This is a genomic window from Streptomyces bungoensis, assembly GCF_001514215.1.
Lineage (GTDB): Bacteria > Actinomycetota > Actinomycetes > Streptomycetales > Streptomycetaceae > Streptomyces > Streptomyces bungoensis.
Genome location: NZ_KQ948854.1, coordinates 104,444 through 160,787, shown reverse-complemented (window position 1 = coordinate 160,787; position 56,344 = coordinate 104,444). Strand labels below are relative to the sequence as shown.

The window sequence follows — 56,344 nt, the reverse complement described above, 5'->3', positions numbered from 1 at the left end:
ATGGTCTTCGTGACGGCCGGTGAAGGCGGCGGCACCGGCACCGGCGGGGCACCCGTCGTGGCCAACATCGCGCGCTCGCTGGGCGCGCTGACCATCGGCGTGGTCACCCGTCCCTTCACCTTCGAGGGGCGGCGCCGCGCCAACCAGGCCGAGGACGGCATCGCCGAACTCCGCGAAGAGGTCGACACCCTCATCGTCATCCCCAACGACCGGCTGCTGTCCATCTCGGACCGCCAGGTCTCGGTCCTGGACGCGTTCAAGTCCGCCGACCAGGTCCTGCTCTCGGGTGTGCAGGGCATCACCGACCTCATCACCACCCCCGGCCTGATCAACCTCGACTTCGCCGACGTCAAGTCGGTCATGTCCGAGGCCGGTTCGGCCCTCATGGGCATCGGCTCGGCCCGCGGCGACGACCGCGCGGTGGCCGCCGCCGAGATGGCGATCTCCTCGCCGCTGCTGGAGGCGTCCATCGACGGCGCCCGGGGTGTGCTGCTGTCCATCTCCGGCGGCTCCGACCTCGGCCTGTTCGAGATCAACGAGGCCGCCCAGCTCGTCAGCGAGGCCGCCCACCCCGAGGCCAACATCATCTTCGGCGCGGTCATCGACGACGCCCTCGGCGACGAGGTCCGGGTCACCGTGATCGCGGCCGGCTTCGACGGCGGTCAGCCGCCGGCCCGCCGGGACAACGTCCTCGGCTCGGCCTCCTCCTCGGCCCCGGCCCGCCGCGAGGAGCCCGCTCCGGTACGGCAGCCGGAGAGCCGCCCGTCCTTCGGCTCGCTCGGCAGCGTGACCCCGAAGGAGGAGCCGGAGCCGGCCCCGGTCGAGCCGGTGGCCGACCTTCCCGTCACCCCGCCGGTCACGCCGGCGCCGCGCACCTCCTTCTCGGACAGCGCGGCCGAGGAACTGGACGTACCGGACTTCCTGAAGTGATAGGACAGCGCGAGAGCGTGAGCGGCGCGCACTTCGCCTTCACCGACCGGTGGGGCGGGGTGAGCGCCGCTCCGTATGAGGAGCTCAACCTCGGCGGAGCGGTCGGCGACGACCCGGAGGCCGTACGCGCCAACCGCGGTCTCGCGGCCGGGTCGCTCGGCCTCGAACCCGCCCGGGTCGTGTGGATGAACCAGGTGCACGGGAACGACGTGGCCGTGGTCGACGGACCCTGGGGCGACCGGCAGCCGCCGCAGGTGGACGCCGTCGTGACCGGCGTGCGGGGCCTGGCCCTCGCCGTCCTCACCGCCGACTGCGTGCCGGTGCTGCTGGCGGACCCGGTCGCCTCGGTGGCCGGCGCGGTGCACGCCGGGCGGCCCGGACTGGTCAAGGGCGTCGTCCCCGCCGCCGTACGGGCCATGACCGAACTCGGCGCCGAGCCGGCCCGGATCGTCGCCCGCACCGGGCCGGCGGTGTGCGGCCGGTGCTACGAGGTGCCTCAGGAGATGCGCGCCGAGGTGGCCGCCGTCGAGCCGGCGGCGCACGCCGAGACGAGCTGGGGTACGCCGGCCGTCGACGTGAGCGCCGGGGTGCACGCGCAGCTCGAACGGCTCGGGGTGCGCGACCGGGCGCACTCGCCGGTGTGCACGCGCGAGTCGGGCGACCACTTCTCGTACCGCCGCGACCGCACCACCGGGCGGCTCGCGAGCTACGTCTGGCTGGACTGATGGAGCATGACGGACCGTAAGACCGAACTCGCCGCGAACCTGGCGAAAGTGGAGGAACGCATCGCCGCCGCGTGTGAGGCGGCGGGGCGCGGGCGGGGGGAGGTGACCCTGATCGTGGTCACCAAGACCTACCCGGCGAGCGATGTGCGCATCCTGGCGGAACTCGGCGTGCGTCATGTCGCCGAGAACCGTGACCAGGACGCCGCCCCGAAGGCGGCCGCTTGCGCGGATTTGCCCTTGAAATGGCACTTTGTTGGTCAGTTGCAGACCAACAAAGTACGTTCCGTGGTCGGTTACGCGGATGTCGTGCAGTCCGTGGACCGGGCGCGGCTCGTCACGGCGCTGTCGAAGGAGGCCGTGCGGGCCGGACGCGAGGTGGGGTGCCTGCTCCAGGTCGCGCTCGACGCCGGCGAGAGCGCGCGCGGTGAGCGCGGAGGCGTCGCGCCGGGCGGGATCGAGGAGTTGGCCGGCCTCGTCGCCGAATCGCCGGGGCTGCGGCTCGACGGTCTGATGACCGTGGCCCCGCTGACCGGTGAGTACGCGGGACGCGAACGAGCCGCGTTCGAACGGCTCATGGATTTGTCGACTGACCTGCGCCGAGCCCATCCTGCTGCAACCATGGTGTCCGCAGGGATGAGTGCGGACCTCGAGAAGGCCGTGGCGGCCGGAGCGACACATGTGCGCGTCGGCACCGCGGTACTCGGAGTCCGCCCCAGGCTCGGGTAACGTCGCCAGGAAGTCGGACCACAGCAGAAAATATGGTCAGTGCCGCGAAGGCGGGCACAACGACCACGTGGATCGCGGGCACTTGGCGGTCGTCAGCGGATCCACCACAGAGCGGAGGACTCAGAGCATGGCCGGCGCGATGCGCAAGATGGCGGTCTACCTCGGCCTCGTGGAGGACGATGGGTACGACGGCCGTGGATTCGACCCCGACGACGACTTCGAGCCCGAACTGGACCCGGAGCCCGAGCGGGATCACCGACGGCACGAGCCGTCACACCAGTCGCACGGCGCACTTCAGTCCCAAAGGGACGAAGAGGTGCGAATCGTGCAACCTCCCGCGCCGCGCGAGCCGGTGGCGCGATCGACTTCGCTCGCCGCGGAATCCGGACGCCCGGCGCGCATCGCGCCCGTGGCATCCATCACACAAGAACGCCAGTCCCTGGAGAAGAACGCACCGGTGATCATGCCCAAGGTCGTGTCCGAACGAGAGCCGTACCGGATCACCACGCTGCACCCCCGGACCTACAACGAGGCCCGTACCATCGGGGAACACTTCCGTGAGGGCACCCCGGTGATCATGAATCTGACTGAGATGGATGACACAGACGCGAAGCGACTTGTCGACTTTGCGGCCGGTTTGGTGTTTGGTCTTCACGGCAGCATCGAGCGGGTGACGCAGAAGGTGTTCCTGTTGTCGCCTGCTAACGTCGATGTCACGGCGGAGGACAAGGCCCGCATCGCAGAGGGCGGGTTCTTCAACCAGAGCTGAGAAGCACCACCGGAAAACAGCACGGGACAGGGGAGAGGGAAAGCCAGGCCATGAGCGTGTTCGCGCAGGTGATCTACATCGCGCTGATGGTGTTCCTCGTTGTGCTGATTTTCCGGCTGGTCATGGACTACGTCTTCCAGTTCGCCCGCTCGTGGCAACCCGGCAAGGCGATGGTGGTCGTCCTGGAGGCCACCTACACTGTCACCGATCCACCGCTGAAGCTTCTGCGGCGGTTCATCCCGCCGCTGCGTCTCGGGGGCGTGGCGCTCGACCTGTCCTTCTTCGTGCTGATGATCATCGTCTGGATCCTCATCTCCGTTACGCAGAGCTTCCTGCGATGAGGATGGACGATACGGTCTTGCCGACTGCCGATGACTACGTTGAGGTGAAGAGATGCCGTTGACCCCCGAGGACGTGCGGAACAAGCAGTTCACGACCGTCCGCCTCCGAGAAGGCTATGACGAGGACGAGGTCGATGCCTTCCTCGACGAGGTCGAAGCCGAACTGACCCGTCTGCTCCGCGAGAACGAGGACCTGCGCGCCAAGCTGGCCGCGGCCACGCGCGCTGCTGCCCAGAACCAGCAGAACATGCGCAAGCCTCCGGAGCAGGACCAGCCGCAGCATCCTCAGCAGCAGGGCATGCGAGGACCCGGCGCGCCGGTGCCCGCCGGGATATCGGGCCCGCCGCAGCAGCAGATGGGCGGCCCCATGGGTGGTCCGCCCCAGCTGCCGAGCGGTGCTCCTCAGCTGCCCGCCGGCCCCGGCGGTCAGGGTGGCCCGCAGGGCCAGGGTCCGATGGGCCAGGGTCAGATGGGCCAGGGTCCGATGGGCCAGGGTCAGATGGGCCAGGGCCCGATGGGCCAGGGCCCGATGGGCCAGGGTCCGATGGGCGGCCCCATGGGTGGCCAGCCGCCCATGCAGCAGCAGATGGGTGGCCCGATGGGCGGCCCCATGGGTGGTCCGATGGGCGGCCCCGGTCAGGGTCCCGGTGGCGACAGCGCCGCGCGTGTCCTCTCGCTGGCCCAGCAGACCGCCGACCAGGCGATCGCCGAGGCCCGCTCCGAGGCCAACAAGATCGTCGGCGAGGCCCGCAGCCGCGCCGAGGGTCTCGAGCGTGACGCCCGTGCCAAGGCCGACGCGCTCGAGCGGGACGCGCAGGAGAAGCACCGCGTGGCCATGGGCTCCCTGGAGTCCGCGCGCGCCACGCTGGAGCGCAAGGTCGAGGACCTGCGCGGCTTCGAGCGCGAGTACCGCACGCGCCTGAAGTCGTACCTCGAGTCCCAGCTGCGTCAGCTGGAGACCCAGGCCGACGACTCCCTGGCTCCGCCGCGCTCCCCGGCCGCCCCGTCCCTCCCGCCGTCCCCGGCGCCCTCGATGGCCCCGGCCGGCGCGAGCGCCCCGTCCTACGGTGGCAACCAGTCCATGGGCGGTGCGCCGAGCCCCGCTGCCCCGTCCTACGGCGGCCAGCAGCAGATGACCCCGGCGATGACCCAGCCCATGGCGCCGGTCCGCCCCCAGGGCCCGTCGCCCATGGGCCAGGCTCCCTCGCCGATGCGCGGGTTCCTGATCGACGAGGACGACAACTGACGGGTCACTGAGAGCAGTACGACAACGGCGTCGGCAGCGTTCACCAGGGCGGGGCCCCGGACTTCGGTCCGGGGCCCCGCCCTTTTTACGCGTGTTGCGTCACCCTTCGCACAGAGGGACGGGACCCGGCGCAAGGGCCCGGTCTCCGTCCGGAGACCGGGCCCTGTCGAAAGCGCGGAGCGCCTGCGCCTTTACGCCTTGCGGAGCCGGAACGTCAGCGACAGTCCCTCGTCGGTGAACGGGTCGCCGTACGTCTCGTCCGCCTCGCCCTGGCCGAAGTCGGTCGCCAGGACCTCCTCGGCGATGAGGGAGGCGTGCTCGGCCAGTGCCGCGATGACGGCCGGGTCAGTCGAGGTCCAGCGCAGGGCGATCCGGTCGGCCACGTCCAGTCCGCTGTTCTTGCGGGCCTCCTGGATCAGGCGGATCGCGTCACGGGCGAGACCCGCCTGGCGCAGCTCCTCGGTGATCTCCAGGTCCAGGGCGACCGTGGCACCGGAGTCGGAGGCCACCGACCAGCCTTCGCGCGGGGTCTCCGTGATGATCACCTCGTCGGGGGCGAGCGCGACGGTCTCCCCGTCGACCTCCACCGAGGCCCTGCCCTCGCGCAGGGCGAGGGACAGCGCGGCCGCGTCCGCACCGGCGACGGCCCTGGCCACGTCCTGCACCCGCTTGCCGAACCGCTTGCCCAGCGCCCGGAAGTTCGCCTTGGCGGTCGTGTCGACCAGCGAGCCGCCGACCTCGGACAGGGACGCCAGCGAGGAGACGTTCAGCTCCTCCGTGATCTGCGTGTGCAGTTCGCGGTCGAGGGACTCGAAGCCGGCCGCCGCGACCAGCGCCCGCGACAGCGGCTGACGGGTCTTGACGCCCGACTCCGCGCGGGTGGCGCGGCCCAGCTCCACCAGCCGCCGGACCAGAACCATCTGCTGCGACAGCTCCGGGTCGATCGCGGACAGGTCCGCCTCCGGCCAGGGGGCGAGGTGGACCGACTCCGGGGCGCCCGGGCTCACCGCGACGACCAGGTCCTGCCACACCCGCTCGGTGATGAACGGCGTGATCGGCGCCATCAGCTTGGTGACCGTCTCCAGCACCTCGTGCAGGGTGCGCAGCGCGGCCTTGTCGCCCTGCCAGAACCGGCGGCGCGAACGGCGGACGTACCAGTTGGACAGGTCGTCGACGAACGCGGACAGCAGCTTGCCGGCGCGCTGGGTGTCGTAGGCCTCCAGGGCCCCGGTCACCTGGTCGGTGAGCGCGTGCAGTTCGGACAGCAGCCAGCGGTCCAGCAGCGGGCGTTCGGCCGGGGCCGGGTCGGCCGCGCTGGGCGCCCACTGTGACGTACGGGCGTACAGCGCCTGGAAGGCGACCGTGTTCCAGTACGTCAGCAGGGTCTTGCGAACGACCTCCTGGATGGTGCCGTGACCGACCCGGCGGGCCGCCCACGGGGAACCGCCCGCCGCCATGAACCAGCGCACCGCGTCCGCGCCGTGCTGGTCCATGAGCGGGATCGGCTGCAGGATGTTGCCCAGGTGCTTGGACATCTTGCGTCCGTCCTCGGCGAGGATGTGGCCGAGGCACACGACGTTCTCGTACGACGACTTGTCGAAGACGAGGGTGCCGATGGCCATCAGCGTGTAGAACCACCCGCGCGTCTGGTCGATCGCCTCGGAGATGAACTGTGCCGGGTACCGGCTCTCGAACAGCTCCTTGTTCTTGTACGGGTAGCCCCACTGCGCGAACGGCATCGAGCCCGAGTCGTACCAGGCGTCGATGACCTCGGGCACGCGCGTGGCCGTCTTTCCGCAGCCCTCGTGCGGGCAGGCGAAGGCGACCTCGTCGATGTACGGGCGGTGCGGGTCCAGGTTCGACTGGTCCGTGCCCGTGAGTCCGGTCAGCTCCGCGCGGGAGCCGACGCAGGTGAGGTGGTCGTCCTCGCAGCGCCAGATCGGCAGCGGGGTGCCCCAGTAGCGGTTGCGGGACAGCGCCCAGTCGATGTTGTTGTTCAGCCAGTCGCCGTACCGGCCGTGCTTGACCGTCTCCGGGAACCAGTTGGTCTTCTCGTTCTCCTGGATCAGCCGGTCCTTGACCGCTGTCGTACGGATGTACCAGGACGGCTGCGCGTAGTAGAGCAGCGCGGTGTGGCAGCGCCAGCAGTGCGGGTAGCTGTGCTCGTACGGCAGGTGCTTGAACAGCAGGCCGCGCTGGTGGAGGTCCTCGGTGAGCTTTTCGTCGGCCTTCTTGAAGAAGACGCCGCCGACGAGCGGGACGTCCTCCTCGAAGGTGCCGTCCGGGCGCACGGGGTTGACCACGGGCAGGCCGTAGGAGCGGCACACCCGCAGGTCGTCCTCGCCGAAGGCGGGGGACTGGTGGACCAGGCCCGTACCGTCCTCGGTCGTGACGTACTCCGCGTTCACCACGTAGTGGGCGGGCTCGGTGAACTCCACCAGCTCGAACGGGCGCCGGTAGGTCCAGCGCTCCATCTCGGCGCCGGTGAAGGTCTCGCCGGTGCTCTCCCAGCCCTCGCCGAGCGCCTTGGCGACGAGCGGCTCGGCGACGACCAGCTTCTCCTCGCCGTTCGTCGCGACGACATAGGTGACCTCGGGGTGGGCGGCGACCGCCGTGTTGGACACCAGGGTCCACGGGGTCGTCGTCCACACCAGCAGCGCGGCCTGGCCCGCCAGCGGGCCGGAGGTGAGCGGGAAGCGGACGTAGACGGACGGGTCGACGACCGTCTCGTAGCCCTGCGCCAGCTCGTGGTCGGACAGGCCGGTGCCGCAGCGCGGGCACCAGGGGGCGACGCGGTGGTCCTGGACCAGCAGGCCCTTGCCGAAGACCTCCTTCAGCGACCACCAGACCGACTCCACGTACTCCGGATCCATGGTCCGGTAGGCGTCGTCCAGGTCGACCCAGTAGCCCATGCGGGTCGTCAGCTCGGCGAAGGCGTCCGTGTGCCGGGTCACCGACTCGCGGCACTTGGCGTTGAACTCGGCGATGCCGTACGCCTCGATGTCCTGCTTGCCGGAGAAGCCCAGCTCCTTCTCGACCGCCAGCTCCACGGGCAGGCCGTGGCAGTCCCAGCCGGCCTTGCGGGCCACGTGGTAGCCGCGCATGGTGCGGAAGCGGGGGAAGACGTCCTTGAAGACGCGCGCCTCGATGTGGTGGGCGCCGGGCATGCCGTTCGCGGTGGGCGGGCCCTCGTAGAACACCCACTCCGGGCGTCCCTCGGACTGCTCCAGGCTCTTGGCGAAGATCTTCTGTTCGCGCCAGAAGTCGAGCACGGCGTGCTCAAGCGCGGGCAGGTCGACCTGGGCGGGCACCTGGCGGTACGTCGGCGCTGTCATCTGCGAGCATCCTCCAACGGACTTGCTGCCTTCCGTCGGAGGGACGAGAGCCTGCTGTTTCGCCTACGCCGTGTGCGGCGCGCTCCCGCGGTACCACCCTCCTTGGCCCTCCGCCGCGCCGTACGCGACGGTGAGCCCCCTCATTGGGGTCGCGAAGCCGGTTCTACTCGCCGTGATGGCCTCTGGCCTGCGGCTTTCCTCCGGCGGCTCCGGGGTGATCTTCACGTCGCGCTCGTCCCCGGGCTCACACCGTCCCCGGGTCGCTCTGGGCTGCGTACGCCGCTACTCGTCCCCATCCACGCTTTTCGCTCCGCCCAGTGTACGGCGCCTCGCGGACAGCGGCCGACCGCTTTTCCGGCGCCCGGCGGGCGAGCGGCCGGGGCGGGGACCGGGTGACCCGAATGGCGAGGGGGGCGGGTGTGCTTCCGCGTGGACGCCCTCCCCGGCGGATTACCCGGCGGTGAGCTGGGCACAACGGATGCAGGTCCGCTGCGCGGGGGGCGCGGGCGGGCGAATCGGGCGGTGTGCCCCGTTGCCGCGGGACTCGAGTCGATTTATCGTCCCAGCACGATTCGCGAGCAAGATCACAATATGTGAAGGGGCCGCGGCCATGGTGGTGAAGAAGACCGCCGTACAGCAGCCGGCGACCGGCCGCCCGAGGGGCGTGGCCGCCTCCGGTGCTTCGGCTGCCCCGGGCGGCGAGGCCGAGGGAGCGGGCGGCAGGAAGACCACGCGCGCGCGTGCCGCGTCGGGCGCCGCGCGGACGGCGGGGCCGGCGGGCAGGGCGGGGAAGCGGCCGGCCGGTGACATCGCGGCGGCCGCCGGGCAGAAGTCCGCGGGGAAGAAGTCCGCGGGGAAGAAGTCCGCGGGGAAGAAGTCCGCGGGGAAGAAGTCCGCGGGGAAGAAGCCTGCGGCGGGGAAGACGACGGGGGAGACGGCCGCGAAGGCGGCCGAGGAGACAGCGGGGAAGACGGCCGCGAAGGCGGTCCACGAGATGGCGGGGAAGACGGCCGCGAAGGCGGTCCACGAGACGGCGGGGAAGACGGCCGCGAAGGCGGCCCACGAAACGGCGGGGGAGACTGCCGAGAAGACGGCGGGGAAGACCGCGGAGAAGCCTGCCGCCAAGGCGGCGGTGAAGAAGACCGCTGCGACGAAGACGGCGGCTGCGAAGGCGGCGGTCACGAAGACGGCGGTCACGAAGACGGAAGCGGTCGAGAAGACGGCCGCCAAGAAGTCGGCTCCGAAGAAGGCGGCGGCCAAGAGAGGGGCCACCAAGAAGGCGGCAGTCAAGAAGACGGCCTCCTCGGAAGTGGCCACCAAGAAGGTGGCCACCAAGAAGACGGCCGTCGGTGAGGCGGCCGCCAAGGAGGCGGCCGCCGTCAGCAAGCCGGCCGCCGCGGAGGAGGGCACCGGGAGGCAGCCTCCGGCAGCCGGAGAGGCCGCCGGAACCGCCAGGAGCACCCGGGCGCCGGAGGCGAAGGCCGCCGGCCGGAAGAGGGCCGGTGGGAAGGCGGCGGCCGGGCGGGCGGCCGGTATCGCGGGTCGTGAGGACACGGGCACGGAGGAAGGAGTCGGCGGGGTGACGGCCGGGGAGGCCGGTGTGGTGAAGGCGGCCGCCGGAGACGTCTCGACGGGGGCTGCCGAGAAGAGCACGGCCAAGAAAGCGGGCGCGGCGCGGGCCGCGAAGCAGACGGGAGCCACGACAGTGGTTGCGAAGAAGACTCCTGGCACGGCCACGGCGGACGACTCAGCCGTCCCCAAAGCGCGGGTCGCCGCGGCGGAACCGGGCGAGCTTGCGGTGCGCCCCGGCGAGGACCCCTGGACCCCGGAGGAGGTCGCGGAGGCACGCGCCGAGCTGACCGCCGAGGCCCAGCGGCTCACGGACGAGATCAGCTCCTCCGAGACGTCCCTGGCCGGTCTCATGCGGGACTCCGGGGACGGCGCCGGCGACGACCAGGCCGACACCGGCACCAAGAACATCACGCGCGAGCACGAGATGGCGCTGGCCGCCAACGCGCGCGAGATGCTGCTCCAGACCGGACGCGCCCTGGAACGGCTGGACGCGGGCACGTACGGCCTGTGCGAGAACTGCGGCAACCCCATCGGCAAGGCCCGCATGCAGGCGTTCCCGAGGGCCACTCTGTGCGTGGAGTGCAAGCAGAAGCAGGAACGCCGCTCCTGACCCTCGGGGTCGTGCCGGGCGTGCCGTAGTCTCGTCCTCAGTCAGGCACCTAGGTTGAGGGACTCACGTGGCAGAGGCGGAGCGGATCATCGGTACGCCGGACACCCCGGACGGCGGCGACGAGCCGACGGCGGCGGCCGGAGCGGACGCGCAGGCGGTGGCGGAGCGGACGCGGACCGGGCGCGGGCGCCGGATCGCGGTGCTGTTCGCGGTGGCCGCCGTCGCGTACGCCCTGGACCTGGTCAGCAAGATGCTGGTGGTCGCCAAGCTGGAGCACCATGCGCCGATCCAGGTGATCGGGGACTGGCTGGAGCTGCACGCCATCCGCAACCCGGGCGCGGCCTTCGGCTTCGGCGCGGCCTTCACCGTCATCTTCACGCTGATCGCGGCCGCTGTGATCGGCGTGATCATCCGCCTGGCCCGCAAGCTGTACAGCATGCCCTGGGCGATCGCGCTGGGCCTGCTGCTCGGCGGCGCGCTCGGCAACCTCACCGACCGGATCTTCCGGGCGCCCGGGGTCTTCGAGGGCGAGGTCGTGGACTTCATCGCGCCCAAGGGCTTCGCGGTGTTCAACCTGGCCGACTCCGCGATCGTGTGCGGGGGCATCCTGATCGTGCTGCTGTCCTTCCGCGGCCTGGACCCGGACGGCACGGTCCACAAGGACTGAGGCCGGACCGGGGCGGCACCGGGGCTCCCCGGAGCGGCGGTTGTCCACAGGCTCGTTCGGGTGCCGCCGGACCGTCCGGCATACTCGACGGGTGAGCACGATTCCCGAGATCCGAACCCTGCCCGTGCCCGACGGCCTGGAGGGCGAGCGCGTCGACGCCGCCATCTCGCGCATGTTCGGCTTCTCCCGCACGAAGGCGGCCGAGCTGGCCGCGTCCGGCAAGGTCCAGGTCGACGGCGCGGTGGTCGGCAAGTCGGAGCGGGTGCACGGCGGCGCCTGGCTCGAGGTCGAGATGCCGCAGGCGCCCGCGCCGGTGCAGGTGGTCGCCGAGCCGGTCGAGGGCATGGAGATCGTGCACGACGACGAGGACGTGGTCGTGATCGTGAAGCCCGTGGGCGTCGCCGCCCACCCGTCCCCGGGCTGGACCGGGCCGACGGTCATCGGCGGCCTCGCCGCCGCCGGGTACCGGATCTCGACGTCCGGCGCCGCCGAGCGCCAGGGCATCGTGCACCGTCTGGACGTGGGCACCTCCGGCCTGATGGCCGTCGCCAAGTCCGAGCGGGCCTACACGTCGCTCAAGCGCCAGTTCAAGGAGCGCACGGTCGACAAGCGCTACCACACCCTGGTCCAGGGCCACCCGGACCCGACGAGCGGCACGATCGACGCGCCGATCGGCCGCCACCCGCAGCACGACTACAAGTGGGCGGTCACGGCCGAGGGCAAGCCCTCCGTGACCCACTACGACCTCATCGAGGCCTTCCGCGCCGCCTCCCTGCTCGACGTCAAGCTGGAGACCGGCCGCACCCACCAGATCCGCGTCCACATGGCCGCCCACCGCCACCCCTGCGTCGGCGACCTCACCTACGGTGCCGACCCGACCCTCGCCAAGCGCCTGCACCTGACCCGCCAGTGGCTGCACGCCGTGCGGCTCGGCTTCGAGCACCCGGCGGACGGGCAGTGGGTCGAGTTCGCCAGCGACTACCCGGCGGACCTGCAGAAGGCCCTCGACCAGGTGCGAGAGGAGACCTACGGGTGAGCGTCCCGTACACCGTCCGCGTCGCCGAGGACCCCGCCGACCGCGAGGCGTGCTTCGCGGTCCGCAAGGAGGTCTTCGTCCGCGAGCAGGGCGTCGCCGAGGACATCGAGTACGACGCCTACGACGCCGTGGCCGTGCACGTCCTGGCGGTCGGCGAGGACGGCGTGCCGCTCGGCACCGGGCGCCTGCTGCACGGCGAGGCGGCCGCCGCCAAGACCGGCGGGGACGCCTCCGTGGGGTCCCTGGGGCGGCTCGCCGTGGCCCGTGAGGCACGCGGACTGGGCGTCGGCGTGGCCCTGGTGCGGGCCGTCGAGGAGGCGGCACGCGAGCGCGGGCTGGCGGCCGTGGACCTCCACGCGCAGACGCACGCCCTGGGCTTCTACGAGCGTCTCGGGTACGAGGCGTACGGCCCGGAGTTCCCGGACGCCGGCATTCCGCACCGGGCCATGCGCCGCGACCTGTAGGTATTCCGGCGGCCGGAGGCGAGGAAGGCCAGAACGGCCGGGGCGCGCCCGGCACCGTCGGCCGGCGATCGGCGTGGCAGGCTTGAGGCCTGCCGATATGATCGTCGACCCCCGGAGCGCTCGCCGTGGATCAACTGGCCCTCTTGTTCGTGCTGCTGCTCGGGGCCCTGTTGAGCGTCCCGGTCGGGGAGCGGCTCGGGGTGCCGTCGCCGGTGCTGATGACGCTGCTCGGCGGGGTCCTGGCGATCGCCGACTTCGTGCCCAACGTGAGCATCCCGCCGGACCTGATCCTGCCGGCGCTGCTGCCGCCGCTGCTCTACGCCGCCGTACGCCGCACCTCCTGGCGGCAGTTCGCGGCGAACCTGCGGCCCATCTTCCTGCTGGCCGTCGCCCTGGTGTTCGTCACGATGGTGTGCGTCGCGCTGGTCGCCAACGCGATCGTGCCCGGGCTGCCGATCGCGGCCGCCGTGGCGCTGGGCGCGCTGATCGCCCCGCCGGACCCGGTCGCCGCGACGGCGGTCGCCGGCCAGCTCGGGCTGCCCCGCCGGCTGGTGTCGATCCTGGAGGGCGAGGGGCTCTTCAACGACGTGACCGCCATCGTGCTGTACCACGTGGCGATCGCCGCGGCGGTGACCGGCGCGTTCTCGTGGCCGCGCGCGGGGCTGGACCTGGTGCTGTCGGCCGTGGTCGCGCTCGCCGTCGGGCTGGCCCTGGGCTGGGGCGCGAACCGGCTGATGGACCTGCTCGGGGAGCCCACGCTGCAGATCGGGCTGTCCCTGCTGGTGCCGTACGCCTCCTACGTGCTCGCCGAGGAGCTGCACGGCTCCGGGGTGCTGGCCGTGCTCACCACCGCGCTGTTCCTCGCCGAGTACGCCACCGACGCCGACGACGTGATGACCCGGCTCGCCGGGCACACCTTCTGGGACATCGTCGACACGCTCGTCACCGGGGTCGCCTTCGGCCTGATCGGCCTGGAGCTGCACAACGCGATCCGCACCGCGTCCGGGCGGTGGGGTGAGCTGCTCGGCTGGGCCGCCGCGGTCACGGGCGTGGTGGTGCTCGTACGGCTGCTGTGGCTGCTGCCGGCCACCTGGCTCACACAACGGCTGCACGCCCGCCGGGACTACGACGAGGAGATCCCGGTGAGCTGGCGGGAGACCGTCGTGATGTGGTGGTCCGGCATGCGCGGGGTGGCCTCGGTCGCCCTGGTGCTGGCCATCCCGCTGAAGACCGACGACGGCTCGCCCTTCCCCGACCGCGACGAGATCGTCTTCATCGCCTTCGGGGTGATCATCGCCACCCTGGTGCTGCAGGGGCTGACCCTGCCCTGGCTCGTGAAGCGGCTGGGGGTGCAGGCCGACTCGGAGCGGGAGAAGGAGTTCGAGAAGGAACTGGCCGTGCGGGCCTCCAAGGCCGCCAAACACCGGCTCAAGGAGATCGAGCAGGTCGAGGAGCTGCCGGAGGAGCTGTCCGAGCAGATGCTGCGGCGGGCCTACGACATCGGCATCCGGATCAGCCCGGACATCGGCGAGGAGGAGCGCAGGGATGCCCACCGCCGGCGGGCCGCGCGCCTGAAGCGGGTCCGGCGGATCCAGGGCGAGATGCTCAGCGCGGCGCGCCACGAAGTGCTGGCGGCCCGCAGCGAGCCCGGTGCGGATCCGGAGATCGTGGACCGCGTCCTGCGCCATCTCGACGTACGGAGCATGCGGTGAGCCGCGCCGTGGGCGGCGTGCGCCGCCTTCCCGGCCCCCGCCCGACCTGACGATCGGTCGTACCAGCGCACCGGCGCTGTGGGCGACTCGCCCCGCCCGGCGCCGGGCACGTCACCGCGCGGGTCGTCCAGGTCGGCGGCGGTGCCGAGCGCGGGCGCCGACGGCGGCGGAGGGTCAGCCCCGGCCCGTGCGCGGGAACTCGTAGGCCTTGCGGAGCGCCGCGCGGTCCGGGGAGGGGACGCGGCTCGGCGGCAGGACCGAGTCCGAGGTGTTGACCCGCGGAAGCGCGTAGGGATGCTCCGTGGACAGCCAGGTGATCATCTGCTCGCGGACGGCGACCCGCACCGTCCAGATGTCGTCCGCGTCCTTCGCGGTCACCAGGGCGCGCACCTGGATGGTGTTCGGGGTGGTGTCCGTCACCTGCAGGCCGTAGGCGCGGCCGTCCCAGGCCTGGCACTGGCGCAGGATGTCGCGCAGCTTCTCGCGCATCGCGTCGATCGGCGCGCTGTGGTCGAGGTGCCAGTAGACGATGCCCGTCATCTGCGGGGTGCCCCGCGACCAGTTCTCGAACGGCTTGGAGGTGAAGTACGACACCGGCATGGTGATCCGGCGCTCGTCCCAGGTCCGTACCGTCAGGAAGGTGAGGGTGATCTCGTCGACCGTGCCCCACTCGCCGTCCACCACCACCGTGTCCCCGATGCGCACCATGTCGCCGAAGGCGATCTGCAGGCCGGCGAACATGTTGGACAGCGTCGACTGGGCGGCGACACCGGCGACGATGCCGAGGATGCCGGCGGAGGCCAGCAGCGAGGCGCCGGCCGCGCGCATCGCCGGGAAGGTGAGCAGCATCGATGCGGCGGCCACGACGATGACGATCGCCGAGACCACCCGCATGATCAGCTCCACCTGGGTGCGGACCCGGCGCACCCGGGCGGCGTCCCGGTGGACGCGGGCGTAGCGGCTGTAGCTCGTCTCGACCACGGCGCCGGCGATCCGGATCATCAGCCAGGCCGCGGAGCCGATCAGCACCAGGGTCAGCGCCTGGCCGATGCCGACCTGGTGCCGCTGCAGCGTTTTCGCCTGGTCGTAGGAGCCTCTGAGCAGCGCGGAGCACAGCACGAGCTGGTAGGGGATGCGGCCGCGGCGGAGCAGCCCCCACAGCGGGGTGTCGGAATTGCGGTCGTCGGCCTTGCGCAGCAGTCGGTCGGTGGCCCAGCCGATGGCCAGGGTGAGCAGCACAGTGCTGCCGATCACGATCAGCGGGCGGAGTACGTTCTCCATGCCTCCGCTCCTAACCGGCGGACGGCGGGGATGAACATGTGAGTCCTGCGGGTTTGTGGGTATGCGGCGCCCGTCACCGCCGTGTCCGGCTGGCACCATGGCCCCATGAACATCATGCTCTTTCACTCGGCCTACGGGCTCAGGCCCGCGGTGCGTGAGGCCGCCGACCGGCTGCGTGCGGCCGGTCACGAGGTGTGGACGCCGGACCTCTTCGAGGGCCGCACCTTCGACACGGTGGAGGAGGGCATGGAGTTCGACGAGCGGATCGGCAAGGAGGAGCTGCTGAAGCGGGCCGTGCTGGCGGCGGCGCCGTACTCGGAGCGCGGGCTGGTGTACGCCGGGTTCTCGCGCGGCGCCTCGATCGCGCAGACCCTGGCCCTCGGCGACGAGAAGGCGCGCGGCCTGCTGCTCCTGCACGGCACGTCGGACCTCGCGCCGAACGCGCACGTGGACGAGCTGCCGGTGCAGCTCCACGTGGCCGAGCCGGACCCGTTCGAGACGGACGACTGGCTGAGCGCCTGGTACCTGCAGATGGGCCGGGCCGGGGCGGACGTGGAGGTGTACCGGTACGCCGGGGCCGGCCACCTCTACACCGATTCCGGGCTGCCGGACTACGACCAGGAGGCCGCCGAGGCCACCTGGCGGGTGGCGCTCGGCTTCCTGGAGACCCTGTAGCCGGAGGCCCGGTGGCAGCCTCCGGCCAGGGCGCCGGTCACACGGGGTCGTAGGTCCGCTCGACCTTCTGGGTGCCGCTGCGGGTGCGGTAGGAGCGGACCCAGGCGGAGGTCGCCCGCGGGTCGGTGCGGTCGGACAGGACGTAGTAGTCCATCTGCGCGCGGTCGGCGGTGATGTCCAGCACGCCGTAGCCGTGCCGGTCGGTGTCCACCCAGTGGACGTGCCGGTTGGCGGCCCTGATCACCGGGGAGGCGACCGCGGAGATCGTGCCCTCGGGGGCCTTGACGATGTCGTCGAGGTTGTCGGAGGTGACGGACGTCACGACGAACTCGGTGGCCGCCGACGGTGACAGCGGGTAGGTGCCCGCGTCCACCGGTACGTCGTTGGCCCACGCCATGTGGATGTCACCGGTCAGGAACACCGTGTTGCCGATGGCGTGCGAACGCAGGTGGTCCAGCAGCTCGCGGCGGTCGTCCGTGTAGCCGTCCCACTGGTCGGTGTTGAGGGCGATGCCCTCCTGCGGCAGGCCCAGGAGCTTGGCCAGCGGCTTGAGCAGGTCGGCGGAGAGGGAGCCGATGGCGAACGGCGAGATCATCACCGAGTTGCCGACCAGCCGCCACCTGGTGTCGGACGCCTGCAGGCCGGCCTTCAGCCAGTCCAGCTGGGCGCGGCCGGTGATCGTGCGGTCCGGGTCGTCGACCGAGCCGCTGGCCGTGGACGCCTGCTGGGAGCGGAAGGAGCGCAGGTCGAGCAGGGACAGGTCGGCGAGCTTGCCGAAGCGCAGCCGCCGGTAGGTGGTGCCCGTGATGGCCGGGCGGACCGGCATCCACTCGAAGTAGGCCTGCTTGGCCGCGGCCTGACGCGAGGTCCAGGTGCCCTCGGCGCCCTCGGTGTGGTTGACCGCGCCGCCGGACCAGGCGTTGTCCGCGAACTCGTGGTCGTCCCAGATCGCGATGACCGGGGCCTTCACGTGCAGCGCCTGCAGGTCGGGATCGGTCTTGTACTTGGCGTGCCGGATCCGGTAGTCGGCGAGGGTGAGTATCTCGTTCGCCGGCGCGTGCGGCCGTACGACCGTGCCCCGGGCCGCGTACTCGCCGGACTTGTACTCGTAGATGTAGTCGCCGAGGTGCAGCCAGGCGTCCAGGTCGCCGCGGGCCGCGAGATGGCGGTAGGCGGCGAAGTAGCCCGCCTCCCAGTTGGCGCAGGAGACCACGCCGAAGCGCAGGGAGGACACCGCCGCGTCCGCCGCCGGCGCGGTGCGGGTGCGCGCCGGCGGTGAGTCCGTGCCGCCCGCCGAGAAGCGGAACCAGTAGTCGGTGGCCGGCTCCAGGCCGCGGATGTCGGCCTTCACGGTGTGGTCGGAGGCGGCCGTCGCGGTGGTGGAACCCTTGGCGACGACGGTCGTGAACGCCTTGTCCCTGGCGACGACCCAGCTCACCTCGGTGTCCGGGCCGATCCCCGAGCCCGGTGTCGCCTCCGGAACGGGGGTCACCCGGGTCCACAGCAGGATGCCGTCGGGCAGCGGGTCGCCGGAGGCGACACCGTGCAGGAAGGCGGGGGCGTCCGTGGCGGCGCGGGCCGGCAGCGCGGCGGCCAGCGGGCCGGCCAGGACAGCGGTCGCCGCCGCGGCCTTGACGACCGTACGGCGGCGGGGCGTAAGCGAGTTGAGGCCTTGTGAGCTCTCGAAGGATCTGTATCGACTGGTCACGACCGATCAGGTTACTGATCGGTACGCGCGAGAGCGGGCGAACCGTGGAAAGTTCGCCCGCTCTTCACGCGGCGATCGCCGGACGGTGGGGGATCAGCCCTTCAGGGCCGCGTCCACCACCCGGTCGAAGTCGGCCACCGTCATGGGCGCGTTGCCCTGGGCGTCGGCGGTGAGCTTCTTGCCGTCCATGACGAAGCTCGGGGTTCCGGTCACGCCGTCCTTGTTGGTGTCGAAGGTCTTCGACATGGCCATGGCCCAGGCGTCGTAGGTGCCCTTCTTGACCGCGTTCTGGAACCCGGCGTTGTTCTTCAGCGCGGGCACCGTGTTCGCGACCTTGATCAGGTAGGCGTCGCTCTTGAACGTGTCGGTCGTCTCCTCCGGGTGCCACTTCGCCGAGTACAGCGCGCCCTTGTACTCGAGGAACGCCTCCGGGCTGACGTTGAGCGCGGCGCCCAGCGCGCTCAGCGCGTTCTTGGAGCCCACGCCGTTGTCGTGGTTGTCGATGAACGTGGCGCCGATGAACTGGATCTTGAACTTGCCGTCGTCTATGTCCTTCTTCACCGTCGCACCGACGGTCTGCTCGAACTGGGCGCAGACCGGGCAGCGCGGGTCCTCGTAGACCTTCAGGGTCTTCTTGGCGGTGTCCTTGCCGATGACGACCGTGGTGCCCTTGGTGCCCGTGGTGTTGGCGGGGGTGACCACCTTGGAGGCGTCCTTCAGGCCGTCCCAGTAGCCGGGCTTGTTCATCTGGACGACGGCGTAGCCGATGCCGCCGGCGGCGGCCAGCACGGCCACGACCGAGCCGGCCACGATGGCCTGCCGCTTGGCCCGGTCGCGCTTGGCCTGGCGCTCGCGCTCCTGGCGCAGCCGCTCCCGGGCCGCCGACTTCGACGCCTGGCTGTTCCGCTTGCTCATGTGGGTGATCTCCATGTGGGACGCGCACCGGTCGTACGCGGGATACGTGTGGGGGACTCGTCGTGCTCGGTTGCCCGCGCTCAGGCGGAGGCGTGAGCGGGGCCGAGCGAGCACGGCGGTCCACGCCGTCCCAGGGAGTGCACGAGGAGCCGCTCGCGGGCGGCGGCCGGCCGGGGGCCCGGGCGCGGCAGCCGGGGCGCCGTGGCCGGCCGCGCGGTGACCGCGGCCACCACCAGCAGCAGCGGCCGGAAGGTGACCGCGGCGACCGCGCGCAGCAGCTGGACCAGCGCCCGCTCGCCCCGGCGCAGCCAGGCGGCGGCCAGCAGCCCCACCAGGACGTGCACGGCCAGCAGCAGCCAGGCGGCGGCCGGGCTGGCGTGCGCGAGCAGTGCCCCGGCGCCCCGCCCGGAGTGCCCGGTCACCTGGGCCAGCGGGCCGCCCACGCCGCCCCGGCACAGCACGTCCAGGCCGACGGCGCGCAGCGGACCGGCCACCGGGCCGCCCGCCCTGCCGTAACAGGTGTCCTGGCCGGTGGTGAACACCGTGTCCGCGGCCAGTTCCAGCGGGATCAGCAGCGCCGCGATGCGGCCGAAGCCGCGCTCGCGGCCCGCCAGCGCGTACGCGGCGGCGAACACGCCGGCCGCGACGGCGGCCACGGTCGCGGCCGGCAGCGGGGCCCTGGACAGCAGGACGTGCGACGCGGTGCTGAGCGTCACGGCGACGGCCGTGAACAGCGCCGCGCGCACGGCTCTGAGCTGGGTCCCGGATATGTCCATAGCGGAATCAGAGTGTGTCACGGAGGCGGGTAAGAGACCCCTAAAGGGTGTCTGTGAGTGCGCGACGTTACAGCCCCGGGATCCGTCCGTTGCGGAACAGGTCGAGGAAGATCTGGTGGTCGGCACGCGCGCGTGCGCCGTAGCCGTGCGCGAAGTCCACCAGGAGCGGCGCGAAGCCCTCCTCGTCGGCCGCGAGGGCCGCGTCGATGGCCCGCTCGGTGGAGAACGGCACCAGCGACTCCCCGGAGGTGTCGTCCGCCGCCGCGTGCATCGTGGCCGTGGCCCGGCCGAGGTCGGCGACGACCGACGCGATCTCCTCCGGGTCGTCGATGTCGCCCCAGTCCAGGTCGACGGCGTACGGCGAGACCTCGGCGACCAGCTGCCCGGCACCGTCCAGCTCCGTCCAGCCCAGCCACGGGTCGGCGTGCGCCTGCAGGGCGCGCTGCGAGATCACCGTGCGGTGGCCCTCGTGCCGGAAGTACCCCGCGATCGCCGGGTCCGTGATGTGCCCGGAGACGGCCGGGGTCTGCGCCTGCTTGATGTAGATCACCACGTCGTTCTCGAGGGCGTCGCTGTGGCCCTCCAGCAGGATGTTGTACGACGGCAGGCCCGCCGAGCCGATGCCGATGCCCCGGCGGCCGACGACGTCCTTCACCCGGTAGGAGTCCGGGCGGGCCAGCGAGGAGTCCGGCAGCGTCTCCAGGTAGCCGTCGAAGGCGGCCAGCACCTTGTAGCGGGTGGCGGCGTCCAGCTCGATGGAGCCGCCGCCCGGCGCGAAGCGGCGCTCGAAGTCGCGGATCTCGGTCATCGAGTCCAGCAGCCCGAACCGGGTCAGCGAGCGCGCGACACGCAGCGCGTCCAGCAGCGGACCCTGCGCGGTGTCCAGCGTGAACGGCGGCACCTCGTCGCTCTTCGCGCCCGTGGCCAGCGCGTGGACGCGCTCGCGGTACGCGCCCGCGTAGATCGTCACCAGCTCGGTGATCTGGTCGTCGCTGAGCGCCTTCGCGTACCCGATGAGCGCGATGGAGGCCGAGAAGCGCTTCAGGTCCCAGGTGAAGGGGCCGACGTACGCCTCGTCGAAGTCGTTGACGTTGAAGACCAGGCGGCCGTTGGAGTCCATGTAGGTGCCGAAGTTCTCCGCGTGCAGATCGCCGTGGATCCACACGCGCGAGGTGCGGTCGTCCAGGTACGGGCCGCCGCGCTTCTCCGTGTCGAGGTCGTGGTAGAAGAGGCACGCCGTGCCCCGGTAGAAGGCGAAGGCCGAGGCCGCCATCTTCCGGAACTTCACCCGGAACGCGGCCGGGTCGGCGGCCAGGAGCCGGCCGAAGGCGGTGTCGAAGACGGCGAGGATCTCCTCGCCGCGCTGCTCGTCGCTGAGCTGGGTGACCGACATCGCGGGGTGCCTCCTGGTGCAGTGTCCGTACGACAGCGATTCTGCCGTCCTCAACGCATGAAGGTACGTGGGAGTGCCCGCCCCGTGTCAGTGCCGAGGCATAGACTTCGACGCTGACCCCGGAACCGTCCGCCACCCCGTCGCCGAGTGTTTCCCCTGGAGGCCACACCGTGTCGAAGCCGCCGTTCACGCACCTGCACGTCCACACCCAGTACTCGCTGCTGGACGGTGCCGCGCGGCTCAAGGACATGTTCAACGCCTGCAACGAGATGGGCATGACGCACATCGCCATGTCCGACCACGGCAACCTCCACGGGGCGTACGACTTCTTCCACTCCGCGAAGAAGGCCGGGATCACCCCGATCATCGGGATCGAGGCGTACGTCGCCCCCGAGTCCCGGCGCAACAAGCGCAAGATCCAGTGGGGCCAGCCGCACCAGAAGCGCGACGACGTCTCCGGCTCCGGCGGTTACACCCACAAGACGATGTGGGCGGTGAACCGGACCGGCCTGCACAACCTCTTCCGGCTCTCCTCCGACGCCTACGCCGAGGGCTGGCTGCAGAAGTGGCCCCGGATGGACAAGGAGACCATCGCCCAGTGGTCCGAGGGCATCGTGGCCTCCACCGGCTGCCCCTCCGGCGAGGTGCAGACCCGCCTGCGCCTCGGGCACTTCGACGAGGCACTGAAGGCCGCCGCCGACTACCAGGACATCTTCGGCAAGGACCGGTACTTCCTGGAGCTGATGGACCACGGCATCGACATCGAGCACCGGGTCCGCGACGGCCTGCTGGAGATCGGCAAGAAGCTCGGCATCCCGCCGCTGGTCACCAACGACTCGCACTACACGTACGCGCACGAGGCCGGCGCCCACGACGCCCTGCTGTGCATCCAGACCGGCAAGAACCTCTCCGACCCCGACCGCTTCAAGTTCGACGGCACCGGCTACTACCTGAAGTCCACCGACGAGATGTACGCCATCGACTCCTCGGACGCCTGGCAGGAGGGCTGCGCCAACACGCTGCTCGTCGCCGAGATGGTCGACACCACCGGCATGTTCGAGAAGCGCGACCTCATGCCCAAGTTCGACATCCCCGAGGGCTACACCGAGGTCACCTGGTTCAAGGAGGAGGTCCGCCGCGGCATGGAGCGCCGCTTCCCCGGCGGCATCCCCGAGGACCGGCAGAAGCAGGTCGAGTACGAGATGGACGTCATCATCCAGATGGGGTTCCCGGGCTACTTCCTCGTGGTCGCCGACTTCATCATGTGGGCCAAGAACAACGGCATCGCGGTCGGCCCCGGCCGAGGCTCCGCCGCCGGCTCGATCGTCGCCTACGCGCTCGGCATCACCGACCTCGACCCCATCCCGCACGGCCTGATCTTCGAGCGGTTCCTCAACCCCGAGCGCATCTCGATGCCCGACGTCGACATCGACTTCGACGAGCGCCGGCGCGTCGAGGTGATCCGGTACGTGACCGAGAAGTACGGCGCCGACAAGGTCGCCATGATCGGCACCTACGGCACCATCAAGGCCAAGAACGCGATCAAGGACTCCGCGCGCGTGCTGGGCTACCCGTACGCGATGGGCGACCGCATCACCAAGGCCATGCCCGCCGACGTCCTCGGCAAGGGCATCCCGCTGTCCGGCATCACCGACCCCGAGCACCCCCGCTACTCGGAGGCCGGCGAGGTCCGCTCGATGTACGAGAACGAGCCGGACGTGAAGAAGGTCATCGACACCGCGCGCGGCGTGGAGGGCCTGGTCCGGCAGATGGGTGTGCACGCGGCCGGCGTGATCATGTCCAGCGAGACCATCACCGAGCACGTCCCGGTCTGGGTCAGGCACACCGACGGTGTGACCATCACCCAGTGGGACTACCCGAGCTGCGAGTCGCTCGGCCTGCTGAAGATGGACTTCCTGGGCCTGCGCAACCTCACGATCATGGACGACGCCGTCAAGATGGTGAAGGCCAACAAGGGGATCGACATCGATCTCCTCGGCCTCCCGCTCGACGACCCCACGACCTTCGAGCTGCTCCAGCGCGGCGACACCCTCGGCGTCTTCCAGTTCGACGGCGGCCCCATGCGCTCGCTGCTGCGGCTGATGAAGCCGGACAACTTCGAGGACATCTCCGCCGTGTCGGCCCTGTACCGGCCGGGCCCGATGGGCATGAACTCCCACACGAACTACGCGCTGCGCAAGAACAAGCAGCAGGAGATCACCCCGATCCACAAGGAGCTGGAGGAGCCCCTCCAGGAGGTCCTGGCCGTCACCTACGGCCTGATCGTCTACCAGGAGCAGGTGCAGAAGGCCGCCCAGATCATCGCGGGCTACTCGCTCGGCGAGGCCGACATCCTGCGCCGCGTGATGGGCAAGAAGAAGCCCGACGAGCTGGCCAAGAACTTCACCATCTTCCAGGCCGGCGCCCGCAAGAACGGCTACAGCGACGAGGCCATCCAGGCCCTGTGGGACGTGCTGGTCCCGTTCGCCGGCTACGCGTTCAACAAGGCGCACTCCGCCGCCTACGGCCTGGTCTCGTACTGGACCGCCTACCTGAAGGCGAACTACCCCGCCGAGTACATGGCCGCCCTGCTGACCTCGGTCAAGGACGACAAGGACAAGTCGGCGATCTACCTCAACGAGTGCCGCCGCATGGGCATCAAGGTGCTCCCGCCCAACGTCAACGAGTCCGAGTCGAACTTCGCCGCCCAGGGCGACGACGTGATCCTCTTCGGCCTCTCCGCCGTCCGCAACGTCGGCACCAACGTCGTCGAGTCGATCATCAAGTGCCGCAAGGCCAAGGGGAAGTACGCGTCCTTCCCCGACTACCTCGACAAGGTCGACGCCGTGGTCTGCAACAAGCGCACCACGGAGTCGCTGATCAAGGCCGGCGCCTTCGACACCATGGGCCACACCCGCAAGGGGCTCACGGCGCAGTACGAGCCGATGATCGACAACGTGGTCGCGGTCAAGCGCAAGGAGGCCGAGGGCCAGTTCGACCTCTTCGGCGGCATGGGCGAGGAGACCGGCAGCGAGCCCGGCTTCGGCCTCGACGTGCAGTTCGCCGAGGACGAGTGGGACAAGACCTACCTGCTCGCCCAGGAGCGGGAGATGCTCGGCCTGTACGTCTCCGACCACCCCCTCTTCGGCCTGGAGCACGTGCTGTCCGACAAGGCCGACGCGGGCATCTCCCAGCTCACCGGCGGCGAGCACGCCGACGGCGCGGTCGTCACCATCGGCGGCATCATCTCGGGCCTGCAGCGCAAGATGACCAAGCAGGGCAACGCCTGGGCCATCGCCACCGTCGAGGACCTGGCCGGCTCCATCGAGTGCATGTTCTTCCCGGCCACCTACCAGCTGGTGTCGACCCAACTCGTCGAGGACGCCGTGGTGTTCGTCAAGGGACGCCTCGACAAGCGGGAGGACGTCCCCCGGCTCGTCGCCATGGAGCTGATGGTCCCGGACCTGTCCAACGCGGGCACGAACGCGCCCGTGGTCCTGACCATCCCGGCCACCAGGGTCACCCCGCCGATGGTCAGCCGGCTCGGCGAGATCCTCAGCCACCACAGGGGCGACAGCGAGGTCCGGATCAAGCTCCAGGGCCCGCGCAAGACCACCGTGCTGCGCCTGGACCGGCACCGGGTCAAGCCCGACCCGGCGCTCTTCGGCGACCTCAAGGTGCTGCTCGGCCCGTCCTGCCTGGCCGGCTGAGCCGAGACACCACGAAGGGGCGCACCCGCGGCGGGTGCGCCCCTCCGGTCTGCCCGGGCTGCAACTGCCCTTGGGTCGTGGCCGACCTTTAGTTGTGGCCGAAACTCTTCTGCTTCTTACGGGATATCTCCGAAGGGCTGCCCGCGACGCCCGCCATGGAGGACTCGGGTTCCTCCGCGGCCGGACGCTGTGCGCGCTCCGGTGCGTGCTCGCTCTGCGGAGCGCGGTTCTGCGGGCCGGCCTGCTTGCGGTTCTTGTTCTTGGCCATGGTGATCTGCCTCCTGTGGGGGATCTAGGGGCCAGGGCCGGGACCAGATTCACATACGCTGACATCAATCGCATGTCGGATAATTACCGTGTGTGACAGGGTTGGTGGGCGGGCGGGCGCCGCATACGCCACGCCGAAGATCGAGTTCGGGCCGTTAACCCCCGCGCCGTCGGGCAGACTCGAAGGAAGTCCGAAGCAAAACCTCCCGGGAAGAGGGTGAGTCGCGTGGACCGCTGCATCGTCCTGGTGGACGCCGGGTATCTGCTGGGTGCCGCCGCCAGCCTCCTCGCCGGTGAGCCCTCGCGATCCCGGATCACCGTCGACCACGCGGCGCTGATCCAGGCCCTGCGCGAGCGCGCCGAGTCGGAGACCGGGCACCCGCTGCTGCGCATCTACTGGTTCGACGGCGCCCCTGACCGCGTCCCCCAGCCGGAGCACCGCCGGCTGCGCGTGATGCCCCGGGTCACCGTCCGCCTCGGCGCCCTCACCCGCACCGACGGCCGCTGGGCGCAGAAGGGCGTCGACGCCGCCATGCACGCCGAGCTGACCGAGCTCGCCCGCAACCGCGCCTGCTCGGACATCGTCCTGGTCACCGGCGACGGGGACCTGCTGCCCGGCATGATGGCCGCCAAGGAGCACGGCGTCGCCGTCCACCTCTGGGCCGTCCAGGCGGCCGACGGCGACTACAACCAGTCCGAGGACCTGGTCGCCGAGGCCGACGAGCGGCGCGTCCTGGACCGGGCCTGGATCACCCAGGCGGTCCGGGCCAAGGAACTGACCGGCGTCTGCGCGCCGCCGCCCGCGCCCCGCCCCGAGATCGCCGCGATCCTGTCGGCACCGCTGCCCGACTCCGCGCTCTCCGCGGCCGCCGAGCACCCCGCCGAGGAGCGCCCCCGCCCGCCGGCCGCCGCGGCGACGGAGAACGGCGCCCAGGAGCGGTTGCCCGCGTCCAAGGGCGTGCCGACCCCGAAGGACCTCGCCGCCCTGCGCGCACCCGGCGCACAGGCCGTGCAGCATCCGGCGACCGCCACCCTGAGGTGGTCCTCGGACAAGGGCTGGGTGGACCGGCCGGGAACGGCCGCCGAACCGCCCGAGGCCGCCTCCATGCCGACGCTCGCCCAGCTGACCACCGCCGAGCAGCGGTGGGCCGACCGGGAGGAGGACATCACCACGGTCGGCGGCGACCCGTACGAGGTCGGGCAGGTGTTCGCCCGGCGGTGGATCTCCCGGCTCGGCGACCAGAGCCACGTGCAGCGGCTGTCCACGATGTACCCGCGCATCCCGCACCGCATCGACGGCGAGCTGCTGCGCTACGCCGCCCGGTTCGGGCTGCTCGCCCACAAGGACGATCAGATCGACGAGCACGACCGCTACGCCATCCGGGCGGGGTTCTGGCGCGAGATCGACGTGCCGGCGGCGGCCGAGCACGCGGGCGCCGGGGACTGACCGGACGACGCCGGGCGGGCGCCGCCGAGGGGGCGGTCCCGTGGAGCCGCCCCAAAGGCGAGTAAAGGGCGCGGACCCCGTAGGCTCGTTCCTTGTGAGTACGCGCGCGGCCCAGGCACTTCGGTACGACGAGGTCGTACGCGTGCGCGGGCTCGGCAAGACCTACCCCGCCGTCAAGGGGCGGCGCGGGGCGCCGGGCACGCCCGAGGTGCGGGCCACCGACGGGGTCGAACTGGACGTGCGGCGCGGGGAGATCTTCGGGCTGCTCGGGCCGAACGGCGCCGGCAAGTCGACCCTCGTACGGCAGCTCACCGGCCTGCTGCGGCCGGACACGGGCAGCGTCGAGATCCTCGGCCACGACATCGTGCGCCACCCCGAGCGGGCCGCGCGGATCCTCGCCTACCTGGGCCAGGAGTCCTCCGCCCTCGACGAGCTGACCGTCTCCCTCGCCGCCGAGACCACCGGACGCCTGCGCGGTCTGGACGTACGGCGGGCCCGGGCCGAGCGGGACGCCGTCCTGGAGGAGCTGGGGCTCACGCCGATCGCCGGGCGCGCGCTGAAGAAGCTGTCCGGAGGCCAGCGCAGACTCGCCTGCTTCGCCGCCGCCCTCGTCGGCGAGCGGCCGCTGCTCGTGCTGGACGAGCCGACCACCGGCATGGACCCGGTCGCCCGGCGGGCGGTCTGGGCGGCCGTGGACCGGCGGCGCGCCGAGCACGGCACGACCGTGCTGCTGGTCACCCACAACGTCATCGAGGCCGAGACCGTCCTCGACCGGGTCGCCGTCCTGGACCGGGGCCGGGTCATCGCCTGCGACACCCCGGCCGGGCTGAAGGAGCAGGTCTCCGGCGAGGTGCGGGTGGAACTGGTGTGGCGCGAGCGGGCTCCGCTGGAGGTGCCCGAGGTCGCCGCCCTGCGGGCGCGCGCCGTGGAGTCCGGCCGGCGCTGGACGCTCCGGCTGGCCCCCGAGGAGGCCCGGGCCGCCGTCGCCACGGTGACCGGCGGAGCCGCCTTCGCCGCCCTGGACGACTTCACGCTCGCCACGCCCAGCCTGGAGGACGTGTACCTGACGCTGGGCGGCGCGGCACGCCAGGGGCTGGTGAAGGCATGAGCGCGCGGGCCGCGGAATGCGTACGGGTGTGCGCGACTGCCGTACGGAAGAGGAGCAGCTCGTCGTGAGTGTCGTACCCGCGGACGTTGTGCCGGGCGGGGCCCGGGCCGTGTCCGAGGCGGCCCCGGTCGCGGCCGAGCTCGGACCGCGCGCGCGGCTGTGGCCGTCGCTGGCGGCCGTCTACCGGGCCCAGCTGTCCCGCGCCCGGGTGGCGCGGATCCCGCTGCTGTTCGTGGCCACCTTCCAGTCCATCGGCATCACCGTGATGATGCGGGGCGTCGTCGACAACGGCGGCGAGGCGCGGTCCGTGGTGGCGGGGTCCTCGGTCCTGGTGGTCGCCTACGTGGCGCTGAACCTGCTGGCGCAGTACTTCGGGCAGCTGCGGGCCAGCGGCGGACTCGACCACTACGCCACGCTGCCGGTGCCGCCGGCGGCCGTGGTGCTGGGCGCGGCGGGGGCGTACGCCTCCTTCACCGTGCCGGGAACCCTGGTGACCGCGGTCTTCGGGAGCGTGCTGTTCGGGCTGCCGCTGTCCAACCTGTGGATCCTGGTGGCCGTCATCCCGCTCGCCGGGGCCGCGCTGTCCGGGCTGGGCGCCGCCTGCGGGCTGCTCGCCCCGCGGCCCGAGCTGGCCACGCTGCTCGGCCAGCTGGGCATGTCGGCGGCGCTGCTGCTGGGGGTGCTGCCGGCCGACCGGATGCCCGAGGCGGTACGGCTGGCCCGTGATCTGCTGCCGTCGACGTACGGCGTGGAGGCCTACGCGCGGACGTTCGGGGAACACCCGGACTGGGCCGCTGTCCTCGTCGACCTGGGAGTGTGCGCGGGTGTCGGAATCGTCTCGCTGGCCGTGGCGGCCTGGGCGTACCGCAGGGCGGCCGTCCGGTGACGCGGCGCGCCGTGCGGCCTGGCACGATGACAGGGTGACCGCACCGCTGACTCCGCCTCCGCCGCCGCACGACGACTCCCCGCACCAGGCCTGGCCGGCTCCGCCCGCCGGGACCCCGGCCGGGGACGACAGGCACGAACAGGACGGCCCCGGGATGAAGACCGAAGTGCGGGAGGCCGCCGTGATCACGGTGGTGGTGGCCCTGGGCGGGGTGCTGCTCGGGCTGCTGTGGTGGTGGCTGGCACCGCACGTGCCGCTGGTGGGGGACCAGTCCGGCAAGAGCTGGGTCGTCTACCTCAAGGACACCGAGGGCGAGCAGGCGGCCGGGGCGGACGGAACGTTCACCCTGCTGGGCCTGGGGTTCGGGCTCGTCAGTGCCGTGGCCGTGTTCCTGTGGCGGCGGCGCGGCGGTGTGCCGCTCGTGGTGGCGCTCGGCCTCGGCGGGCTGCTGGGGTCGCTGCTGGCGTGGCGGCTCGGGATATGGCTGGGACCGGAGTCGGACGTCATCGCCCACGCGAAGGCGGTGGGCAAGGGCGTCACCTTCCCGGCCCCGCTGAAGCTGGGCGCGAAGGGCGCCCTGCTGGCCTGGCCGCTGGGCGCGGCCCTGGTCCACCTGGGCCTGACGGCCCTGTTCGGCCCCCGCGACCCCGAGGTGCCGTACCCGCAGGGCTGAGGCGCCGTGCCCTCAGCCCCTCTCCCGATCGGCTGAGGCGGGAGGGGAAGACGCCGCGTCAGCCCCGGCCGATCGGTGCCAGTACCGCCCCCGTCAGCGCGGCCAGGTCCCCGGGGGCCAGTTCCACCTCCAGGCCCCGGCGGCCCGCCGACACGCAGATGGTGTCGTGGGCCCCGGCCGAGTCGTCCAGGACCGTGGGGAGCTTCTTGCGCTGGCCCAGGGGGGAGATGCCGCCGCGGACGTAGCCGGTGGTGCGTTCGGCGTGGGCCGGGTCGGCCATGGCGGCTCGTTTGCCGCCGACCGCCGCGGCCAGGGCCTTGAGGTCGAGGGAGCCGGAGACGGGGACCACCGCCACGGTCAGGGTGCCGTCGACGTCGGCCACCAGCGTCTTGAAGACGCGGTCGGGGGAGACGCCCATGGCCTCGGCCGCCTCCTCGCCGTAGGACGGGTGGGCGGGATCGTGGTCGTAGGAGTGGACCGTGAAGTCCACGCCCGCCGCCGTGAGGGCCACCGTGGCCGGGGTTCCCGCCCGTCGCCCACCGCCACCCTTCTTCGGATGCGCTTCGCGCGCCCCTTCTTCCTGCTGCTGCTTCTTCGACTTCTTCGCCATCGTCGGTGCTCGGCCTCGGTCTTCCTCAGTTCAGGCTCGTCGGCGTCCGCGTCAGCTCGGACGCGGGCAGCGACGGCAGACTACGGATGATGGACGTCTCGGAGCGCAGGAGTTTCAGCTCGTCCCGCAGGCGGGAGGCCGTGTCCGGCGCCTGCAGCAGCCGCTGCTTCGTCGGCGTGTCCAGCATCATCGCCGCCGCCACCAGGTAGGAGACCACCGACGGGTCGTCCGGAAGGTCCGCGCCGGTGGACAGGGAGCGCTCGCGGGCCCCCGCCAGCCGCTTCTGGTACTGGCGGAACGAGCGCAGCACCCCCTCCGCCAGGGCGCCGGCCTCGTCGCCGGGCTGCTCCTCCAGCTCCTCCAGCTCGGCCGTCAGGAACGGGCCCGACGCGTCCACGGACAGCAGCCGCACCCGGGTCGTCCCGGTCGCCAGCACCTCGAACGTGCCGCCGGTGCGCTCCCTGATGGTCGCCGCGTCCGCCACGCAGCCCACGCCGTGGAAGGACCTGAGGGGATCCGGGCCAAAGCCGGCGGCCGGGCCCCGCTGCGGCTGTGCCGTCGCGTCCGGCATGCCCGGGGCGCTCGGCGCCACCTCGTGGCCGTCGCGGATCGCCACGACGGCGAACCGCCGCGGCTCGTCCTCGGGAGTCTTCAGCAGCTCGCGCATCATGGCGCGATAACGCTCCTCGAAGACGTTCAGGGGCAGCACGAGCCCGGGAAACAACACCGAGTTCAGCGGGAAGAGGGGCAGACGGACGGTGGTCACGGCGCCCCAGCCTAATGGTCATCCGCGAGCACGCGGCCGCGGTGCTCGTTCCGGGGCCGCGGCGGCACCTGCACCAGCTCGGCCAGCACGGCCGGGGGAGCGGCACCGAGGAGGGCCTCGCGCAGTCGCAGGAAGTGGCCCAGCGGGTCGTCGGAGAAGCGGTCCCAGGGGAACGAGGTGGCGTACGGGCCGGTCAGCCGCAGCTGGGTGCGGGCGTCCTCCCAGCGTTCCAGCCGGGCGAGGACGTAGACCAGCTTGTTGCGCACGCCCGCGAGCCAGGGCGTGGCCACCGGGAAGCGGCCGGAGAACCGGGCCGCGCGGTCGGCCGCCGCGTGCAGCCGCCCGTCCGGCACCTCGGGCCCGCAGCCGTCGGTCAGGTAGGCGAAGGCGGCCCGGGCCGGCAGCGCCTGGACGCGCGAGTCCGCCGGCGCGTCCTGCGCGGCCAGGTCGGCGAAGTCGAAGCACTCGCGGTGCGAGCCGTGCCAGAAGGTGCCCAGGTAGCGCAGGGCGGCCACGTGGCAGCCGTAGTGGTGCGGGGCGCGCCGCACCGCCGCCTCCCACAGCTCCTCGAAGTACCGGTGCCCGGCCCGGGAGCCGCGCGCGTGGTCGAGCGCGATCCGCCACGGCACCGGGTCCCGGTCGTCGGCCCGGGCCGCGGCCGTGATCAGCGGGCTCACCTCGCGCAGCAGTTCGGCGCGGGCCGGCGAGGGCCAGACCCGGTCCACCGCGAGCTGGGCGGCAACGAGGGCGGCGTCGGGGTCGTCCGGTGCCGCCGCGCGCCACTCCTCGAACCACTCGGGCCGGGAGCGGGCGAACGCGGCCAGGCGCCGGGCGTACCCGTCGCGGTCCTCCCACTCGGCCGCCGCACGGGTGGCGGCGAGCAGGGCGGAGGCGGCGCCGTACTCGCCCCGCCCGGCCGCGACCAGCGCGGGGGAGAGGCGCGCGTCGGGCGCGTCGAGGACGGCCTCGTCGCCGGCCGGCGGTGGGGCGGCCGGGCGGGGGGCACGTCGTGTCGTCCGGGTGGGGCGGAGGAACGCCGGCAGCAGAGCCATGGTGTCGACCATTGAAAGTCCGCCACTCGGGAGTGCGCCAGAGGGACCGGACAAGTCCGGGAAAGTTGTACGGCCGACGGTCAAGGACAGGTAAAAGGTTATTGTTCAACCATTGTGGGGCACCTGCCAGGGCTCTCGTCGGCGCCGTCCCGGCGCCGCTCGGCCCCTCAGCTCCGCCGCAGCAGCCGGGTCGCCCCCGCCGCCACCGTGGTCGCGAGTATCCAGCCCAGCAGGACCATCGCCGCCGCCAGCCACTGCCAGGCACCCTGCAACTGCCACTCGCCGACCTGGCCGAGATCGATCACCGGCAGCAGCAGGTCCAGCGTGAACAGGGCGGGACTCCAGCTCGGATGCCCGCCCGAGTCCACCGGCGGGTGGGCGGCGTGCGCGAAGGCCAGCGTGCCCGCCGCCCACAGCACCGCCATCCACACCGCGGCCCGGCCCGGCCGGTAGCCGTAGGCGACCGTCCAGTCCTGGAGGTACCCCCAGAACTTGCCCGCCAGCGGCAGCGTCTCGCGCCGCCGCCGCTGCTTGGCCAGCAGCACCTCGCGCGCGTCCTCGTCCTCCCCGGCCGCCCGCAGCACGGCGGCCAGCCGCTCGTACGGCTCCGGGTGGTACTCGGCGGTGGCCGCCGCCACCCACTCCAGGCGCCGGGCCAGCGGGAACGGGCCCCGCGGTACGAGGCTCTCGTAGGCGAAGCCGCCCATCTGCAGGTTCCCCGGGTCCGGCCAGCTGCCCGCGCGGTCCACCAGGTTGCCGATCCGGGCGCCGGACAGCACCACCCTGCCGCGCTGCGGCTTGTCGCCCAGGAAGCGCAGCTCCGGCGTCTGGACCCGGCGCAGGGACAGTTCCTGGTCGTCGGTGAAGGTGAACCGGGCCCGCTCCAGGTCCACGGCGTCCCCGAACCGCCCGTCGTCCAGCCGCACCCCGCCCCGGCACTCGAAGCGCTGGATCCGCGTCCCGCGCGCGGGGGTCGTCCCGCTCAGCAGCGGGCTGCCCAGGCCGGCCGGGGTCAGGTACAGGGTGCGCTCCACCGTCAGCTGCGGGGCGTTCAGTGCGTGGCGTGCGTACGGGTTGGCCAGTTTCGCCCCTCGCAGACTCAGCGACACGCCGACCTTGGCGCTGCGCAGACTGATCTCGCCGTGCGACTCCAGCAGCTCCGCCTGGAGGTCCTGGCCGACCGTCATGCCGTCCGCGGAGATGGACCGCCCGCTGCGGTCCCGGTACGCGATCGCCTGGTTGAGCAGCAGGTCGGTGCCGATGTGCGCGTCGGTCAGCCGGACCCCGTTCTGGAACCGGCAGCGCGGCAGGTGCAGATCACCCTCCGTGTGCACCCGGGCCGCCTCCAGCCGCGGCACCGCGCAGTCCACCAGGCGCAGGGTCGTGAACCGGGCCTCGGGCAGCAGGACCTGCTCGTCGAACCGGCAGCCGCGCAGCTCCACGTACGGCATGACCGTGCCGCCCGCCAGGTCCAGCGTGCCGGTGATCCGCACGCCGGCCAGCTTCAGCGCGGCCACCCGGCCGGCCAGCGCGGGCGGCCCGTCCAGCAGCAGCCAGCACACGGTGCGCGCCCGGACGCTGCGCTCGGGCCCCCAGGGATGCCCGCCGTGCGGATCGTCCACGACGGAGTCCCCGCTGCTCAGGTCGTACAGGCTGCCGTTGCGGAAGGCCTGCCACATGCCCGCCTCGGCCGCGGTCAGGTCGTCCGGCAGGTCCCCGGCGCCAAGGTCGGTCCCCTCGGTCACCGCTCTTCCCTCTTCCTCGCCCCGTTGTCGATGCCCACTGGTGCGGCATCTGTGTCGTACAGCCGTTCATGCCCGTTCTGTCACCCCGGGAACACCCAGGGTGAAGGCGATCTTCCGAGTTCCGGCCACGTTCTGTAGCAGGCATTGAGTCACTCCCGGCCCCGCGTCGCGGCGCGTTCTGTATCAGCCATTGATACGCGCGCACGGCTCCCCACCCCGGTCTGAGAGAATTGAGTACGTGATCTCCCGAATCGATCTGCGCGGCGACGCCCTTCCCGAGGGCCCCGCCCTGCGCGACCTGCTGCCCCGAGCCGACTTCGACGTGGCGGCCGCCCTGGAGAAGGTGCGGCCGATCTGCGAGGCCGTGCATCATCGGGGCGACGCGGCGCTGATCGACTTCGCCGAGAAGTTCGACGGGGTACGGCTGGAATCCGTCCGTGTCCCGGCCCGGGCGCTCGACGACGCGCTCCAGGGCCTCGACCCGGCCGTGCGCGCGGCCCTGGAGGAGTCCATCCGCCGCGCCCGCCTGGTCCACCGCGCGCAGCGCCGGAGCGCGCACACCACCCAGGTGGTGCCCGGCGGGTCCGTGACCGAGAAGTGGGTCCCGGTCGGCCGCGTGGGGCTGTACGCGCCGGGCGGCCGGTCCGTCTACCCCTCGTCCGTGATCATGAACGCCGTCCCGGCGCAGGAGGCCGGCGTCGGGTCGATCGCGCTCGCCTCGCCGGCCCAGGCCCCCGCTTTCGAAAACGATCCAGCCGGCGGCCTGCCGCACCCGACGATCCTCGCCGCCTGCGCGCTGCTCGGCGTGGACGAGGTCTACGCGGCCGGCGGCGCCACCGCCGTCGCGATGTTCGCGTACGGCACCGAGTCCTGCGCTCCCGCCGACATGGTGACCGGCCCCGGCAACATCTGGGTGGCCGCCGCCAAGCGCTACTTCACGGGCAAGATCGGCATCGACACCGAGGCCGGCCCCACCGAGATCGCGGTCCTGGCCGACGGGACCGCCGACCCGGTGCACGTCGCCTCGGACCTGATCAGCCAGGCCGAGCACGACCCGCTCGCGGCCGCCGTCCTCGTCACCGACTCCGCCGAACTGGCCGACGCGGTGGAGAAGGAGCTGGACCCGCAGGTCGCGGCCACCAAGCACGTCGAGGACCGCATCCGCCCGGCGCTGGCCGGCAAGCAGTCCGCGATCGTCCTGGTCGACGGCATCGAGGAAGGCCTCCGGGTGGTCGACGCCTACGGCGCCGAGCACCTGGAGATCCAGACCGCCGACGCCGCCGCGGTCGCCGACCGGGTCCGCAACGCGGGCGCGATCTTCATCGGCCCCTGGGCCCCGGTCTCGCTCGGCGACTACGCGGCCGGGTCCAACCACGTCCTGCCCACCGGCGGCTGCGCCTGCCACTCCTCGGGCCTGTCCGTCCAGTCCTTCCTGCGCGGCATCCACATCGTCGACTACACGAAGGACGCGCTGGCCGAGGTCGCCCACCACGTGGTGACGCTGGCGGAGGCGGAGGACCTGCCCGCGCACGGCGCGGCGATCAAGGCGAGGTTCGGCTGGAAGGTACCGACGAGCAAGTGACCGGCATCGACGATCTGCCCGTACGGGACGAACTGCGCGGCAAGTCCCCCTACGGAGCGCCCCAGCTGGACGTCCCCGTACGGCTGAACACGAACGAGAACCCCTACCCGCTGCCCGAGCCGCTGGTCGAGCGGATCGCGGAGCGGGTCCGGGAGGCCGCCCGCGACCTGAACCGCTACCCCGACCGGGACGCGGTCCAGCTGCGCACCGAGCTGGCCGCGTACCTGACGAACACCGGCAAGTACCCGCTCGGCGTCGAGAACGTCTGGGCCGCCAACGGCTCCAACGAGGTCATCCAGCAACTGCTGCAGACCTTCGGCGGGCCGGGCCGCAGCGCCATCGGCTTCGAGCCGTCGTACTCGATGCACGCGCTCATCGCGCGCGGGACGGGCACGCGCTGGATCTCCGGCCCCCGTGGCGAGGACTTCACCATCGACCTGCCCGCCGCCGAGCGGGCCATCGCCGAGCACCGGCCGGACGTCGTCTTCATCACGACCCCCAACAACCCCACCGGCAACGCCGTGCCGCCCGAGACGGTCCTCGCGCTGTACGAGGCGGCCCAGGCGGCCAGGCCGTCCATGGTGATCGTGGACGAGGCCTACGTCGAGTTCAGCCACGGCGCCTCCCTGCTGCCGCTGCTGGCGGGCCGGCCGCACCTGGTCGTCTCCCGCACGATGTCGAAGGCGTTCGGCGCCGCGGGCCTGCGCCTCGGCTACCTCGCCGCGGACCCCGCGGTCGTGGACGCCGTCCAGCTCGTCCGGCTGCCGTACCACCTCTCGGCGATCACCCAGGCGACCGCCCTGGCCGCCCTGGAGCACACCGACACGCTGCTCGGGTACGTCGAGCAGCTGAAGGCGGAACGGGACCGGCTGGTGACCGAACTGCGCGCCATCGGCTACGAGGTCACCGAGTCCGACGCCAACTTCGTGCAGTTCGGCCGGTTCCCCGACTCCCACGCGGCCTGGCAGCGGATCCTCGACCGGGGCGTCCTGGTCCGGGACAACGGCGTACCGGGATGGCTGCGGGTGTCCGCCGGGACCCCGGAGGAGAACGACGCGTTCCTCGACGCGGTCCGTGAAGTCAAGAAGGAGTCTGAGGCATGAGCCGCACAGGACGCGTGGAGCGCACCACCAAGGAGACGTCGGTCCTGGTCGAGATGGACCTCGACGGCACCGGCCGGACCGACATCGCCACCGGCGTCGGTTTCTACGACCACATGCTCGACCAGCTCGGCCGGCACGGCCTGTTCGACCTGACCGTGAAGACCGACGGCGACCTGCACATCGACTCCCACCACACCATCGAGGACACCGCCCTCGCGCTCGGCGCCGCCTTCAAGCAGGCGCTCGGCGACAAGGTGGGCATCTACCGCTTCGGCAACTGCACGGTCCCGCTGGACGAGTCCCTCGCCCAGGTCACCGTCGACCTCTCCGGCCGCCCGTACCTCGTGCACACCGAGCCCGAGAACATGGCGCCGATGATCGGCGAGTACGACACCACGATGACCCGGCACATCCTGGAATCCTTCGTGGCCCAGGCGCAGATCGCGCTGCACGTGCACGTGCCGTACGGGCGCAACGCGCACCACATCGTGGAGTGCCAGTTCAAGGCGCTGGCCCGGGCGCTGCGCTACGCCAGCGAGCGCGACCCGCGCGCGGCCGGCATCCTCCCGTCGACGAAGGGCGCGCTGTAACCCCATGAACGGTCTGTCCACCGTCCTGATCGTCGTCGGCCTCTTCCTGGTCGGCGGCATCATCTCCTTCGCCAAGCAGAAGATGCCCACCAGCCTCATCGTGCTGCTCTCGATCGGTGCCGCGATGTGCCTGGTCGCGGGCGTCATGCGGCTGGAGGTGTGGAATTGAACGGCAAGAGGGTCGTCGTCTTCGACTACGGCTTCGGCAACGTCCGCTCCGCCGAACGCGCCCTCGCGCGCGTGGGCGCCGACGTCGAGATCACCCGGGACTTCGACAAGGCGATGAACGCCGACGGCCTGCTGGTGCCGGGCGTCGGCGCGTTCGCCGCCTGCATGCAGGGCCTGCGCGCCGCACGCGGCGACTGGGTCATCGACCGCCGGCTGTCCGGCGGGCGCCCGGTGATGGGCATCTGCGTCGGCATGCAGATCCTCTTCGCCCGCGGCATCGAGCACGGCGTGGAGGCCGAGGGCCTGGACGAGTGGCCCGGCACGGTCGCGCCGCTCCAGGCCGACGTCGTGCCCCACATGGGCTGGAACACGGTCGACGCACCCGCCGACTCGCAGCTGTTCGCGGGCCTCGACGCCGACGCCCGCTTCTACTTCGTGCACTCCTACGCCGTCCACGACTGGACCCTCGACACGCACAACCCGGTGATCGCCGCACCCAAGGTCACCTGGTCCACGCACGGCGAGCCCTTCGTGTCCGCCGTGGAGAACGGCGCCCTGTGGGCCACCCAGTTCCACCCCGAGAAGTCCGGCGACGCCGGTGCCCAGCTCCTCACCAACTGGATCGGAACCCTGTAGAGACATGGCCAAGCTCGAACTGCTCCCCGCCGTCGACGTCCGCGACGGCCAGGCCGTCCGCCTGGTGCACGGCGAGTCCGGGACCGAGACGTCGTACGGCTCGCCCCTGGACGCCGCCCTCGCCTGGCAGCGCTCCGGCGCCGAGTGGCTGCACCTGGTCGACCTCGACGCCGCGTTCGGCACCGGCGACAACCGCGCGCTGATCGCCGAGGTCGCGAAGGCCATGGACATCAAGGTCGAGCTGTCCGGCGGCATCCGCGACGACGACACCCTCGCCGCCGCGCTGGCGACCGGCTGCACGCGCGTGAACCTCGGCACCGCAGCCCTGGAGACCCCCGAGTGGGTCGCCAAGGTCATCGCCGAGCACGGCGACAAGATCGCGGTCGGCCTGGACGTACGGGGCACGACCCTGCGCGGCCGCGGCTGGACCCGCGACGGCGGCGACCTCTACGAGACGCTGGAGCGGCTCGACAAGGAGGGCTGCGCCCGCTACGTCGTCACCGACATCGCCAAGGACGGCACGCTCCAGGGCCCCAACCTGGAGCTGCTGCGCAGCGTGTGCGCCGCCACGGACCGCCCCGTCGTCGCCTCCGGCGGCGTGTCCTCCCTGGACGACCTGCGGGCCATCGCCGGCCTCGTCCCCCTGGGTGTCGAAGGCGCCATCGTCGGGAAGGCGCTGTACGCGAAGGCGTTCACCCTCGAAGAGGCCCTGGAGGCGGTGGCCCAGTGAGCGACGTACGACGTGTGACCACCGGCGCGCCGTGGGAGGAGCAGTTCGGCTACGCCCGCGCGGTCGAGCTGCCCAACGGCCTGGTCCTGGTCTCGGGCTGCACCTCCATCGTGGACGGCCAGATCGCCGGAGGCGGCCCGTACGAGCAGGCGGTCAACGCCTTCAAGGTCGCGCTCGCCGCGCTGGAGAAGGTCGGGCTCGGGCGGGACGACGTCGTGCGCACGCGCATGTACCTCACCCACGCCCGGGACGTGGAGGAGATCGGCCGCGCGCACAAGGAGCTGTTCGACGCGGTGCGGCCGGCCGCGTCCATGATCATCGTCTCCGGCTTCGTGGACCCCAGTCTGGTCGTCGAGGTCGAGGTGGAGGCCTTCCGAGGAGCACCCGCATGACCCTGGCGGTACGAGTCATCCCCTGCCTGGACGTGGACAACGGCCGGGTCGTCAAGGGCGTCAACTTCCAGAACCTGCGCGACGCGGGCGACCCGGTCGAGATGGCCAAGGTGTACGACGCCGAGGGCGCCGACGAGCTGACGTTCCTGGACATCACCGCCTCCTCGGGCAACCGGGAGACGACGTACGACGTGGTGCGCCGCACCGCCGAGCAGGTCTTCATCCCGCTGACCGTCGGCGGCGGCGTCCGCACGGCCGAGGACGTGGACAAGCTGCTGCGGGCGGGCGCCGACAAGGTGGGCGTCAACACCGCCGCGATCGCCCGCCCGGACCTGATCCGCGAGATCGCCGAGCGGTTCGGCCGCCAGGTCCTGGTCCTGTCGGTCGACGCCCGCCGCACGGAGTCGGGCTCCTTCGAGGTGACGACCCACGGCGGCCGCCGGGGCACCGGCATCGACGCCGTCGAGTGGGCCCACCGCGCGGCCGAACTGGGCGCGGGCGAGATCCTGCTGAACTCCATGGACGCCGACGGCACCAAGGACGGCTACGACCTGGAGATGATCGCCGCCGTCCGCAAGCACGTCACCGTCCCGCTGATCGCCTCCGGAGGCGCCGGCAAGCTCGCCGACTTCCCCCCGGCCGTACGGGCGGGCGCGGACGCGGTCCTCGCCGCCTCCGTCTTCCACTTCGGCGACCTGCGCATCGGCCAGGTCAAGCAGACCCTGCGGGAGGCGGGCCACCCGGTCAGGTAGGCGCGGGCCGTCACTGCTCCGGCTGCACCAGCTGCACCAGGTTGCCCACCGAGTCGTCGAAGACCGCCGCGAGCACCGGGCCCTGCACCCGCGGCGGGTGGGTGAAGCGGACACCGAGGGCGCGCAGGCGGTCGTACTCCGCCCGCAGGTCGTCCACGGAGAAGACGATGCACGGGATCCCCTGCTCGTACAGCGCCCTGCGGTACGGCTCCGCTACGGGGCCCTGGCCGGGCTCCAGCAGCAGCTGGAGGTCCCGCTGGGCCCCGTCCGGGGCGCCGACCGTGACGAAGAGCGTGCCGTCGCCGCAGTCCCTGTGCAGCCGCGTCTCGAAGCCCAGGACCTCCGTGTAGAAGGCGTGCGCCCGGGCCACGTCGTCGACGTACACGCCCGTCATCGCGACCCTGATCACGGCCGGCCCCGCCTCAGAACCCCAGCTGCTTCGACTCGTGCAGCGTGCTGATCGCGTGCGCGTCGCCGTCCAGCTCCACCTTGGCCGCGCTCTGCCGGCCGAAGGCGAACATCAGCAGCTCCGAGGGCTCACCGGTCGCCGTGACCACCGGGGTACCCCGGTGGGCGACCGCCGTCCGGCCGTCCGGGCGGCGCAGCACCAGACCGGTCGGCACCCCCCGGCCCAGCAGCCGGGCGGTGCGCTCCAGGCGCGACCACAGGGTGTCCTGGAAGACCGCGTCCAGCTCGCGCGGGCTCCAGCCGGGCTGGGCACGGCGCACGTCCTCGGTGTGGACGTAGAACTCGACGGTGTTGGCGGCCTCGTCGAGCTGCTTGAGCTGGAAGGGTGAGAAACGCGGCGGGCCGGTGCGGATCAGCTGGATCAGCTCCTCGTACGGCTTGGCGGCGTACTCGGCCAGCACCTTCTCGAGGCGTCCCGCGAGGGGCTTGATCAGCGCGCCCCCGGCCGCGTCCGGGCGGCGCTCGCGCACCACCACGTGCGCGGCCAGGTCCCGGGTGCGCCAGCCCTCGCAGAGGGTCTCGGCCTCCGGTCCCACGGTTTCCAAGAGGTCGGCGAGCAGGAGCCGTTCACGCTTGGCAAAGGTCGACATACGGTCAGACTACGACCCGGTGCCGCGTCCGCGCAGTGGACACGGGCCCGGCCCCGCCGGTGGCGCGCGGCACAATGGCGCCATGACCAGTACGACCGGTACGCCCCGGCCCAGCAGCCTCGACCCCGAGATCGCCGCCCGCCTCAAGCGCAGCGCCGACGGGCTCGTGCCCGCCATCGCCCAGCAGTACGACACCGGAGAGGTGCTCATGCTCGGCTGGATGGACGACGAGGCGCTGCACCGCACCCTCACCACCGGCCGCTGCACCTACTGGTCGCGCAGCCGCCGGGAGTACTGGGTCAAGGGCGACACCTCCGGCCACGTGCAGCACGTGAAGTCGGTCGCCCTCGACTGCGACGCCGACACCCTCCTGGTCCGGGTCGACCAGGTGGGCGCCGCCTGCCACACCGGCGCGCGCACCTGCTTCGACGCGGACGTCCTGATCGGGGACGGCGCCGGTTCCGGCACGTCCACCCCGGATCGGTAAGGTCGGCCGCCATGGACCTCGAGACCTTCCGCAAGCTCGCCGGCGACCGGCGCGTCATCCCGGTCACGCGCAAGCTCCTCGCCGACGGCGACACCCCGGTCGCGCTCTACCGCAAGCTCGCCGCCGAGCGCACCGGCACCTTCCTGCTGGAGTCCGCCGAGAACGGCCGCTCCTGGTCCCGCTACTCCTTCGTCGGCGTGCGCTCCGCGGCCACCCTGACCGCGCGCGACGGCGAGGCCCACTGGCTCGGCACACCGCCGGTCGGCGTCCCGGTCACCGGCGACCCCCTCGCCGCCCTGCGCGCCACCCTCCAGGCCCTGCACACCCCCCACCAGGAGGGCCTGCCGCCGTTCACCGGCGGCATGGTCGGCTACCTCGGCTACGACATCGTCCGCCGCCTGGAGAAGATCGGCCCCGGCGAGCGCGACGACCTCGGGCTGCCGGAGCTGACCATGCTCCTCACCAGCGACCTCGCCGTCATGGACCACTGGGAGGGCTCCGTCCTGCTGATCGCCAACGCGATCAACCACAACGACCTCGACACCGGCGTCGACGAGGCCTACGCCGACGCCGTGGCCCGCCTCGACGCCATGGAGGCCGACCTCACGCGCGCGGTCGCGCAGCCCCCGGCCGTCCTGCCGCCCTCCGAACTGCCGGAGTACACCGCCCTGTGGGGCGGCCCCGACTTCCAGCGGGCCGTCGAGGACGTCAAGGAGCGCATCCGCGCGGGCGAGGCCTTCCAGGTCGTCCCCTCCCAGCGGTTCGAGACCCCGTGCACGGCGAGCGCCCTGGACGTCTACCGGGTCCTCAGGGCCACCAACCCCTCCCCGTACATGTACCTCTTCCGGTTCGACGGGTTCGACGTCGTCGGCTCGTCCCCGGAAGCCCTGGTGAAGGTCGAGGACGGGCGCGCGATGGTCCACCCCATCGCCGGCACCCGGCACCGCGGGGCCACCCCGCAAGAGGACCAGGCCCTCGCCGACGAGCTCCTCGCCGACCCCAAGGAGCGCGCGGAGCACCTGATGCTGGTCGACCTCGGCCGCAACGACCTGGGCCGGGTCTGCGAGCCCGGCTCGGTGGAGGTCGTGGACTTCATGTCCATCGAGCGCTACTCGCACGTCATGCACATCGTCTCGACCGTCACCGGCCGCGTGGCACCGGGCCGCACCGCCTTCGACGTGCTCACCGCCTGCTTCCCGGCGGGCACCCTCTCCGGAGCCCCCAAGCCGCGCGCCATGCAGATCATCGACGAGCTCGAGCCGTCCCGGCGCGGCCTGTACGGCGGCTGCGTCGGCTACCTGGACTTCGCCGGCGACTCCGACACCGCCATCGCCATCCGCACGGCCCTGCTGCGGGACGGCACGGCCTACGTCCAGGCCGGCGCCGGCATCGTCGCCGACTCCGACCCGGCCGCCGAGGACCAGGAGTGCCGCAACAAGGCGGCCGCCGTGCTGCGGGCGGTGCACACGGCCAACCGGCTGGGCGGGTAGGGCGCCTCTCACACCAACCCCGGGTGACGGTTCGCCCGGGGTTCAGGCGATAGTGGTGTGTGTGACTGCCGTACCTCACCCCCGTTCCGAAGCCGCCGCCCCCACCCGGGCCGGCCGGCGGAGCCTCGCCCTCGCCCTGCTGTGCGGTGCGCTCGGCGCGGCCGTGGCGCTGCTCGCGACCCGGCAGCGCTGGTCGGAGGGCACCGCGGCGGTGGCCGGCGGCGCGTTCCCGCTGACCGCCAAGGGCAGCGACGTCACCGGCGTGCCCGCCGCCCTCGCCATAGTGGGCCTCGCCGCGCTCGTCGCGGTGTTCGCCGTGCGCCGGGCCGGCCGCCTCCTCGTCGCGGCGCTGCTCGCGCTGTCCGGCGCCGGCATCACGGCCGCCGCCCTCGCCGGCGTCTCCGACAGCTCCGCGCTGGACGAGAAGGCCGCCGAGGCCACCGGCGACACCTCGGCCACCGTCGCCGCGCTCAGCCACACCGGCTGGCCGTACGTCGCGGCGGCCGGCGGCGTCCTGATCCTCCTCGCCGGCCTGCTCGCCCTGCGCTACGGCCGCCTGTGGCCCGCGATGTCCGGCCGCTACGAGCGCGGCACCGACCGTCCCCGGCGCACGCCCCGGCCGGTCGACCCGGAGCGGCCCGAGGAGATCTGGAAGGCCCTGGACCGCGGCGAGGACCCCACCGGCGCCTGACCCGCGAGCCGCCCCGCCCGCGGGCCCTCCCGGATGTGGCGAACCAGACGCCACCCCCGCGCCCGCCGCGCTCGCGCGTACGGAACAATGGACCAAGAGCGTCCGGCGAGGCGTACCACGACATACACAGCAATGAGGAGCAAGTCATGGCGGGCAGCAGCCACGGTCACACCCCGGCCGCCTGGACCGGTGTCAGCATCACCTTCATCGGTTTCTGCGTCGCGGGCGCCTTCATGGTGATGGCCCAGCCGGTCGGCTTCTGGGCCGGCATCGTGCTCGTGCTGCTCGGCGGAGTCGTGGGCGGCGCCATGCGCGCCATGGGCCTCGGCCAGCCCAAGCAGACCCACGCCGTCGCGCGCACCGCCCCCGCCGCGACCCGCGAGCCGGCCGGCGCCGAGAGCTGACCCACCAGCGCGTCCGACGAGGGGCGGCCCGCACCGTGAAGAGACGGTGCGGGCCGCCCCTCGCGCGCGGCCGGTGGGTGACGGGGGAGAATACGCGCGTGACCGCCGACAGCCGTACCGCTTCGCGCACCGCCCCGCCCGCGCCCGGCACCCTCTGGAGCCGGCTCGCCGTCCCGGGCGGGATCCTCGCCGCCGTCGCCGGGGCCTTCGCGTACGTGGGCGCCGTCGACCCCAACGAACCGGGGCACTACCCGGTGTGCCCGCTGTACCGGCTGACCGGGCTGTACTGCCCCGGCTGCGGCGGGCTGCGCAGCGCGCACGCCTTCGTGCACGGCGACCTCACGGCCGCCCTGCACGACAACGCGCTGGGCGTGGCCGCCTATCTGGGCTTCGCCGTGCTGTGGGTCCTCTGGGCGGTCCGCGCGGTGCGCGGGCGGCCGGTGCGGACCACGCTCGGTCCGGCCCAGATGTGGGCCGTCGGCGCGGTGCTGCTGGTCTTCACCGTTGTCCGGAACCTGCCGTTCGGTGGCTGGCTGCGCCCTTGAACAGCCGGGATACGTCCAGGTAGTGGGACCGGGCCGGAGCGGATGCGAAGCCCGAACGGTCCTGCGGATACCATCGCAGTGACCACAGGTTTTCAGAGCCCGGGTTGCAGACCCGCCCCGGCCTTCACAACCTGAAGGAACAACCGTCCGAAAGGGGGCCGCTCGCGTGAGTGTGCTCGACGAGATCATCGACGGAGTCCGTGCCGACCTCGCGGAGCGGCAGGCGCGCGTCAGCCTCGACGAGCTCAAGGAGCGTGCGGCGAAGGCCCCCGCCGCCAAGGACGGGGTGGCCGCACTCAAGGGCGACGGCGTCAAGGTGATCTGCGAGGTCAAGCGCTCCAGCCCCTCCAAGGGCGCGCTGGCCGCGATCGCCGACCCCGCCGGACTGGCCGCGGACTACGAGGCGGGCGGCGCCGCCGTCATCTCCGTCCTCACCGAGCAGCGCCGCTTCGGCGGCTCGCTCGCCGACCTGGAGGCCGTCCGCGCCCGCGTGGACATCCCCGTCCTGCGCAAGGACTTCATCGTCACCTCCTACCAGCTGTGGGAGGCCCGGGCCTACGGCGCCGACCTCGCGCTGCTGATCGTCGCCGCCCTGGACCAGCCGGCCCTGGAGTCGCTGATCGAGCGCGCGGTCTCCATCGGCCTGACCCCGCTCGTCGAGGTCCACGACGAGGACGAGGTCGAGCGCGCCGTGGACGCGGGCGCCAGGATCATCGGCGTCAACGCGCGCAACCTGAAGACGCTCGAGGTCGACCGCGGCACGTTCGAGCGGGTGGCCCCGGAGATCCCCGACGGCGTCGTCCGGGTGGCCGAGTCCGGCGTGCGCGGCCCGCACGACCTGATCGCCTACGCCAACGCCGGCGCCGACGCGGTCCTGGTCGGCGAGTCCCTCGTCACCGGGCGCGACCCGAAGGCCGCCGTCTCCGACCTGGTCGCGGCGGGCGAGCACCCGGCACTGCGGCACGGCCGCGGCTGATCACCCGGTAGGCTGACACCGATGACCTGCACCGTGACGACCGTGGACCGGTACGCCCGCCTGGCGCGCGGCTGCCGCCCGAGGGGCTGCCGCGCCCCGGCCCGGCGCGTCCACGGCCGCCGCGTGCGCTACGTCATCGGTGACGAACCGGGACAGGTGAACGGACGCCGATGGCAGCGCCCCCTCGGGGGCGCGGGGATCTGCGCGCACCACCACTGACGGCCGGCAGCCGGCCGACGACCCCCGCCCCCACGGCGAACAGTGTCTTTTCACGCACTCACCGTGAGGTTTCCGCATGCCCAGCGAGTTCTTCATCCCTGATCCCACCGGCCAGGTGCCCAGCGCCGAAGGCTACTTCGGCGCGTTCGGCGGCAAGTTCATCCCGGAGGCCCTCGTCGCCGCCGTGGACGAGGTCGCCGTCGAGTACGACAAGGCGAAGGCCGACCCCGAGTTCGCCCGCGAGCTCGACGACCTGCTCGTCAACTACACCGGCCGGCCCAGCGCGCTCACCGAGGTGCCCCGGTTCGCCGAGCACGCCGGCGGCGCCCGGGTCTTCCTCAAGCGCGAGGACCTGAACCACACCGGCTCGCACAAGATCAACAACGTGCTCGGCCAGGCCCTGCTCACCAGGCGCATGGGCAAGACCCGCGTCATCGCGGAGACCGGCGCCGGCCAGCACGGCGTCGCCACGGCCACCGCCTGCGCGCTGTTCGGCCTCGAGTGCACCATCTACATGGGCGAGATCGACACCCGGCGCCAGGCCCTGAACGTCGCCCGGATGCGCATGCTCGGCGCCGAGGTCGTCGCCGTGAAGTCCGGCAGCCGCACCCTGAAGGACGCCATCAACGAGGCCTTCCGGGACTGGGTCGCCAACGTCGACCGCACGCACTACCTGTTCGGGACGGTCGCCGGACCGCACCCGTTCCCGGCCATGGTCCGCGACTTCCACCGGGTGATCGGCGTCGAGGCGCGGCGGCAGCTGCTGGAGCGCGCCGGGCGCCTGCCCGACGCGGCCGTCGCCTGTGTCGGCGGCGGCTCCAACGCCATCGGCCTCTTCCACGCCTTCATCCCCGACGAGGGCGTCCGCCTCATCGGCTGCGAGCCGGCCGGCCACGGCATCGAGACCGGCGAGCACGCGGCCACCCTCACCGCGGGCGAGCCCGGCATCCTGCACGGCTCCCGGTCCTACGTCCTGCAGGACGACGAGGGCCAGATCACCGAGCCGTACTCCATCTCGGCCGGCCTGGACTACCCCGGCATCGGCCCCGAGCACGCGTACCTCAAGGACTCCGGCCGCGGCGAGTACCGCGCGGTCACCGACGACGCGGCCATGCAGGCCCTGCGCCTGCTGTCCCGCACCGAGGGCATCATCCCGGCCATCGAGAGCGCCCACGCCCTCGCCGGCGCCCTGGAGGTCGGCAGGGAGCTGGGGAAGGACGGGCTGATCGTCGTCAACCTGTCCGGCCGCGGCGACAAGGACATGGACACCGCCGCCCGCTACTTCGGGCTGTACGACACCGACGCCGAGGTCGCCGCCGACGAGGCCGACACCGCCGAGATCGAGGGGGACGCCCGGTGAGCGGGAACATCCAGCTGCTGAGCGACACGCTCGCCACCGCCAAGGCGGAGGGCCGGGCGGCGCTGGTCGCCTACCTCCCGGCCGGGTTCCCGACCGTGGACGGCGGCATCGAGGCGATCAAGGCCGTCTTCGACGGCGGCGCGGACGTCGTGGAGGTGGGCCTGCCGCACAGCGACCCCGTCCTCGACGGCCCGGTCATCCAGACCGCCGACGACATCGCGCTGCGCGGCGGCGTCCGGATCGCGGACGTCATGCGGACCGTCCGGGAGGCCCACCGGGCCACCGGCAAGCCCGTCCTCGTCATGACGTACTGGAACCCCATCGACCGCTACGGCGTCGAGCGGTTCACCGCCGAGCTGGCCGAGGCGGGCGGCGCGGGCTGCATCCTGCCCGACCTGCCCGTCCAGGAGTCGGCGCTGTGGAGGGAGCACGCGGAGAAGCACGGCCTCGCGACCGTCTTCGTCGTCGCCCCCAGCAGCAAGGACGAGCGGCTCGCGCGGATCACCGCGGCGGGCAGCGGCTTCGTCTACGCCGCCTCCCTCATGGGCGTCACCGGCACCCGCGCGTCCGTCGGCGCGCAGGCCCAGGAGCTGGTCGGGCGTACCCGGGCCACCGGCACCGACCTGCCGGTGTGCGTCGGGCTCGGCGTGTCCAACGCGGCCCAGGCCGCCGAGGTGGCGGGCTTCGCCGACGGTGTCATCGTCGGCTCGGCGTTCGTGAAGCTGCTCCTGGACGCCCCCGACACCGCCTCCGGTCTGGAGGCGGTGCGCGCGCTCGCCGGCGACCTGGCGAAGGGCGTCCGCGGACAGGCGTAACGAGGGACAGGCGTAACGAGGGACAGGCGTGACACCCCAATTCGGTCACTCGAACGGGTGGACCTCGGGCCGGGGAGGCGCGCTGCGCCTCCCCGGTTCGTTCTGGGGGTGTGAGCGAGAAGAACCGTGACGGAAAGCGCAACGCCCGCGAGCGGCTGGCGACCGAACGCGCGAAGCAGAAGGCCGCGGACAGGCGGCGGCGCACGCTGATCGTGAGCGCGAGCGTGGTCTGCGTGCTCGGCCTCGCGGCGGTGATCGGCATCGTCGCCGCCAACGCCGGCAAGAACAAGGCGAGCAGCGGCTCGGGCCCGGTCGTGGCGCCCTCGGGCGCGCTGGGCAAGGACAGCCTGGCGATCCCGGTCGGCAAGGACGGCGCCAAGTCGACGCTCACGGTCTGGGAGGACTTCCGCTGCCCGGCCTGCCAGGCCTTCGAGACGAGATACCGCTCGACGCTGCACGGGCTGACCGACGCGGGCAAGCTCAGGATCGAGTACCACCTGGTCCGTCTCATCGACGACAACACCAACGGGCGCGGCTCGCTGCACGCGGCCAACGCGGCGGCCTGCGCCCAGGACGCGGGCAGGTTCCGCGACTACCACGACGTGCTGTACGACAACCAGCCCCCGGAGACCACCGACGCCTTCGCGGACGACGCCAAGCTGATCGCCCTGGCGGGCAAGGTGAAGGGCCTGAACACCCCCGCCTTCCAGAAGTGCGTCAAGGACGGCACCCACAACAGCTGGGTGAACAAGTCCGACCAGGCCTTCAAGGACGCCCGCTTCAGCGGGACACCCACCGTCCTGTTCGGCGGCAAGAACATCTACGAGGACCAGACGCTGACCCCCGAAAAGCTCCGGCAGATGGTGGAGTCGGCCGCCCGGGGGTAAGCGTCTTCTCACGCGCCCGTTATGGAGCCGTAGCCGGGCTGCTTGCCGTCCCCACGGCCCGGCACGGTAGCGTCGACCCTGCCATGGAACTTGCCTACATTCCCAGCCCGTCGCGCGGGGTGCTGTACCTCGGCCCCATCCCGCTGCGCGGTTACGCCTTCTGCATCATCATCGGCGTCTTCGTCGCCGTCTGGCTCGGCAACAAGCGCTGGGTCGCGCGCGGCGGCCGCGCCGGCACGGTCGCGGACATCGCGGTCTGGGCGGTGCCCTTCGGCCTCGTCGGCGGCCGGCTGTACCACGTGATCACGGACTACGAGCTGTACTTCAGCAAGGGCCGTGACTGGGTGGACGCCTTCAAGGTGTGGGAGGGCGGCCTCGGCATCTGGGGCGCCATCGCCCTCGGCGCGGTCGGCGCGTGGATCGGCGCGCGGCGCCGGGGCGTCCCGCTGCCCGCCTACGCCGACGCCGTCGCGCCGGGCATCGCCTTCGCACAGGCCTGCGGCCGCTGGGGCAACTGGTTCAACCAGGAGCTGTACGGACGCGAGACGCACGTTCCCTGGGCGCTGCACATCACCTCCTCCGAGGGCGGCCGGGTGCCGGGGTACTACCACCCGACGTTCCTGTACGAGTCGCTGTGGTGCATCGGCGTCGCCCTGCTGGTCATCTGGGCCGACCGCCGCTTCCGGATGGGCCACGGCCGGGCGTTCGCGCTCTATGTCGCCGCGTACTGCGTGGGCCGCGCCTGGATCGAGTACATGCGCGTCGACGACGCCCACCACATCCTGGGCCTGCGCCTCAACGACTGGACCGCGCTGATCGTCTTCCTGCTGGCGGTGGCGTACATCGTGATCTCCGCGAAGAAGCGGCCGGGCCGCGAGGCCGTGGTCGAGCCGGGCGCTTCCGACGGCCCGGCGGAGGACGCCGAGGAGGCCGGCGAGAACGCCGACGGTGCCGCGGCCGAGGACGAGGGTCAGGACGCGGCCGGCGGCGAGGGCGACGAGAAGCCCGAGGCGGAGGCCGGGGAGAAGGCCGCAGCGAAGGCCGGGGAGAAGGCCGACGACGAGGCCGAGCCGGAAGCGGTGCAGGCCGAGGCCAAGAAGAGCTGAGCCCGCTCGACCGACACCGAGGGCGCCCCGGACCTCCCGGGGCGCCCTCGTCGTGTGTCAGCGTCTGCGGGCCAGGGACAGGGTCCTGTGGGCCGCCGTCACCACGGCCGTGTCGATGAAGCGGCCGTCGGGGAGCGCCTGGGCGCCCTGGTGGGAGGCGGCCGCCTTGACGACCGTCTCCGCCTCCTCGATCTCCGCCTCCGTCGGCAGATAGGCCCGCTCGATCACCGGAAGCTGCCGGGGATGGATCGCCGCGCGGCCCAGGAATCCGAGGGCGCGGCCGTGGGCGCAGGACGCGGTCAGGCCGTCCAGGTCCCGGATGTCCGGGTGGACGGACTGGGCCGGCGGGGCCAGGCCCGCCGCACGGGCGGCGACGACCACCCGGGAGCGCGACCAGTCCAGGCCCGCGTCGGCCCCGGCCCCCAGGTCGGCCCGCAGGTCGGCCTCGCCGAGGAAGACGCCCCGCAGGGACGGATGGGCGCTCGCGATCGCGTACGCCCGCTCGATGCCGAGGGCCGTCTCCAGCAGCGCGTACAGCGGGAGCCGCGTGGCCGCGGCCACCCCCCGCACCTCCTCCGGGCCCGTCACCTTGGTCAGGCGCAGCCCGGACACGCCCGGCAGCGCCGCGAAGGCGGCCAGCTCCGCCGCCGCCCAGGGCGTGTCCAGTGCGTTGAGCCGCACGTGCACCGGGACCGGCTGGGGCTCGGCCAGCAGGTCCGCGGTGGCCGCGCGGGCGTACTCCTTGCGGTCGGCGGCGACCGCGTCCTCCAGGTCGACCACCACCACGTCGGCGCCCGCGGCCAGCGCCTTCGCCACCACACGGGGCCGGTCCCCGGGAGCGTAGAGCCAGGTGAGCGGGAACGGCGTCACAGGGCGCCCTCCTCGCGCAGGGCGCGCAGCTCGGCCGGGGTGAGGCCCAGCTCGGTGAGGACCGCCTCCGTGTCGGCGCCGTGCGGGCGGCCGGCCCAGCGGATCGCGCCGGGCGTCGCGGAGAGCCGGAAGAGGACGTTCTGCATGCGCAGCGGGCCCAGCTCGGGGTCGTCGACGGTGGTGACCGTGTGCAGGGCCTGGTACTGGGGGTCGGTCATGACGTCCCGGGCATCTTGCACGGGAGCCACCGCCGCCTCCGCCTTCTCGAAGGCCGCGAGGACCTCGGCGCGGGGGCGGGCCGCGATCCAGGAGCCGACCGCCTCGTCCAGCACGTCGGCGTGCGCGGCCCGCTGCGCGCCCGTGCCGAACCACGGCTCCTCGATCAGCTCCGGCCGGCCCACCAGCCGCATCACGCGCTCCGCCACGGACTGCGCGGAGGTGGAGACGGCGACCCAGCAGCCGTCGGCGGTGCGGTAGAGGTTGCGCGGGGCGTTGTTCGCGGACCGGTTGCCGGTGCGCTCCTGGACGTGGCCGAGCTGGTCGTACCAGGTGAGCTGGGGGCCGAGCACGGCGAGCATCGGCTCGATGATGGCCATGTCCACGACCTGGCCCGCGCCGGTCCGCTCCCGGGCGGCCAGCGCCGTCAGCACGGCGTACGCCGTCGCCAGCGCCGTGACCGAGTCCGCGAGGCCGAACGGCGGGAGCGTCGGGGGCCCGTCCGGTTCGCCGGTGAGCGCGGCGAAGCCGCTCATCGCCTCGGCCAGGGTGCCGAAACCGGGGCGGTGCGCGTACGGGCCGAACTGCCCGAAGGCGGTGACCCGGGCGAGGACCAGCCGGGGGTTGGCGGCGGACAGCTCGGGCCAGCCCAGGTCCCACCGCTCCAGGGTGCCGGGGCGGAAGTTCTCGATCACCACGTCGGCGGCCGCGGCCAGCCGGAGCAGGGTCGCGCGGCCGCCGGGCCGGGACAGGTCGAGGGTGATGGCGCGCTTGTTGCGCCCCAGGACCTTCCACCACAGGCCGACGCCGTCCTTCGCCGGGCCGTGCCCCCGGGACGGGTCGGGCCGGTGCGGATGCTCGACCTTGACCACCTCGGCGCCGAAGTCACCGAGCAGGGTGGCGGCCAGCGGGCCGGCGAAGAGGGTGGCGAGGTCCAGGACCCGCAGCCCCTCGAGCGGCCGCACCCGTGCCGTCGTACTCATGCGGTGCACTGCGCGTCGATCTCCGGACGGTACGGCATCGACGCCGAGGCCCCCGCGCGCTGCACCGACAGGGCCGCCGCGGCCGCCGCCCAGGACAGCGCCTCGCGCACCGGTTTCTCCTCCGCGAAGGCCACCGCGAGCGCGCCGGCGAACGTGTCGCCGGCGCCCGTGGAGTCCACGGCGCGCACCCGGGGCGCGGGCACCACCAGCGGCTCGCCGCCGCGGGCCAGGTACAGGCTGCCGGTCGCCCCCAGCGTGACGACGACCTCCGGCACCAGCTCCAGCAGGGCGGCGGCCGCCTCGCGCGGGTCGGTGCGGCCGGTGAGGGTGACGGCCTCGTACTCGTTGGGCACCAGCAGCTCGGTGGCCGCCAGCAGCTCCGGCGGCAGCGGCTGCGCGGGGGACGGCGTGAGGACCGTCCGCACACCGTGCCGGCGGGCCGCCCGGGCGCCCGCGACGACGGCGGCCAGGGGGATCTCCAGCTGGAGCAGCAGGGCGTCGGCGGAGGCGATCAGGCCCTCGTCGCCGGGCGAGAGGTGGTCGACGGTGCCGTTCGCGCCGGGGATGACGACGATGGAGTTGCCGCCCTCGTCGTCCACCACGATGTGCGCGGTGCCGGACGGCCCCTCGACCGTGCGCAGGAAGTCGGTGTCCACACCCGAGTGCTCGAGGGTCTCGCGCAGCCGCACGCCGAACGCGTCGTTGCCGACCGCGCCGATCATCGACACCATCGCGCCGGCGCGGGCCGCGGCGATGGCCTGGTTGGCGCCCTTGCCGCCGGGGATCGTCCGGAACTCCCGTCCCGTCACGGTCTCGCCGCGCTGCGGTGCCTTGCCGACGTAGGTGACGAGGTCCATGTTGGTGCTGCCGAGGACGACGATGTGGGTCATGGTCGGGTCGCCTCCAGGTGCGTGAGGTGGGCGAGGGTGTCGAAGCCGGTGCCGTCGAAGTCGGCGACGGTGGTGGCGAGCCGGTTCTTCAGCGGGGCCCGCCAGTGGTCGGGGAGCGCGTCCGGGGCGCCCGCGAGGAGACCGGCAACGCTGCCGGCGGTCGCGCCGTTGGAGTCCGTGTCCCAGCCGCCCGACACCGCACGGCAGATCGAGCCGGTGAAGTCGCCGTCCGCGTGGGTGAGGGCGGCGACCGTCAGGGCGGTGTTGGGCAGGGCGTGGACCCAGTGGTGGGTGGCGCCGTACGTGGCGTGGAGCGCGTCCACGACGTCGTCGAAGTCGGCGTGCTCCGCGGCCAGCCGCAGGGCGTGGTCGAGGGCCCGCGCCAGGCGGGAGCGGGGCGGCACCACCGCGCGGCCGGCGCGCAGGCAGGCGTGCACGTCCTGGCCGCCGGCGGCCGCGGCGGCGAGGGTGGCGGCCGTGAACATCGCCGCGTAGACGCCGTTGGCGGTGTGGGTGAGGGCCGCGTCGCGGTACGCCTGCTCGGCGGCGGCCCCCGGGTCGCCCGGGTGGGTCCAGCCGTGCACGTCCGCGCGGATCAGGGCGCCGATCCACTCCCGGAACGGGTTGCGGTGGCGGGCGGTGTGCGGGGGTTCGATGCCGCCGAGGAGGTTGCGGAAGGCGACGCGTTCGGCGGTGAAGGTGCGGCCGGGCGGGAGTTCCTCCAGCCACAGCCGCGCCACGTCGGTGGTGGTGAACGACTTCCCGTGGCGCCGGAGCAGGAGCAGGTTGACCAGGGCGTAGTCGAGGTCGTCGTCCTCGGGCATGCCGTCGATGTTCTCGGCGAGGGAGGTGCCGGCCGAGCGGCGGTTCCAGGGGTGCGCCTCCAGCAGGTCACGGGGGACGCCCCGGGCGGTGAAGTACCCGGTCGGCGGCCAGTTGCCGGCTGCCCGGGCCAGGGCGCGGATGGCGTCGAGGGGCAGCTTCTCCACGGGTTTGCCGAGCAGGCAGCCGATGGCCCGGCCCAGCCAGGACGCCTCCAGGGCGAGGGGCGTGGTCCGCGCGGAGGGGTGTGCGGCGGGCCAGCCGGGGCAGGCCGCCTTGATGCCGGCCAGGTCCGCCGGCTCGTCCTCGGCGAGTCTGCTCGGCAGGTCGGCCAGCTCGTCCAGCAGGTCCTCGGCCAGCAGGCGCAGGTAGCGTGAGGCCCGGTCCGCGGAGGCGCCGGCGCGTTCGGGGGCGTCCAGGCCGCCGGCCGCGCGCCACCGCGCCTCGATCCGTGAGGGTTCCCGGCCGTCCAGGCGTGCCTGGCGCAGTTCGTGGCCGAGCAGGTCCTCCGGCTGCACCCAGGTCAGTCGGAGCATGCGGTGCCTCCGAGCGCCGCGAAGGCCTCCTCGTGGGCGCGCCGGCGGTCCACGTCCCGGCTGAAGATCTCGCGGGTGACGGCGGCCAGGGTGCGGGCCGGCTCCCACAGGTCCAGCCGGCTGGCCTCCGCGACCGTCTTCGCCCAGTCCTCGGGGACGGGCGAGCCCAGGGCGCCCGCGAGCGCGCCGGCCATCGTGGCGATCGAGTCGCAGTCGCGGCCGTAGTTCACCGAGCCGAGCACCGCGTGCCGGTAGTCGCCGTCCGACACCACCAGCATGCCGAGCGCGACGGGCAGTTCCTCGATGGAGTGCAGGCGGGAGGGGCGGCGGGCGCCGAGCGAGGGGGCGCGGTAGTCGGGGCCGACCGTGTCGTACGGCGCCACCGCCGCGCGCAGGGGCCGCAGCGCCGACTCGAAGTCGCTGTACCCGCGGGCCACGTCGCAGACCTTCTCGATCGCCGTGCGGGTGCCGTCCTTGGCCAGGGCCAGGGCGGTGGCCACGACCGAGTCCGGGGTCGCGCCCGGCGCCGTGGCGGCGGCGACCGCGGCGGCGAAGACCCCGGCGGCCTCACGGCCGTACGACGACTGATGGGCGCCCGCGACGTCCAGGGCCTCGGCGTAGGCGGCGGCCGGGTGGGCCGCGTTGACCAGGCCGACCGGGGCCATGTACATCGCCGCGCCGCAGTTGACGATGTTGCCGACGCCCGCCTCCCGCGGGTCCGCGTGGCCGTAGGCGAGGCGTGCCACGAGCCACTTCTCGGCGAGGAAGAGGCGGTGCAGCGGCAGCGTCTCGGCCTCCAGCTCCGGGATCCAGCGCGGGTTGCCCATCAGGTCCGGGACCAGGTGGTCGGCGACCGCGTAGGCGTCGAGGTGGTCGCGGACGCGGTCGTAGACCCGGATCAGCGCGTGGGTCATCAGGGTGTCGTCGGTGACGTGGCCGTCGCCCTTGTGGTACGGGGCGAGGGGGCGCGCGGTGCGCCAGGCGTCGCCGTGCCAGGGGCCGACGACGCCGTGGACGCGGCCGCCGTGGCGGTCGGTGATCTGGTCGGGGGAGTAGCCCTCGACCGGGCCGCCGAGCGCGTCGCCGACGGCGGCTCCGACCAGGGCCGCGGTGATGCGCTCGTCGAGGCTGTGCCGGCCCGGGCCGCAGCTTTCTTCTCCTTTGGGCGTCATGCCCCGAATCATCCTCCTGGTGGGGTCCGGTGCGTGGCTTCCAGGAGTCCGGCGAGTTCCACCAGGTCGGTGCCGGCGAGGCGGGGCAGGGCGCAGCCGGACAGGGTGCGGCAGGCGTCCCGCCAGCTGGCCGGGACGGCCGCGCCGCCGCCGAGCGCGCCGGTCAGGGCGCCGGCGAGGGCGGGGGCGGAGTCGGCGACCCGGGACAGGCAGGCGGCGGCGGGCACCGCCTCGGCGATGCGGCCGTGGGCGGCGGTGGCCAGGGCGAGGGCGACGGGCACGGTCTCGGCGGCGGCGATGCCGTAGCTGTAGACGTGGTCGACGATCTGGTGCTCCAGGGGCGGGACCAGGGCGAAGGCCGACTCGCTGTCCTCGGCCAGGGCGAGGGCGCACCGGGCGTTGCGGCCGATCTCCGTGTGCGGGGGGAGTTCGGCCAGCGCGGCCCCGACGCACGCCCGCGGGTCGGCGCCGGCGAGGGCGAGCGCGACGGCCGCCGCCATCGCGCGGGCGCCGTGCACCCCGTCGCCGTCCTGGGTGTAGCGGGCGTCGAACTCGGCCAGGTCGGCGGCGCGTTCGGCGTCGCCGGGGTGGGCCACCGCGAGGACGCAGGCGCGGACGCAGGCGGCGTCGTCGAAGTAGTGCGGGTTGTCGTGGCCGGTGGCGGGCGGGCGCAGGCCGGTGGCCAGGTTGCCGAGGCCGGCGCGGACGGAGATGCGGGCGCGCAGGGGCAGTACGGCGGACTCGACCTCGGGGGCGCGTTCCGCTGCCGCGGCGACCTCGGCGGCCACGGCGGTCCAGGTGAGGTCGATGGCGGCGCGCATACGGCGCTCCCGGCTGAGGTCGCCGAGCACGTCGTCGTCGCCGGCCCGCAGGACCGCCTCCGCGGCGAAGGCCGCCCACTCCGCGTCGTCGGAGGGGCCGAGGCGGAGGGGTTCCGGGGGCTGGTTGAGGGCGATCGGCACGGGCAGGGTGGTCGTGGCGTTCTGCTCGGCGAAGGTGTCCAGTTCGCGGGTGAGGCGACGGGTCCACTCGGGCATCCGGGCCGCCCGGTGCCGGGCCGCGGGCCAGCCGGCGGCGTCGCCTGCGGCGAGCCCGAGGAGGAGGCCTTCCACGCGGCGCGCTGTCATGACCGGCCCTCGCTGTCCCGTCGCCCGGGGGCCCGGCGGTCGCCCAGGCGGCTCGGACCTCCGACCAGGGGGCTCCACCCCCTGGACCCCCGGTCCTTTGCCCACCCACCTCCCGGCTCTGTCGGGGGAGAGGTGGGCGAGGTGCCCGGCTCGGTGGGGCGTGAGGGGGCTGTGGGGAGGAGGGCCGGCGGCTCGGTCGGGTGGGGAGGGGGCGCGGTGAGGGCGGCGGGTGGCTCGGACGGCTGCGAGGTGGGCGCGGCGGCGGAGATGGCGACCTCGGTCGGATGGGACGTCTGCGGGGTGACGCCGTGGTCGCCGTCAAGTGGTGGAGGGCCGGCCGTGGTGAGGGCGGCCGTCGGCTCGGGTGGTCGGGAGGTGGCCGTCGGCCGGCTGGTGGCCCCGGGGGCGGCGGTTGGCTCGGGCGGCTGCGAAGTGGGCGCGGCGGCGGAGATGGCGACCTCGGTCGGATGGGACGTCTGCGGGGTGACGCCGTGGTCGCCGTCAAGTGGTGGAGGGCCGGCCGTGGTGAGGGCGGCCGTCGGCTCGGGTGGTCGGGAGGTGGCCGTCGGCCGGCTGGTGGCCCCGGTCAGGG

At 72.8% G+C, this 56,344-nt stretch carries 56 protein-coding genes (1 of these 56 only partly in view); 37 read left to right on the top strand and 19 right to left on the bottom strand.

Annotated elements, in window-relative coordinates; all coding sequences use genetic code 11:
- From ftsZ to AQJ66_RS10905, 6 genes are all read left to right on the top strand, one after another.
- Positions 1-930: the 3' portion of a cell division protein FtsZ gene (ftsZ, locus tag AQJ66_RS10930; RefSeq protein WP_061919669.1), read on the top strand. 282 nt of this gene lie to the left of the window's left edge; 930 of the gene's 1,212 nt are visible here — the last part of the coding sequence; the start codon falls outside the window, past its left edge; its stop codon occupies positions 928-930.
- Positions 927-1,655, top strand: coding sequence for a peptidoglycan editing factor PgeF (pgeF, locus tag AQJ66_RS10925; RefSeq protein WP_061919667.1), 729 nt, complete (start codon positions 927-929; stop codon positions 1,653-1,655). Before ftsZ ends, pgeF begins: the two co-directional genes overlap by 4 nt.
- A 6-nt stretch (positions 1,656-1,661) precedes the next feature.
- Positions 1,662-2,381: a YggS family pyridoxal phosphate-dependent enzyme gene (locus AQJ66_RS10920; protein ID WP_061919665.1), complete on the top strand. Its 720-nt coding sequence runs from the start codon at positions 1,662-1,664 to the stop codon at positions 2,379-2,381.
- A gap of 127 nt (positions 2,382-2,508) precedes the next feature.
- Positions 2,509-3,150: a cell division protein SepF gene (locus AQJ66_RS10915; RefSeq protein ID WP_061919663.1), complete on the top strand. Its 642-nt coding sequence runs from the start codon at positions 2,509-2,511 to the stop codon at positions 3,148-3,150.
- Between the two features lie 50 nt (positions 3,151-3,200).
- Positions 3,201-3,491 (top strand): YggT family protein, encoded by a 291-nt coding sequence (locus AQJ66_RS10910; RefSeq protein WP_061919661.1) that lies wholly within the window; start codon positions 3,201-3,203, stop codon positions 3,489-3,491.
- A 52-nt stretch (positions 3,492-3,543) separates the two neighbouring features.
- Positions 3,544-4,737 carry a DivIVA domain-containing protein gene (locus AQJ66_RS10905; protein WP_061919659.1) on the top strand — a complete coding sequence of 398 codons (1,194 nt, stop codon included), beginning with the start codon at positions 3,544-3,546 and terminating at the stop codon, positions 4,735-4,737.
- Positions 4,738-4,928: 191 nt separating this feature from the next.
- Here AQJ66_RS10905 and ileS read toward each other — a convergent pair whose 3' ends face one another.
- Positions 4,929-8,072, bottom strand: coding sequence for an isoleucine--tRNA ligase (gene ileS / locus AQJ66_RS10900; RefSeq protein WP_208611340.1), 3,144 nt, complete (start codon positions 8,070-8,072; stop codon positions 4,929-4,931).
- Positions 8,073-8,682: 610 nt separating this feature from the next.
- Between ileS and AQJ66_RS37140 the strand changes: the two genes are divergently transcribed.
- The 5 genes from AQJ66_RS37140 (at position 8,683) to AQJ66_RS10870 (ending at position 14,133) form a co-directional block, all read left to right on the top strand.
- Entirely contained in the window at positions 8,683-10,254 is a 1,572-nt protein-coding gene (locus tag AQJ66_RS37140; protein ID WP_079060175.1) for a TraR/DksA C4-type zinc finger protein, read from the top strand.
- 67 nt (positions 10,255-10,321) lie between these two features.
- On the top strand, positions 10,322-10,921 hold the full coding sequence (gene lspA / locus AQJ66_RS10885) for a signal peptidase II (RefSeq protein ID WP_061919657.1): 600 nt from the start codon (positions 10,322-10,324) through the stop codon (positions 10,919-10,921).
- Positions 10,922-11,012: 91 nt separating this feature from the next.
- Entirely contained in the window at positions 11,013-11,957 is a 945-nt protein-coding gene (locus AQJ66_RS10880) for an RluA family pseudouridine synthase (RefSeq protein ID WP_061919655.1), read from the top strand.
- Positions 11,954-12,421 (top strand): GNAT family N-acetyltransferase, encoded by a 468-nt coding sequence (locus tag AQJ66_RS10875; protein WP_061919653.1) that lies wholly within the window; start codon positions 11,954-11,956, stop codon positions 12,419-12,421. The genes AQJ66_RS10880 and AQJ66_RS10875 overlap by 4 nt, the downstream gene beginning before the upstream one ends.
- Positions 12,422-12,546: 125 nt before the next feature.
- Entirely contained in the window at positions 12,547-14,133 is a 1,587-nt protein-coding gene (locus tag AQJ66_RS10870; protein ID WP_061919651.1) for a Na+/H+ antiporter, read from the top strand.
- 174 nt (positions 14,134-14,307) lie between these two features.
- Here the strand turns inward: AQJ66_RS10870 and AQJ66_RS10865 are convergent, their stop codons facing one another.
- A complete protein-coding gene (locus tag AQJ66_RS10865) occupies positions 14,308-15,414 on the bottom strand; it encodes a mechanosensitive ion channel family protein (protein WP_061919649.1) in 1,107 nt (368 codons plus the stop codon).
- A gap of 105 nt (positions 15,415-15,519) precedes the next feature.
- Here AQJ66_RS10865 and AQJ66_RS10860 point away from each other — a divergent pair, with 105 nt between their 5' ends.
- A complete protein-coding gene (locus tag AQJ66_RS10860; RefSeq protein ID WP_061919647.1) occupies positions 15,520-16,089 on the top strand; it encodes a dienelactone hydrolase family protein in 570 nt (189 codons plus the stop codon).
- A gap of 37 nt (positions 16,090-16,126) precedes the next feature.
- On the opposite strand, the gene AQJ66_RS10855 is transcribed toward AQJ66_RS10860, so the two are convergent.
- The 4 genes from AQJ66_RS10855 to AQJ66_RS10840 form a co-directional block, all read right to left on the bottom strand.
- Entirely contained in the window at positions 16,127-17,797 is a 1,671-nt protein-coding gene (locus AQJ66_RS10855) for an alkaline phosphatase D family protein (RefSeq protein ID WP_061919645.1), read from the bottom strand.
- A gap of 93 nt (positions 17,798-17,890) precedes the next feature.
- Entirely contained in the window at positions 17,891-18,712 is an 822-nt protein-coding gene (locus AQJ66_RS10850) for a thioredoxin domain-containing protein (protein ID WP_061920187.1), read from the bottom strand.
- 80 nt (positions 18,713-18,792) lie between these two features.
- The gene (locus AQJ66_RS10845) at positions 18,793-19,488 is read right to left on the bottom strand and encodes a hypothetical protein (protein WP_061919643.1); all 696 of its coding nucleotides are present in this window, start codon (positions 19,486-19,488) and stop codon (positions 18,793-18,795) included.
- 67 nt (positions 19,489-19,555) lie between these two features.
- Positions 19,556-20,881 (bottom strand): DUF2252 domain-containing protein, encoded by a 1,326-nt coding sequence (locus AQJ66_RS10840; protein ID WP_061919641.1) that lies wholly within the window; start codon positions 20,879-20,881, stop codon positions 19,556-19,558.
- Between the two features lie 170 nt (positions 20,882-21,051).
- Between AQJ66_RS10840 and dnaE the strand changes: the two genes are divergently transcribed.
- Positions 21,052-24,591 carry a DNA polymerase III subunit alpha gene (gene dnaE, locus AQJ66_RS10835; protein ID WP_061919639.1) on the top strand — a complete coding sequence of 1,180 codons (3,540 nt, stop codon included), beginning with the start codon at positions 21,052-21,054 and terminating at the stop codon, positions 24,589-24,591.
- A gap of 88 nt (positions 24,592-24,679) precedes the next feature.
- On the opposite strand, the gene AQJ66_RS10830 is transcribed toward dnaE, so the two are convergent.
- Positions 24,680-24,859, bottom strand: a complete 180-nt coding sequence (locus AQJ66_RS10830; protein ID WP_061919637.1) for a hypothetical protein — start codon at positions 24,857-24,859, stop codon at positions 24,680-24,682.
- Between the two features lie 225 nt (positions 24,860-25,084).
- Between AQJ66_RS10830 and AQJ66_RS10825 the strand changes: the two genes are divergently transcribed.
- The 4 genes from AQJ66_RS10825 (at position 25,085) to AQJ66_RS10810 (ending at position 28,972) form a co-directional block, all read left to right on the top strand.
- Positions 25,085-26,305, top strand: coding sequence for an NYN domain-containing protein (locus AQJ66_RS10825; RefSeq protein ID WP_061919635.1), 1,221 nt, complete (start codon positions 25,085-25,087; stop codon positions 26,303-26,305).
- A gap of 94 nt (positions 26,306-26,399) precedes the next feature.
- The gene (locus AQJ66_RS10820; RefSeq protein WP_061919633.1) at positions 26,400-27,413 is read left to right on the top strand and encodes an ABC transporter ATP-binding protein; all 1,014 of its coding nucleotides are present in this window, start codon (positions 26,400-26,402) and stop codon (positions 27,411-27,413) included.
- 64 nt (positions 27,414-27,477) lie between these two features.
- Positions 27,478-28,299 carry an ABC transporter permease gene (locus AQJ66_RS10815; protein ID WP_061920185.1) on the top strand — a complete coding sequence of 274 codons (822 nt, stop codon included), beginning with the start codon at positions 27,478-27,480 and terminating at the stop codon, positions 28,297-28,299.
- A gap of 34 nt (positions 28,300-28,333) precedes the next feature.
- Positions 28,334-28,972 carry an AAA family ATPase gene (locus AQJ66_RS10810; RefSeq protein ID WP_061919632.1) on the top strand — a complete coding sequence of 213 codons (639 nt, stop codon included), beginning with the start codon at positions 28,334-28,336 and terminating at the stop codon, positions 28,970-28,972.
- A 58-nt stretch (positions 28,973-29,030) separates the two neighbouring features.
- Here AQJ66_RS10810 and ybaK read toward each other — a convergent pair whose 3' ends face one another.
- From ybaK to AQJ66_RS10790, 4 genes are all read right to left on the bottom strand, one after another.
- Positions 29,031-29,582, bottom strand: coding sequence for a Cys-tRNA(Pro) deacylase (gene ybaK, locus AQJ66_RS10805; RefSeq protein ID WP_244162796.1), 552 nt, complete (start codon positions 29,580-29,582; stop codon positions 29,031-29,033).
- A 25-nt stretch (positions 29,583-29,607) separates the two neighbouring features.
- Positions 29,608-30,348 (bottom strand): LON peptidase substrate-binding domain-containing protein, encoded by a 741-nt coding sequence (locus AQJ66_RS10800; RefSeq protein WP_061919628.1) that lies wholly within the window; start codon positions 30,346-30,348, stop codon positions 29,608-29,610.
- Between the two features lie 11 nt (positions 30,349-30,359).
- Entirely contained in the window at positions 30,360-31,412 is a 1,053-nt protein-coding gene (locus tag AQJ66_RS10795; protein ID WP_079060174.1) for a hypothetical protein, read from the bottom strand.
- 155 nt (positions 31,413-31,567) lie between these two features.
- Positions 31,568-33,145: a hypothetical protein gene (locus AQJ66_RS10790; RefSeq protein WP_061919626.1), complete on the bottom strand. Its 1,578-nt coding sequence runs from the start codon at positions 33,143-33,145 to the stop codon at positions 31,568-31,570.
- A 238-nt stretch (positions 33,146-33,383) separates the two neighbouring features.
- On the opposite strand from AQJ66_RS10790, the gene hisD reads away from it, so the two are divergent.
- Genes hisD through hisF form a run of 8 tightly spaced genes read left to right on the top strand, consistent with a single transcriptional unit; the run spans position 33,384 to position 39,098 of the window.
- Complete coding sequence (hisD, locus tag AQJ66_RS10785; RefSeq protein ID WP_061919624.1) at positions 33,384-34,727, top strand: histidinol dehydrogenase; 1,344 nt, start codon at positions 33,384-33,386, stop codon at positions 34,725-34,727.
- On the top strand, positions 34,724-35,830 hold the full coding sequence (locus AQJ66_RS10780; protein WP_061919622.1) for a histidinol-phosphate transaminase: 1,107 nt from the start codon (positions 34,724-34,726) through the stop codon (positions 35,828-35,830). Before hisD ends, AQJ66_RS10780 begins: the two co-directional genes overlap by 4 nt.
- Entirely contained in the window at positions 35,827-36,420 is a 594-nt protein-coding gene (hisB, locus tag AQJ66_RS10775) for an imidazoleglycerol-phosphate dehydratase HisB (protein ID WP_061919620.1), read from the top strand. Before AQJ66_RS10780 ends, hisB begins: the two co-directional genes overlap by 4 nt.
- Positions 36,421-36,424: 4 nt before the next feature.
- Positions 36,425-36,589: a hypothetical protein gene (locus tag AQJ66_RS39345; RefSeq protein WP_043500011.1), complete on the top strand. Its 165-nt coding sequence runs from the start codon at positions 36,425-36,427 to the stop codon at positions 36,587-36,589.
- The gene (hisH, locus tag AQJ66_RS10765) at positions 36,586-37,224 is read left to right on the top strand and encodes an imidazole glycerol phosphate synthase subunit HisH (protein WP_425264274.1); all 639 of its coding nucleotides are present in this window, start codon (positions 36,586-36,588) and stop codon (positions 37,222-37,224) included. The genes AQJ66_RS39345 and hisH overlap by 4 nt, the downstream gene beginning before the upstream one ends.
- Positions 37,225-37,228: 4 nt before the next feature.
- Positions 37,229-37,954 (top strand): bifunctional 1-(5-phosphoribosyl)-5-((5-phosphoribosylamino)methylideneamino)imidazole-4-carboxamide isomerase/phosphoribosylanthranilate isomerase PriA, encoded by a 726-nt coding sequence (priA, locus tag AQJ66_RS10760; protein WP_061919615.1) that lies wholly within the window; start codon positions 37,229-37,231, stop codon positions 37,952-37,954.
- Complete coding sequence (locus AQJ66_RS10755) at positions 37,951-38,346, top strand: RidA family protein (protein WP_061919613.1); 396 nt, start codon at positions 37,951-37,953, stop codon at positions 38,344-38,346. The genes priA and AQJ66_RS10755 overlap by 4 nt, the downstream gene beginning before the upstream one ends.
- Complete coding sequence (hisF, locus tag AQJ66_RS10750; RefSeq protein WP_061919611.1) at positions 38,343-39,098, top strand: imidazole glycerol phosphate synthase subunit HisF; 756 nt, start codon at positions 38,343-38,345, stop codon at positions 39,096-39,098. Before AQJ66_RS10755 ends, hisF begins: the two co-directional genes overlap by 4 nt.
- A 10-nt stretch (positions 39,099-39,108) precedes the next feature.
- Here hisF and AQJ66_RS10745 read toward each other — a convergent pair whose 3' ends face one another.
- Both AQJ66_RS10745 and AQJ66_RS10740 read right to left on the bottom strand, forming a co-directional pair.
- On the bottom strand, positions 39,109-39,507 hold the full coding sequence (locus AQJ66_RS10745; RefSeq protein ID WP_061919609.1) for a glyoxalase/bleomycin resistance/extradiol dioxygenase family protein: 399 nt from the start codon (positions 39,505-39,507) through the stop codon (positions 39,109-39,111).
- A gap of 13 nt (positions 39,508-39,520) precedes the next feature.
- Positions 39,521-40,156, bottom strand: coding sequence for a TIGR03085 family metal-binding protein (locus AQJ66_RS10740; protein WP_061919608.1), 636 nt, complete (start codon positions 40,154-40,156; stop codon positions 39,521-39,523).
- An 82-nt stretch (positions 40,157-40,238) separates the two neighbouring features.
- On the opposite strand from AQJ66_RS10740, the gene hisI reads away from it, so the two are divergent.
- The 11 genes from hisI to lgt all read left to right on the top strand — a co-directional run bounded on the left by hisI (position 40,239) and on the right by lgt (position 49,136).
- The gene (gene hisI / locus AQJ66_RS10735) at positions 40,239-40,643 is read left to right on the top strand and encodes a phosphoribosyl-AMP cyclohydrolase (RefSeq protein ID WP_061919605.1); all 405 of its coding nucleotides are present in this window, start codon (positions 40,239-40,241) and stop codon (positions 40,641-40,643) included.
- Between the two features lie 11 nt (positions 40,644-40,654).
- Positions 40,655-42,133 carry an anthranilate synthase component I gene (locus AQJ66_RS10730; RefSeq protein ID WP_061919604.1) on the top strand — a complete coding sequence of 493 codons (1,479 nt, stop codon included), beginning with the start codon at positions 40,655-40,657 and terminating at the stop codon, positions 42,131-42,133.
- A 52-nt stretch (positions 42,134-42,185) separates the two neighbouring features.
- A complete protein-coding gene (locus tag AQJ66_RS10725; RefSeq protein ID WP_107118911.1) occupies positions 42,186-42,824 on the top strand; it encodes a TIGR02234 family membrane protein in 639 nt (212 codons plus the stop codon).
- Between the two features lie 146 nt (positions 42,825-42,970).
- A complete protein-coding gene (locus tag AQJ66_RS10720; RefSeq protein WP_061919599.1) occupies positions 42,971-43,228 on the top strand; it encodes an HGxxPAAW family protein in 258 nt (85 codons plus the stop codon).
- A 98-nt stretch (positions 43,229-43,326) separates the two neighbouring features.
- Positions 43,327-43,773 carry a DUF2752 domain-containing protein gene (locus AQJ66_RS10715; RefSeq protein WP_061919597.1) on the top strand — a complete coding sequence of 149 codons (447 nt, stop codon included), beginning with the start codon at positions 43,327-43,329 and terminating at the stop codon, positions 43,771-43,773.
- A gap of 166 nt (positions 43,774-43,939) precedes the next feature.
- Complete coding sequence (trpC, locus tag AQJ66_RS10710; protein WP_061919595.1) at positions 43,940-44,749, top strand: indole-3-glycerol phosphate synthase TrpC; 810 nt, start codon at positions 43,940-43,942, stop codon at positions 44,747-44,749.
- A gap of 21 nt (positions 44,750-44,770) precedes the next feature.
- On the top strand, positions 44,771-44,968 hold the full coding sequence (trpM, locus tag AQJ66_RS10705; protein WP_061919593.1) for a tryptophan biosynthesis modulator TrpM: 198 nt from the start codon (positions 44,771-44,773) through the stop codon (positions 44,966-44,968).
- A 76-nt stretch (positions 44,969-45,044) separates the two neighbouring features.
- The gene (gene trpB / locus AQJ66_RS10700) at positions 45,045-46,328 is read left to right on the top strand and encodes a tryptophan synthase subunit beta (protein WP_061919590.1); all 1,284 of its coding nucleotides are present in this window, start codon (positions 45,045-45,047) and stop codon (positions 46,326-46,328) included.
- Complete coding sequence (gene trpA / locus AQJ66_RS10695; RefSeq protein WP_061919588.1) at positions 46,325-47,143, top strand: tryptophan synthase subunit alpha; 819 nt, start codon at positions 46,325-46,327, stop codon at positions 47,141-47,143. The genes trpB and trpA overlap by 4 nt, the downstream gene beginning before the upstream one ends.
- A gap of 110 nt (positions 47,144-47,253) precedes the next feature.
- Positions 47,254-48,030, top strand: a complete 777-nt coding sequence (locus AQJ66_RS10690) for a DsbA family protein (RefSeq protein ID WP_061919586.1) — start codon at positions 47,254-47,256, stop codon at positions 48,028-48,030.
- An 83-nt stretch (positions 48,031-48,113) separates the two neighbouring features.
- Positions 48,114-49,136: a prolipoprotein diacylglyceryl transferase gene (gene lgt, locus AQJ66_RS10685; RefSeq protein WP_061919584.1), complete on the top strand. Its 1,023-nt coding sequence runs from the start codon at positions 48,114-48,116 to the stop codon at positions 49,134-49,136.
- Positions 49,137-49,193: 57 nt separating this feature from the next.
- Here lgt and AQJ66_RS10680 read toward each other — a convergent pair whose 3' ends face one another.
- Genes AQJ66_RS10680 through AQJ66_RS10655 form a run of 6 tightly spaced genes read right to left on the bottom strand, consistent with a single transcriptional unit; the run spans position 49,194 to position 55,752 of the window.
- Complete coding sequence (locus AQJ66_RS10680; protein WP_061919582.1) at positions 49,194-50,006, bottom strand: HpcH/HpaI aldolase/citrate lyase family protein; 813 nt, start codon at positions 50,004-50,006, stop codon at positions 49,194-49,196.
- Positions 50,003-51,205 carry a CaiB/BaiF CoA transferase family protein gene (locus AQJ66_RS10675; protein ID WP_061920183.1) on the bottom strand — a complete coding sequence of 401 codons (1,203 nt, stop codon included), beginning with the start codon at positions 51,203-51,205 and terminating at the stop codon, positions 50,003-50,005. The genes AQJ66_RS10680 and AQJ66_RS10675 overlap by 4 nt, the downstream gene beginning before the upstream one ends.
- On the bottom strand, positions 51,202-52,095 hold the full coding sequence (gene rbsK, locus AQJ66_RS10670; protein WP_061919580.1) for a ribokinase: 894 nt from the start codon (positions 52,093-52,095) through the stop codon (positions 51,202-51,204). The genes AQJ66_RS10675 and rbsK overlap by 4 nt, the downstream gene beginning before the upstream one ends.
- Entirely contained in the window at positions 52,092-53,453 is a 1,362-nt protein-coding gene (locus AQJ66_RS10665) for an ADP-ribosylglycohydrolase family protein (protein WP_061919578.1), read from the bottom strand. The genes rbsK and AQJ66_RS10665 overlap by 4 nt, the downstream gene beginning before the upstream one ends.
- The gene (locus AQJ66_RS10660; RefSeq protein ID WP_061919576.1) at positions 53,441-54,625 is read right to left on the bottom strand and encodes an ADP-ribosylglycohydrolase family protein; all 1,185 of its coding nucleotides are present in this window, start codon (positions 54,623-54,625) and stop codon (positions 53,441-53,443) included. The genes AQJ66_RS10665 and AQJ66_RS10660 overlap by 13 nt, the downstream gene beginning before the upstream one ends.
- A gap of 8 nt (positions 54,626-54,633) precedes the next feature.
- The gene (locus AQJ66_RS10655; protein ID WP_061919574.1) at positions 54,634-55,752 is read right to left on the bottom strand and encodes an ADP-ribosylglycohydrolase family protein; all 1,119 of its coding nucleotides are present in this window, start codon (positions 55,750-55,752) and stop codon (positions 54,634-54,636) included.
- Between the two features lie 216 nt (positions 55,753-55,968).
- Here AQJ66_RS10655 and AQJ66_RS39675 point away from each other — a divergent pair.
- A partial coding sequence (locus tag AQJ66_RS39675) for a hypothetical protein (RefSeq protein WP_208611339.1) occupies positions 55,969-56,344 on the top strand: 376 nt, incomplete at its 3' end.

Bases quoted from the DNA above. Each gene is read 5' to 3' on its own strand.
- AQJ66_RS10920 (WP_061919665.1), top strand. From the start codon at position 1,662: ATGACGGACCGTAAGACCGAACTCGCCGCGAACCTGGCGAAAGTGGAG.
- AQJ66_RS10915 (WP_061919663.1), top strand. From the start codon at position 2,509: ATGGCCGGCGCGATGCGCAAGATGGCGGTCTACCTCGGCCTCGTGGAG.
- AQJ66_RS10910 (WP_061919661.1), top strand. From the start codon at position 3,201: ATGAGCGTGTTCGCGCAGGTGATCTACATCGCGCTGATGGTGTTCCTC.
- AQJ66_RS10905 (WP_061919659.1), top strand. From the start codon at position 3,544: ATGCCGTTGACCCCCGAGGACGTGCGGAACAAGCAGTTCACGACCGTC.
- ileS (WP_208611340.1), bottom strand. From the start codon at position 8,072: ATGACAGCGCCGACGTACCGCCAGGTGCCCGCCCAGGTCGACCTGCCC.
- AQJ66_RS37140 (WP_079060175.1), top strand. From the start codon at position 8,683: ATGGTGGTGAAGAAGACCGCCGTACAGCAGCCGGCGACCGGCCGCCCG.
- AQJ66_RS10865 (WP_061919649.1), bottom strand. From the start codon at position 15,414: ATGGAGAACGTACTCCGCCCGCTGATCGTGATCGGCAGCACTGTGCTG.
- AQJ66_RS10860 (WP_061919647.1), top strand. From the start codon at position 15,520: ATGAACATCATGCTCTTTCACTCGGCCTACGGGCTCAGGCCCGCGGTG.
- AQJ66_RS10850 (WP_061920187.1), bottom strand. From the start codon at position 18,712: ATGAGCAAGCGGAACAGCCAGGCGTCGAAGTCGGCGGCCCGGGAGCGG.
- AQJ66_RS10845 (WP_061919643.1), bottom strand. From the start codon at position 19,488: ATGGACATATCCGGGACCCAGCTCAGAGCCGTGCGCGCGGCGCTGTTC.
- AQJ66_RS10840 (WP_061919641.1), bottom strand. From the start codon at position 20,881: ATGTCGGTCACCCAGCTCAGCGACGAGCAGCGCGGCGAGGAGATCCTC.
- AQJ66_RS10830 (WP_061919637.1), bottom strand. From the start codon at position 24,859: ATGGCCAAGAACAAGAACCGCAAGCAGGCCGGCCCGCAGAACCGCGCT.
- ybaK (WP_244162796.1), bottom strand. From the start codon at position 29,582: ATGGCGAAGAAGTCGAAGAAGCAGCAGCAGGAAGAAGGGGCGCGCGAA.
- AQJ66_RS10795 (WP_079060174.1), bottom strand. From the start codon at position 31,412: ATGGTCGACACCATGGCTCTGCTGCCGGCGTTCCTCCGCCCCACCCGG.
- hisB (WP_061919620.1), top strand. From the start codon at position 35,827: ATGAGCCGCACAGGACGCGTGGAGCGCACCACCAAGGAGACGTCGGTC.
- AQJ66_RS39345 (WP_043500011.1), top strand. From the start codon at position 36,425: ATGAACGGTCTGTCCACCGTCCTGATCGTCGTCGGCCTCTTCCTGGTC.
- priA (WP_061919615.1), top strand. From the start codon at position 37,229: ATGGCCAAGCTCGAACTGCTCCCCGCCGTCGACGTCCGCGACGGCCAG.
- hisF (WP_061919611.1), top strand. From the start codon at position 38,343: ATGACCCTGGCGGTACGAGTCATCCCCTGCCTGGACGTGGACAACGGC.
- AQJ66_RS10740 (WP_061919608.1), bottom strand. From the start codon at position 40,156: ATGTCGACCTTTGCCAAGCGTGAACGGCTCCTGCTCGCCGACCTCTTG.
- hisI (WP_061919605.1), top strand. From the start codon at position 40,239: ATGACCAGTACGACCGGTACGCCCCGGCCCAGCAGCCTCGACCCCGAG.
- AQJ66_RS10730 (WP_061919604.1), top strand. From the start codon at position 40,655: ATGGACCTCGAGACCTTCCGCAAGCTCGCCGGCGACCGGCGCGTCATC.
- AQJ66_RS10720 (WP_061919599.1), top strand. From the start codon at position 42,971: ATGGCGGGCAGCAGCCACGGTCACACCCCGGCCGCCTGGACCGGTGTC.
- trpM (WP_061919593.1), top strand. From the start codon at position 44,771: ATGACCTGCACCGTGACGACCGTGGACCGGTACGCCCGCCTGGCGCGC.
- trpB (WP_061919590.1), top strand. From the start codon at position 45,045: ATGCCCAGCGAGTTCTTCATCCCTGATCCCACCGGCCAGGTGCCCAGC.
- lgt (WP_061919584.1), top strand. From the start codon at position 48,114: ATGGAACTTGCCTACATTCCCAGCCCGTCGCGCGGGGTGCTGTACCTC.
- AQJ66_RS10675 (WP_061920183.1), bottom strand. From the start codon at position 51,205: ATGAGTACGACGGCACGGGTGCGGCCGCTCGAGGGGCTGCGGGTCCTG.
- rbsK (WP_061919580.1), bottom strand. From the start codon at position 52,095: ATGACCCACATCGTCGTCCTCGGCAGCACCAACATGGACCTCGTCACC.
- AQJ66_RS10665 (WP_061919578.1), bottom strand. From the start codon at position 53,453: ATGCTCCGACTGACCTGGGTGCAGCCGGAGGACCTGCTCGGCCACGAA.
- AQJ66_RS10660 (WP_061919576.1), bottom strand. From the start codon at position 54,625: ATGACGCCCAAAGGAGAAGAAAGCTGCGGCCCGGGCCGGCACAGCCTC.
- AQJ66_RS10655 (WP_061919574.1), bottom strand. From the start codon at position 55,752: ATGACAGCGCGCCGCGTGGAAGGCCTCCTCCTCGGGCTCGCCGCAGGC.